This window comes from Bacillus sp. EB106-06-01-XG163, from assembly GCF_058791615.1.
Window position 1 is genome coordinate 55,167 of record NZ_JBYTDS010000015.1, and the last position, 46,339, is coordinate 101,505.

Consider the following 46,339-nt stretch of genomic DNA (forward strand, 5'->3'; position numbering starts at 1 on the left):
TAAAGGTAAATCCAACTGATCCAAACATATAAAACGGTAATGGTAAACACGACAGTGAGAGGGACAACGATAATGGTCGTTTTGATATATTCTGACCAAGAAACTTTTTCGCCGTGCTGTCTGATGATATGCATCCAGATCAGCGTGGCTAATGTCCCGATCGGCAGAAGCAATGATCCGATATCACTGCCGATAATATTAGCCAGATAAATGATTTTTACGGTTAATGGGTCGATGGACATTTCAGTTAAGGTCAAAGTGCTGATCATTAAGGCGGGATGGTTATTGAACAAATTAGAGAGGACGGATGTAGCAATGCCCATAATAGATGCAGCGTGGGCAATGCTTTGTGAGACATAAGGCTCAATAGACTGAACAAGCAGCGCCGTCAGTCCGATATTATGCAGTCCGTAGATGATAATGTACATCGTGAAGGCAAAAATAAAGATATGCCAAGGCGCTTTCCTTAATAAATCTGCCGGTCCGATTTTTAAATAAAACCATCTCCAGCCAAGCAGGATGACTGAACTGATGACAGCCACGAGCGAAACGGATATGCCGTTGTAAGAAGCTGCAAACAGACTGATCCGGACGAACAATACAAATGCCAAAACACAAAACATGATGTTCGTACGGCTGTTTTGGGTCGGGTCTGGCGGAGGCTGAAGCGGATGATATCGTTTGTGTTCCAGCGAGTCAAAATGAACCGGAATATCGGGGAGCTGTTTCGGCAAACGGCGGTAAAAAACGGCAAACAGCAGAAAGGCCATAAACACCAGTCCCAGCGTGCCGGGGATAAACATCATATTGGTGTACAAATAAAGGTCCATGCCTATCATTTTGAGAGAAATTAAATTGACGATATTACTGACGCCGATCGGGGTGCTTGCGGCTGTCGCAATTAATACGCCGCTTATTAAATACGGTGTTTTCTGATGTCTTTTAAGTCCGAGATATTGTAAGACCAATAGTAAAATAGGAGTGGTGATTAAGACGCTGCCGTCATTATTCAGAAAAAGCGTCATTGAAAAACAGAGCAGGTTGGTCAGCCAAAAAAGCCGAATGCCCGATCCCTTGGCGCGGTGAAGCAGTTTGGCCGCCGCCCAGTTAAAAAAACCGAAGCTTTCCAGCGCGATTGCCATAATCATTGTGGAGATAATGGTTATTGATGCTCCGGTGACTTTTGACCCTATATCCCCCAAATCATGAAAGGAAACGGTTCCGCATAACAAAACGAGAATGGCGCCCAGCGACGCCGGAACGGCTTCATTTAATCCCCCGGGTCTCCAAAATATAAAAATAATGGTCACAAAGAAAGAAATCAGGGTCAAAATGACGGTAATATGTGTAATGTGTTCTGCCTCCTTTTAGATGGGTCATTGCCGCCCCGTTATTTTTATCCCTCCTGATCAGTTGTACTGTATGTATACGGGTACAGGTCGTAAGGTGTACTGAGCGTTTCTACCAATTTAGTAAAAATCCATAAAAGCACAAAAAAAAGAGGCTGCTTTCGGCGGCCCTCTTTTTTATGCATTTTCCTTATCCGCCTGCAATAAAGCCTGGCGTTTATTCATAATATCCAGAAAATGTTTCAGAATCGGATTTTGATTATCCTTGCGGTAGGCAATGACCCATTCGGCCGTGAGCTGCACCTGATTAATGCCGCGGTAGGCGACTTCGAGATTAAACAGCTTTTTAGCAGAAGAAGGCACGAAGGTTACACCGATGCCGGCACTAACCAATCCGATCACCATTTGATACTCCGTCGCTTCCTGAACGATTTTCGGTTTGAAGCCCGCCTGCTCGCAGTAGTTTACAAACTCTAGGTATAAAGTCGGCCATGTTTCTTTCGACAGTGTGATAATCGGTTCATTTTTTAAATCCTGAATGTCGATTGTCTGTTTAGCGGTAAGCGGGTGCTGCTTCGGCAAGGCCAGAATGCACGGACTGCTCTGCACCTTTTCCATATGTAACGCGGAATGCTGTAAAGGCGGATGAAGGATGCCGATATCAATGTTCCCCTTCAGAAGTTCTTCCTGCTGTCTGAAAGAAGAAATTTCACGCAGATCAAGCTTGACGGAGGGGAATTTTTCGCGGAATTCCCGAATGATCGGCGGCAGAAATTCATATGTGGCCGAGCCGACAAAACCGACGACAAGGCGGCCGAGCTCTCCCCGCGCCGTTCTCTGCGCCATTTCAATCGCTTTGTCTATTTCTTCGATCGCGTTTCTGCTGTGTTTTAAAAAACTTTCTCCGGCAGCTGAAAGCTCTACAACCCGTTTCGTGCGCTTTAATAAGGTCACGCCGACTTCCTTCTCAAGCTGTTTGATCTGCTGGCTGAGAGGCGGCTGTGTCATATTTAACCGAAGCGCAGCTTTGCCGAAATGAAGTTCTTCGGCAACGGCAATAAAGTATTGAAGATGGCGAAGCTCCATCCTTATCCATTCCTTTCTCTTTGTTAATTATTCGTGAAACATATTAATCATACGGCGAATTGATATTGGAGGTCAATTTCCAAAGAGTGTATAGTGAATAATATCACAAATTACTTAAAATTTTATATTTAATATGCATAATAAGGAGTGAGGGTGTTGGCAAAAGCAACAAATGAACTAAAAACCTCTGGAAAAAATCGGGGGGCGGAGCTTGTTGTTGATTGCTTAGTGGAGCAAGGTGTCACACATGTTTTTGGCATTCCGGGTGCAAAAATTGATGCAGTATTTGATGCGTTAAAAGATAAAGGACCTGAACTGGTTTTATGCCGTCACGAACAGAACGCTGCATTTATGGCTGCGGCTGTCGGAAGACTGACTGGAAAACCAGGCGTTTGTCTCGTTACTTCAGGCCCGGGGGCATCCAACTTGGCGACCGGCTTGTTAACGGCTAATACAGAAGGTGATCCGGTAGTGGCGCTGGCGGGTAACGTAATTCGCGCAGACCGGTTAAAACGGACACACCAATCATTGGACAATGCGGCGCTATTTCAGCCGATTACAAAATACAGTGTAGAAGTACAGGAAACAGGGAATATACCAGAAGCGGTAACAAACGCCTTCAGGGCAGCGTCAGCAGGTCAGGCAGGCGCGGCTTTCGTGAGCTTTCCGCAGGATGTTGTGAATGAAATCACAAATGTGAAAAACGTACGCAGCGTGCCGGCGCCGAAACAAGGCCCTGCACCGGAAGAAGCGGTCAGCGCGGCTATCGCGAAAATCCAGACGGCGAAACTTCCCGTTCTGTTAGTCGGCATGAAAGGCGGAAGACCGGAGGCGGTAAAACAAATCCGCAAACTGCTTGCCAAAACAAAACTGCCTTTCGTAGAAACGTACCAAGGGGCCGGCACATTGTCCAGAGAGCTGGAAGACCAATATTTCGGCCGGATCGGACTGTTCCGCAACCAGCCGGGCGATCTTCTGCTTGAACAGGCGGATGTCGTATTAACGATCGGTTATGATCCGATTGAATACGATCCGAAGTTCTGGAACGTAAACGGTGACCGTGCTATTATCCATCTTGACGAAATCCAGGCCGATATTGATCATGCCTATCAGCCGGAATTAGAATTATTAGGCGATATCGCCGCTACGGTTAAACAAATTGAACACGACGCTGTGACATTTGATATGGGCAGCCGTGAACAAGAAGTGCTGAGCGAATTAAAACAGATGCTCACAGACAGCGAGAAGGCGCCAAGCGACCATAAATCCGACAGAGTGCATCCTCTGCAAATCGTCCAAGAACTGCGCAATGCAATTGATGACGACGTAACCGTCACTTGCGATATCGGTTCTCACGCGATCTGGATGTCCCGCTACTTCCGCGCTTATGAGCCGCTGAAACTGTTGATCAGCAACGGCATGCAGACATTGGGCGTAGCGCTTCCTTGGGCGATTGCCGCCACATTGGTGAATCCGGGTGAAAAAGTCGTATCCGTTTCAGGAGACGGAGGATTCCTGTTCTCTGCAATGGAATTGGAAACGGCAGTCCGCTTAAAAGCGCCGATCGTTCACCTTGTATGGAATGACAGCACATATGATATGGTCGCATTCCAGCAAATGAAAAAATATAACCGTACATCATGCGTAGATTTCGGAAACATTGACATCGTAAAATATGCAGAAAGCTTCGGCGCCACCGGCTTGCGCGTTGAGTCACCGGAACAGCTGGCAGACGTGCTGCAAAAAGGCTTGAACACAGAAGGCCCTGTCATCATTGACATTCCTGTCGATTACAGTGACAATGTCCATTTATCAAGCGACATGCTTCCGAAGCAATTCAAAGAAAAAATGAAAGCAAAAGCTCTCTAGCACTCTGCGCACCATGACCTGTTTTCTAAAACAGCCCAATTTAAAAGGAGTGAAGGGAATATGAAAAACGCAAGCGACATCCATATGATGAGCCGCGGAGAAAAAGGCTCACCTGAGGATCAGATCTATCAAGTCTCAACAATGACATCTCTGCTGGACGGAGTATATGACGGAGATTTTGATATGGCTGACATTCCGAAGTTCGGTGATTTCGGAATCGGCACGTTCAACAAACTGGACGGCGAATTAATCGGATTTGACGGAGAATTTTACCGTCTGCGCGGCGACGGAACGGCTACGCCTGTTAAAGGCGGAGACCTGTCACCATTCTGCTCATTCACATTTTTCACGCCTGATATGACGCATACGATCGACGGCGAAATGACCCGTGAAGAATTCGAGCAGGAAATCGCCAGCCTTCTGCCTAGTAAAAACTTATTTTATGCGATCCGTTTGGACGGCGTATTTAAAAAGGTGCAGACAAGAACGGTAGAACGCCAGGAGAAACCGTACGTTCCGATGATCGAAGCGGTAAAAACACAGCCTGTGTTCAACTTTGACGACATTCAGGGTACAATCGCCGGCTTCTGGACGCCGGGTTACGCAAACGGCATTGCTGTTTCCGGATATCACCTGCACTTCATTGATGAAGGACGCAATTCCGGCGGACACGTGTTTGACTATGTCATTAAAGATTGTAAAGTGACCATTTCTCAAAAAATGAATATGAACCTCAAGCTTCCGAATACGGCGGACTTTTTCAACGCAAATTTAGATAATCCGAATTTTGCGAAGGATATCGAAACAACCGAAGGAAGCCCGGAATAAATTAAAAAAGAAAGCCTTATTTTTCTCGGGGGCTTTCTTTTTATTTGGCTGAACCGGCAAAGATTAGGTAAAATACAGTCAAAAGGGAAAGGTGTGGTAGCTGTGAAAGTATTGGTATTAGCGGTTCATCCTGACATGGACAACTCAGCGGTCAATAAGGCGTGGACAGAAGAATTAAAAAATCATGATGAAATCACGGTCCGTGAGCTTTATAAAGAATATCCGGACGGGAAAATAGATGCGGAAAAGGAACGGCAGCTGTGTGAACAGTATGACCGGATCGTATTTCAATTCCCGCTGTACTGGTACAGTGCGCCTCCGCTTTTAAAAACATGGATGGATCATGTGCTGGCGTATGGCTGGGCTTACGGCTCCAAAGGAAAGGCGCTGCACGGCAAAGAATTGCTGCTGGCTGTTTCCGTAGGTGCCGGAGAGGATGCATATCAGGCAGGCGGGTCTAACCATTTTTCACTGAGCGAGCTCTTAAGGCCGTTTCAGGCAATGGCTAATTTTACGGGTATGACCTATTTGCCGGCTTTCGCGATGTACGGGGTTAGCAGCGCCGATGCTGCGGCTATCCGTGACAATGCCAAACGCCTGGCGGATTACATAAAGAAGCCATTTTAGAGTCGTATGCATTCATCTTCATCCGACAATATTTCCTGAGAAATATTTCGAACCTTAGACGTTTCTGACTGCTCAAGAAAGAAAAAACGGATTTCGCGCTGAATTTGCGAAATCCGTTTTGATATTATGTCAGTTTTTGCAGATCTTTTGTGCTGATATATCCCGTTGCGCCCCCGTAATCGACAAGCGCCCAGCCGAAGTCAATGCCGCCGCCGGCTGTCTTTTTCCATCCGAGGAAAGAAACGCTCGTGTTTTTAGCAAGGGAAGCTTTGACCGCTTGTTTGTCTGTATATACTTTTGTTTTTGCCGTTGTTTTTACGGTTGTTGCTTCTTTAACAATATAATGAGTAGATACAAATCCTGTTTTTCCGTTTTTATAATGTACTTTTGCCCAGTCAGCGTTCTGGAATGAAACGATCTTTAAGCTGTCGCCTAAATGAAGGGTATCAGCTCTCGGACTGGCTGCTGATGCTTTTGTTCTGACGTTCAATGCTTCCGCGGAAACGAGATAAGAGTCAAGCGGGTAGCTGTACAGATCGTCAATTTTGACCGCTTCTTGCGCGTGTGTCTCGGGAAGAGGCGTTATTCCGGCAGCTGAAGCCGCTGTTATTCCCGCTGCAAGGGTCAGAATGGATGCCGCTTTGGCTGTTTTCTTCATCTGTATCTCTCCTTTTACTTCATCCTTTCACGTTTTACCGGAAGTCTAAACATCGGCCGGTTATTTTTGTGTTTGAAGTTTCAATGGAGCGGAAATGGTTTTTTTGACTTTTTCTCCTTTGAGCACCTGCTCCGCCGCTTCGGCCGCCAGTTTTCCGATCAGCTCCGGCTGCTGGGCGACCGTGGCTGTCAGCTTTCCGTTTTTAATGGAAGAAATCGCATCTTTATTTCCGTCGAAACCGACGACCAGAATGTGTTTGCCTGAGCTGTTAATCGCTTCGAGCGCGCCGAGTGCCATTTCATCATTATGGGCGAACACGGCTTTAATATCCGGATGTCCCTGCAGCAGGTTTTCCATGACGGTCAATCCTTTTGTACGGTCAAAATCCGCCGCTTGCTTTGTTACGACATCCAGCTTTTTGTCGGCAATATGATGAAAGCCCGTTCCGCGTTCCCGTGTCGCGGATGCGCCCGGCACCCCTTGCAATTCCGCCACTTTGGCGCCTTTTCCGAGCTGATCGGCGAGGTAGTCAGCCGCCATTTCTCCTCCTTTGACATTGTCAGAGGCGACAAGCGTTTCGACTTTGCCGTGTTCGGCTGAACGATCAAGCGCAATGACGGGAATGCCGAGGGAATTTGCCGATTCGACGGCTGTTGAAATCGCTGATGAATCGGTCGGGTTGATCAGCAGCGCATCGACTCCCTGCTGGATCAAATCTTCTACGTCATTTGACTGTTTAGATGAATCATTTTGAGCATCGACAATAATGACCTGCATGCCCCGTTTTTTGGCTTCCTTTACAACGCCTTCTTTTAATGAAACGAAGAACGGATTGTTCAATGTGGAGACGGAGAGCCCGATAGTGAATTCTTTTTTATGTTTTGTGTTTGACGGTTTTGCCCATTGTGGCGGTTCAAGTGAACAGGCGGACAGCAAAAACAGTGATAATGCCGCGATCGTGATGATGGCTTTCTTCATAATGGTCCTCCTACTATGCCGATTTTTTGCGGTCCAGCAGCACCGCGATTAAAATGACGATTCCTTTGACGACGAGCTGATAAAAAGATGATACGCCGAGAAGGTTCAAGCCGTTGTTCAGCGTACCGATAATCAAAACCCCGATCAGCGTACCGATGATGCGCCCTCGACCGCCGGACAGGCTCGTTCCGCCGAGAACGACCGCTGCGATGGCGTCCAGCTCATATGATTCCCCGGCCGTCGGCTGTGCGGAATTTAAGCGTGATGTCAGAATCGCTCCCGCCAGCGCCGATAATAAACCTGTCAGAGAATAGATCATGATCTTGATGCGGGGCACTTTGATTCCCGATATCAGCGCCGCTTTCTCATTGCCGCCGATGGCGTATGTCCGGCGGCCGAACGGTGTTTTGTGCAGAAGAACCCACAGGGCCGCAAATGCAATCAGCATCGTAATGGCAGGTACGGGAATGCCGAGAAAATAACCGCGCCCGAATAATTGAAATGCGTAACTTGAACCGAGCCCCGTAATCGGATTTCCGTCCGTATAGACGAGGGTCAGTCCGCGAAAGACGGTCATTGTCGCCAAAGTGGCGATGAACGGCGCCATTTTTCCTTTTGTGATTAATAATCCGTTTATCATGCCGAGTACGGCGCCGATTACGCAGCCGATGATGACGGCTAAGATCGGATCGATGCCTGAGACCATCATACCTGCGACCAATGCGCTCGATAAGGCGAGGATGGCTCCGACAGAGAGATCAATGCCTCCCGTTAAAATGACAAACGTCATTCCGAATGCAATCAGAGCGTTAATCGCAACCTGCCGAAGAAGGTTGAGAATATTGAGGGGTTCAAGAAAACTCGGGTTTAAAACGGAAACGATCAGCACAAGAATCAGTAAGCCGAGAAACGGACCGAGTTTTTGTGTGAAGGTGTGAATGGAAAATCGCTTTTGTTCAGTTGATGTCATTGGTTCAGTTTTCATACTGCTGCCCTCCCGTGGCAAGTGTCATGATGTGTTCTTGTGTTGCGCCGGCCGCATTGATTTCTCCGCTGATGCGCCCTTCGTGGACGACGATGATTCTGTCACTCATGCCGAGAACTTCCGGCAGCTCGGAAGACACCATGATGATGGCGACTCCGCGATCGGTCAGTTCATTCATTAATGAATAGATTTCCCTTTTCGCGCCTACGTCGACGCCTCTTGTCGGTTCATCAAGGATGAGAACTTTCGGGCCGATTCCGATCCATTTGGCGATGACGACTTTTTGCTGATTTCCTCCTGATAAATGCCGGGCGGCGGTTTCCGGAGATGCGGTCTTAATGGTCAGACGCTTGATGAGCAGCTCAACGAACTCCGCCTCGCGTTTTCGGTCAATGATGCCTTTCGGAGAGAAGCTGGTCAGGTTCGGCAATGAGATATTTTCACGAATGGACGTATCCAGCAGCAGCCCTTCATCTTTGCGGTTCTCCGTAATCAGGCCGAGTCCCTTACGGATGGCATCGTACGGACCCCGAATGCCGGTTTTTCGGCCGGAAATCCAGATCTCTCCGGAATCGAGCCTGTCAATTCCGAACAGCGCCCTCATGATTTCTGTCCGTCCGGCACCCATTAAGCCGGAAACGCCGAGGATTTCTCCGGCGCTCACATGGAAACTGATCTGTGAAAAGCTTCCTTTTTTTGAGGCGTTTTTCACTTCGAGCACCTTATCGCCGAGTGACGGCGTGCGAGTCGGATACCGATCGGTCAGCTCCCGCCCGACCATTTTTTTGACCACTTCATCAAAATTAGTGTCTTTAATATGCGCCGTATCGACAGTGAGGCCGTCCCGCATAATGGTGATCCGGTCGCAAATCGAAAATATCTCTTCCATTCGGTGCGAAATATAGACGATGGATACGCCGTCCCGCTTTAACGCCGTCATCACGTCAAATAGTTTGCTGATTTCCCGTTCGGTCAGCGCCGCGGTCGGTTCGTCCATAATAATGACTTCGGCGTTTGTCATCAGCGCTTTGGCAATCTCAATCATCTGCTGCTGTCCGACGGAACATTGTCCGGCTTCCCGGTCAAGAGGAAGAGAGACTCCCAGTTTTTCAAGCTGTGATTTTGCTAGCGCTTTCATTTTCTTCGTTTCCAAAACGCCGAACGCCGTCGTCAGCTCTTTGCCGATAAAAAGGTTTTCAAGCACCGTCATGTCCGGCCATATATTCAGTTCCTGATGGATAAAGGCAATTCCGTGCTTTTCGGCTTCCTTTGGATTGGAGAAGCTCATATTTGTTCCGTTTATCGTAATGTTTCCCTTGTCGAGCCGGTAGAGCCCGGTGAGCAGATTCATTAACGTCGATTTGCCCGCTCCGTTTTCTCCCATTAAAGCGTGGATTTCTCCCGGCAGAAGCTCAAATGAGACGCCGGAGAGCACTTGGTTTTTGCCGAATGCTTTATGAATGTCTGTCATGCCGATGTGCATGTGGATCCCTTCTTTCTAGAAAATCACACCCGCCTGCAGGATGCAGTTGGCGTATGGTGTCATTTCACCCGTTCGGATGACGGCTTTTGCTTTCTGTGTGAGCCGTTTGAATTCCTCATGGGACATGTACTCGATCGTCTGCGCTGAGAAATGGCTTTCTATGAAACTTGCATTCTCAGGATTTGCGTCTTTGATCTCGGAAGCGGCGATCACCTTTTCGACTGCCATCTCCCCGGCTACCAGGCTGGTCACGTCCCGAAAGGCGGGAACGCCCGCCGTTAAGGACAAATCAATTTTAGGGACGCCGTCAGGGACGGGGAGACCCGCATCGGCGATTGCGATGAGGTCTGTATGCCCGAGATCAGCTAATACTTTGGCAATGTGGCTGTTTAACATTCCGTGTTTTTTCATGACAGCAGCTCCTCAACTTCTTTTCTGGCCGGCATGCCGCCTTGGGCGCCGAAGTGCTGCACGGACAGGGAGGCGGCGCGGTTGGCAAACAGGAGCGCTTGCTCAATGTCCCGTCCTTCCGCGAGTGCGACGGCAAGTGCCGCATTAAAGGTATCGCCGGCTCCCGTCGTGTCGACCGCTTCTGCAGGGAAGGCGGGAACAAGCCGTTCCGCGGTGCCGTCTGAGTAGCGCACGCCTTGTTTTCCTTCGGTAATGAACAGTTTGCCGGGATAGCCGGCGAGTGCTTCTTCTTTCGTCCGGTCAGGAAATAAAATGGATGCTTCATGTTCGTTCGGCGTAAGATATGCGGCATCCTCAATCGTCGATTGTTTCAGCGGCCGGGCCGGCGCGGGATTCAGGATAACCGGAATTTGCTGCGCGCGGCAGTAGCTGCACACTTCTTCAACGGTTTCTTCAGGAATCTCCTGCTGGATCAGCACGATATCAATGCCGGGAAGTTTTGCCAGCGCACTTTTGGCATAATCGGGGGAGATGTCATCGTTTGCGCCTTTTACGACGACGATGCTGTTGTCTCCTTCTGCGAGCACAATATGAGCCGTTCCGCTTTTTTTATGTGTAACCGTTTCCATATAGTCCGTATTGACACCGTTTGCCTTCAGGTTTTCAATAATCGCTTTTCCGTAGCTGTCATTGCCTGCTTTTCCTACCATATATACGTTTGCGCCCAGGCGGGAAGCGGCTACGGCCTGATTTGCGCCTTTTCCTCCGGGCACGGTTTGAAAGTCTGTGCCCAGTACGGTTTCTCCGGCTTTCGGACGCCGTTCGGATGTGACGACCAGATCCATAGAACAGCTTCCGATAACACAAATTTCACTCATGGTGATCATCCTTTCTCGTCGTTTGTCTTCGTATGTAAGTCACGGGCAGTTGAATGGCCGTCTCTTTCGGCGGCTCTTTCTTTATCAATTGCAGCAGCAGGTTTGCCGCTTGTTTTCCCATCTCATATGCAGGCTGGCGGATGGTTGAAAGAGGCGGAAACAAAAGCCTGCTTTGCGGAATATCGTCGTATCCGATGATCTGAATCTCCTCCGGAACTTTTTTGCCGAGCCGCAGCGCCTCATGGAGGACGGCAGCCGCCGCAATATCGTTGCTGGCAATGACTCCGTCGGTTTCCGGGTATACTGCAAACAATTCTTCTGCTAAAACGGCAGCATCCTTGATGGAAAATGAAGCGGCGGAGATGACATTGAACTGAACGCCCGCTTTTTGCAGCACGTTAAGTGCGCCGTTAAAACGTTCCTGAGCGGTCGGAAGGTGGGCTGGGCCTTTGACAAGCGTGATGCTTGTGCTTTTGCCGCGAAGCATTTCCTCAGCCGCCCGTTTTCCGCCTGCCCGCCCGTCACTGAATACGGATGGGGCGCCTTCTTTTGTCCGGTCCAGAAATACGACCGGGTAAAGGCTGCCGCTGTATTCGGGAAGGTCGGGGTAATGGGTGGCCGCCAAAATACCGGCAACTTGATTTTGTTTAAATGTTTGCAGGTAGTCGAGTTCTTTTTCCAATTCTTCATCGCTGTTGCCGATGATCAGCCGGTATCCTTCCCGCTGCAACTCGTCTTCAGCGCCGCGGGCAAGCTGAGGGAAAAAGGGATTCGTAATATCCGGAAGCAAGAGCCCGACCAGTCTGGATTCTCTTTTATAAAGAGAGCGGGCAACTTCATTCGGATAATAATTCAGCTTCTCCATGGCAAGCATGACCTTCGTTCGTGTATCTTCATGCACGTAGCCGTTGTCATTGAGGACACGTGAAACCGTGGCAACAGAGACGCCGGCAGCGCCTGCGACATCTTTAATCGTTGCCAACAAACACTCCTCCTTCAACTATGTAACCGTTTACATAAAAAGAGTAACACGAATCATTTCGGTTGGCAACAAAAAAAGAGACCGGGGTCTCTTTTAGTTCACGATGCCGATTTGTGAGATATTCACTTTGATATCAGGGACGATCTCGATGGAAGGATAGACCTCACGCCAATTGAGCCGCTTGCCCCGCTCATAATAATGGGTTTGATATTTCCGGCCGATGCCGAGGATATCCGAGTTGTGCTCCTGAATATGGCTGATCACCGATCTGGCCTGGCTGTTCAAATTTGCTGAGGCTTGTTTGTTCATTTGGTCGATTGCCGTATAAGAATTCAGCTTGTCCTTTGGATATTCCAAGACGCGTGCATTCAGTTTTAAACGGATTTTCACTTTTATATGCTGCGGATCTGTATCTATAAATACAATCTTTCGCGTGGCATCCGTGATGCCGAGAGAAAGATAATTTTCAATATCCATTTTGTATTTGTCCCACAGCTTCAGATTAATATTAGCCGATTTATTAAATTGCCCGCTTAAAAGGGTCAGGAGGGTCGAATCCTGACCGAGCACCTCAGTCACTTTCCGCTGGCCGCTGAACAGGGCAGAACCCTCTACCTTTATCGTCTGTCCGTTAATCGATAAATAAGGAAGGGCGAAATCCTTATCAGCCGTCAGCATGCTTGAACGGATGGATTGCAAATTTTCCATGCTGATATTTGATTCCGCATTAGCGCTTGTTAATAAATTCGTTAAATACTTGCTGACGATCAATTTCTGCCGGACGATCAGCTTCAGCACTTCAATCGCCTCGCCGTCTTTTACAACCGCCGGATGAGCGAGAAGCGGGCTTTTCGGATCTCTGTAAAAGACATCGAGATAAGGAAAAAGCGGTTTTTCCGCCATTTTCTCACCGATTAATAAGACTCTTTGCTTGGACGTGTCAATGCGCTGATCGACAAGCTTATCCAATTGAAACCGCGCTTCACGGATGGTGTGCCCGGAAGCGCTGAGCACCGTCGTAATGAATGAGCCGCCCGTTTCCTGTTCCGCCTGGGAGGACTGAACCTTCCGATAGGTGATGCCGATTTTATTTTTACCGTCATGATCAACATCAAGGCTTGCGGTCAGCACGAGAGAAATATCTTTCAGCAAATTTTGATCCCAGCAGCCCGCAAGTGTCAGGCTTGCGCACATGAGACTGATAAGAACCGCTTTTTTAATGCGCATGGCGGACACCCTTTTTACGTACAAGGACAATCAATACCATAAACAACGGAAACAAATACACAAACACAATATCGGAAATGCGGAAAAACTGATCCAGCTGCTGTATCGTTTTATCTGTGCTTGTGGCCCAAATAGACAGAAGGAAGACGAGCAGGGCCAGCGGATAAACAAACCGGCTGTGATCTTTTTGATTGAACAGCTTGGCAATGCCGGTGCTTGCCAAGTAAAACACGTTGGCCAGCGTTGAAAAGACGGTCACGAACCAAAACGTCAAAAAGAGCAGATCCGTCCGTTCGATAATTCTGAATGAAACGGTTTTTAACAGGTACAGCACAGGCTCCGGGATCATTTTTATTTCTTCGGGGCTGATTGTGACAAAGCAAGTAAGGGTGATATACAGATAATAAAGGATAATCAAGATGTTTGAAATCGTCAGTATTTTGTAGCGCTGGCTGACGGTGCAGTTGATTAGGGGCCCGATCACGAGCGCCGCCTGAAAGCCGGTAATGCTGACAAGTGTTTGCTGCACCCCGGTAAGCATGTCTTTTGCGGTTCCGTGAAAAATCGGCATAATGTATGTGATATCGGCTTTTCCCAGCGTGTATAAAAGCGGCAGAGAGATCAGCAGCAAAAACGGCGTTAAAATAAAGCTGAACCTGGCGATCGCATTCAGCGGAGCCTGGGCGATATAGACAGAACCGAGGATCAGCATTAAGCTGATCACCCAATTCGGAGTCTGAGGGAGCACCCAGATATCCAATATCCGTGTAAATACAGAAAGAATGAGCGTGCAGAGAAACGCGAAATATAAAATATACAGCACCTGCACCCCTTTGCCGGCAAGTGTTCCGAACACCTCCTCCAGCATTTCGTACAGGTTCAGCTTCGGAAACCGGTGAAATAATATCATATACAGGCTGAATGTAAGCTGGACGAGCAATCCGGTAAGCAGAATGGAAATCCATCCGCTGCTTCCCGATTTCATCATCAGTAAATGGGGCAGCGCCAAAATGCCGATGCTGATCTGCGTCTGATTAATGAAAAACACGCCTTGAAGCCGGCTTATTTTTTTAGGCTTCATCTTTTCTCCACCCCCGAACATGTTTCATCTGCTTTGAGTCTTGCGGTCTCAAATAAAAAGGCCTTCTTTTAATAAACCAAGCCGGCAGCCGGATAAATGCATCCTTCAAGTCGCTGAAATGAAACGGCGTCAGAGATGATAAATAAGGGACGCCGAGTGATTCAAGCTTGCACAGGTTCATCAGAATAAGCCCGAAGCCGAGTGCAATGCCGATAAAACCGAACGAGGATGCCAGAAACATAAGCGGAAATCTGAGCGTTCGGATGGACGTGCTCATTTCATATGAAGGAAGCACAAAAGAAGAAACAGCCGTAACGGCTACGACGATAATCATCATATTAGAAATGAGTCCCGCCTGAACGACTGCGTCACCGATCACGAGACCGCCGACAATGCCGATCGTCTGACTGATCGGTCTCGGCAGCCTGATACCGGCTTCGCGGATCAGTTCAATCGTAATTTCCATAAGCATGGCTTCTATCAGCGGGGGAAAGGGAATATCAACAATCGAATTTTTCATGGTGATAATCAGATCGTTGGGAATGACTTCAAAATGAAACGCAATCAGCGCGATATAAAAAGCGGGCAGCGTAATCGCGATCATAAAGGCGAAAAATCTCAGCACTCTTAAAAAACTGGCGGAAATCCATCTCGTGCTGTAGTCATCCGGAGATTGAAAAAAGGAAAAGAATGTGATCGGCGCAATCAAAGCCGACGGACTCCCGTCCATCATGATCAGTACACAGCCTTCCATCACGCATGCTTTTGCTTTATCCGGCCGTTCCGTATGAATGATCTGCGGAAAAATGGAAAACGAATTATCTTCTATTGATTCCTCGATAATCCCGGGCGCAAGCACGCTGTCTATACGCAAGTATGACAGGCGCCGCTTCACTTCCTCCACAATCTCCGGATTGGCGATATTCTCAACAAAGATAACCGCAACTTTTGATTTGGCTCTTTCCCCGATATCCATATAATGAACGGAGAGATGGCGGTCCTGTATGTGAAACCGCAGCTGATGAATGTTCGTTTCCAAACTTTCCACAAACCCGTCATGGGCGCCGCGGACGATACTTTCAGATTCGGGTTCCATAATGGAACGCAGCGGATTCTGGCCGACGGAAAACAGCTTCGCTTTCCTCGATGCATCGCTGAGAAAAACAACCTGTCCTGCCAAAATCCCGTCAATGAGTTTTCTGATTTCATCCGTTTCCGCACTGCTGACGGCATTCATCGTTTCCTCAAGCGGGCCGTTCTGCAGGGTGTCGCTTAACAGAAACTCATTCAGCTTCTGTTCTTCTATCATCTGTTCAATATAAAAGAAAGCGGTATGACGGTCCTGCAGTTTGATCCTTCGTATTTTAAAATCACCGCAAACACACATCAGCTCCTGCATTTCCCGTACAGCCGATTCAAAATCGCCGGGAATCCGTTTGTTTTGTTTATCCGCAGACATCAGACCGCCTCCTTTCCTGGTTATCTGTAGTTTTCAGCGGGTATTCCTTTTTTATGCATTTTATAAAATAGAGGAGTTCCTCGATGTTTTACCAAGAACTTCACAATTATGGATGAATATTTCTTGAACGAATATAAAGATTTATTAAAATTATTTCAAAAGAGTGATAAACGTCCTGTAAATGGTTTAAAAGGAGAAAGGCTTTCCGCATATAAAATGTGTATTTCTTGTAAACACTCCGGACCCGTCTTTTTCTGTCATGTATCAGTCATTCCGCTAGTTATTTTGGAATGGGACTGAAAGCAGGATACGGGGGAAAAATGAATGACTTTAAGACCTTATCCTTAACAAAACAGGCAGTCTGCACACAGCGGACAGAGAGTCCCAAAACGTATGCGCAGTGCGAAAACCGCTGATACAAACGGGCTGGAAAAGATGGATTATCATTACATCTTTTTCTTCCGGAACGCGAATAGTTCCATTGGTCCAAATGAATTTCTGCGCGAAAATGTAAACGCATTCATTTTTCTTTTGAAAAATTGAAGTAAGGTTGAAGTCCTGCCTATTCCCAAAAAAAGCAATTCGATAATAGGAAGAATAGCGTCACTAATAGAGAAGTTTGGCTCAGTGAAAGCGGGAAGATTATGTTACATAATGCCGATTGAGAATTCATAGTGAAGCTATATACTGATGAATGAATTTATCAATACAGAAGGAGATGTCAAAAATCAATGTGGTTACTCATTATAGCCTGTGCTGCCGTACTAATCATCGGAATCATTGAAAAAAGGCGGCATCAGAAGAATATCGATGCTCTGCCAGTACGCGTCAATATTAATGGTATCCGCGGAAAGTCAACCGTAACGAGGCTGACGACCGGAATACTGATGGAGGCGGGCTACAAAACAGTCGGAAAAACGACGGGAACAGATGCAAGGATGATCTATTGGGATACACCTGAGGAGAAACCGATCAAACGGAAACCGCAGGGCCCGAATATCGGCGAGCAAAAAGAAGTAATGAAGGAAACCGTAGAACGGGGCGCCAATGCCATTGTCAGTGAATGTATGGCGGTAAACCCGGATTATCAGATTATCTTTCAGGAAGAACTCCTTCAAGCCAACATCGGCGTCATCGTGAATGTGCTTGAAGACCATATGGACGTCATGGGGCCGACGCTTGATGAAATCGCTGAAGCATTTACCGCGACGATACCGTATAACGGTCACCTTGTCATTACAGACAGTGAATACACAGACTTCTTTAAAGAAAAAGCCGCAGAGCGGAATACCGAGGTCATTATTGCGGATAACTCTAAAATTACAGATGAATACCTTCGAAAATTTGAATATATGGTCTTTCCTGATAACGCTTCCCTTGCGCTCGGCGTTGCCCAGGCTCTTGGGATAGATGAAGAAACGGCGTTTAAAGGAATGCTGAATGCGCCGCCTGATCCTGGCGCCATGAGAATCCTGCCGCTGCTCAGCACGAAGGAGCCCGGTCATTTCGTAAACGGCTTTGCCGCAAATGATGCATCTTCTACTTTAAATATATGGAAACGTGTAAAGGAAATCGGCTACCCGACAGATGAACCGATCGTTATCATGAACTGCCGCGCCGACCGTGTGGACAGAACGATTCAGTTCGCAAACGACGTGCTTCCGTACATTAAAACGAAGGAACTCATACTCATCGGCGAGACGACAGAACCGATCGTCAGAGCTTATGAAGAAGGCAAGATTCCTGCCGATACATTGCACGACCTGGAATATAAATCAACAGACGAAATCATGGACGTGCTGAAAACAAGAATGCAAAACCGTGTCATATATGGCGTCGGCAATATCCACGGTTCAGCGGAACCATTAATTGAAAAAATTCAAGAGTATAAGGTGAAACAGCTCGTTAGCTAGGAGGAAAAGGATAAATGTTCGGATCAGATTTATATATCTCACTTATTTTAGGCGTGTTAATCAGTTTAATTTTCGCGGAAAAAACAGGTATCGTACCTGCCGGTTTAGTCGTGCCGGGTTATTTAGGGCTCGTTTTTAACCAGCCGGTCTTTATTTTACTCGTATTGTTAGTGAGTCTTCTTACATACGTGATCGTCAAATACGGTTTATCCAGATTTATGATTTTGTACGGACGCAGAAAATTCGCAGCTATGCTGATAACGGGAATCTGCTTAAAAATCGCCCTTGATTTCCTTTACCCGATCGTACCGTTTGAGATATCAGAATTCCGAGGAATCGGTATCATCGTACCGGGTCTGATCGCCAATACCATTCAGAAACAGGGATTAACGATTACATTTGCCAGCACGCTGTTCTTAAGCGGCGCAACTTTTGCCATTATGTTTGCTTACTACTTAATCTAATGTAAGGTGTGTCAAACGATGAAAAAACAATTAAGCTTTCAAGAAAAACTGCTGAAGCTGACCAAACAGCAGAAAAAGAAGACCAATCTTCACGTTTTTATCGCGCTGCCGATCGTCTTTTGCCTGATGTTCGTCTGCATCCTGACAGGGAAGGCGGAAACGCCGAGTGTGAAAAGAAATGCCGATGACCTTGTATCAGCCTCATTCGTCGGAGATATTATGATGGGCCGGAATGTCGAGAAAGTGACAAAGCATAAAGGCACGGAGAGTGTCTTCCGTTACGCAAAGCCATTCTTCGAAGCATCCGACTATGTGTCGGGGAACTTTGAAAACCCGGTTACATATAAAAAGAACTACAAAGAAGCAGAAAAAAATATCCACCTTCAGTCAAACAAAGATGCCGTAAAAGTATTGAAGGACATGAATTTCACCGTTCTCACGGCAGCCAACAACCATGCGATGGATTACGGCCCGCAGGGAATGCGGGATACGGTTGAAGAGTTTTCAAAGCAAAATCTTGAACTTGTCGGCGCCGGCCTCACGCTGAAGGAAGCCGAGCAGAACATTTCTTATCAAGATGTAAACGGAATCAAAATCGCAACACTGGGTTTCACTGATGTTTCCGGAAAAGGCTTTGCAGCTAAACGAAATGCGCCGGGTGTGCTTCCGGCCGATCCAGAGCTGTTTATTCCGATGATTTCTAAAGCCAAAAAGAAAGCCGATCTTGTCATTGTTCAAACACACTGGGGACAGGAATACGATAATGATCCGAATGACAGACAGCGCCAATTGGCAAGAGCAATGTCAGATGCCGGAGCGGATATTATCGTCGGACACCATCCGCACGTGCTAGAACCGATCGAAATGTACCACGGCACTGTTATTTTCTACAGCCTGGGCAACTTCGTATTCGACCAGGGGTGGACAAGAACGAGAGACACGGCGCTTGTTCAATATCATCTGCAGAAAAACGGCACGGGACGCTTTGAAGTCACGCCGATGAATATTCATGAAGCAACGCCTGCACCGGTTAAAAAAGGCAGCATCAATCATAAAACAATCGTACGTGAACTGACGAAAGAATCGAATTTCAAGTGGAGCGTCAAGGATGGAAAATTAACGTTTGATGTGGATCACAGCGATATCTTAAAAAAGAAAGCGGAGTGAAAAACAAATGAAAATCATTAAAGCGGGATGGCCGTTTGCCGCGATCATTATGGTATTTATGTTTATGTCAGCGTTTAAATACAATGATCAGCTCACAGATCAGGAAAAACAAAAAATTGACACGGAAATGCAAAAAATTCAGCAAGAGGACACAGCGGGCGCAAAATAAGCGCTTGATTCCGCTTGCCAGTATATTGTTTGTTCCGAATCCAGTAAAGAATGCCCATAACGGGCATTCTTTTTTTGTGTGCTCTCCTAAACATTTGTTAAAAGTTACCGATGTAAAAACTACTAAAAATGAGGAGAGTGAATAGAAAACATGCTCACAAGCTGGAGGAAGTACATCCTTGCCGGCCTTATGATTTGTCTTGTGGCACCCGCAGTAACGAGAACGGAAATTGCTGAAGCGGATTCTCAAGTTTCTGTCCTGATGGTTTCAGACGCGCAAAAACTTGTCGGAAATAAATATGTTTACGGAGGCGAAGAGCCTGAGGACGGTTTTGACCCGTCCGGATTGATGCATTATCTTTTCACCAGGCAGAACATCCATCTGCCGAGAACGGTCAGTGATCAATGGAAGATTGGAACCGCCGTCAAAGAAAATGACCTTTTACCGGGAGATCTTGTGTTTTTCAAAAAGTCGGATTCAACACAAAACGCGCCCGTCCATGACGGTCTTTATATCGGAAACGGAGAGATGATACACAGTTCTCCGTCAGAAGGCGTAACCGTCACACGGTTTCAAAAAAGCAGTTATTGGATGAATTTATATCTTGGCGCAAAGCGGATGACAAAAGATCCGGAACTGGCTGATGACCCGATCGTTCAGGAGGCAGCCCGTTACCTCGACATTCCGTATGTATTCGGCGGAAGCACGCCCGAGGCGGGATTCGACTGTTCGGGGCTGGTCCAATATGTTTTTGAAAACAAGCTTCACATTTACCTGCCGAGATCTGCGGAACAGCAGTGGCTGGTCGGTGAGAAAATCAAACTGAGCGGCATAAAGCCCGGGGACGTGATTTATTTCAGCGACACGTATAAAAAAGGAATTTCCCATGCGGGCATTTATGCGGGAGAGGGAAGGTTCATCCAAGCGAGCCGCTCCGCAAAAGTCACCATTTCTTACTTGTCGGAAGATTACTGGAAAAAACATTTTACAGGGGTGCGCCGATTCAGCAATTTAGCCATTTCTAAAGAAAATCCCGTTGTGTCCACAGCGGCCGATCATATCGGAATTTCTTATCTGAAAGGCGGCGTTTCACCGGAAACCGGCTTTGATACGGCGGGATTTGTTCAATACATCTATCAAAAAGCGAAAGGAATCAGCCTGCCGCGTTATGCGGACAAGCAGATGCAGGCGGGCGTTCCGGTCGATAAACAAGATCTGAAGCCCGGCGATCTGGTCTTCTTTAAAGCGGAAAGCCTGAATCCGGCCATTTATATCGGGAACGGACAAGTGATTCATGTCACCGTGTCCGCAGGCGTTACCATAACAAATATGAACACAAGCGCTTATTGGAAGGACAAATATGCGGGCGGCATCCGGCTTCCGTAAAAAAAGACGTCAGAGAGTGTCTCTGACGTCTTTTTCTTTTACCGTTTCGGCGCTCTGTATCCGGCCGCTACCGCATCCTCTACGGAACAGAACATTTCCGCGGGATCTGTCGTCCGGTCGTAGTATGTACTTCCCGGCGTGTGATAAATGCCGTTCCGGCTGCCTTTAATGTCGCATCCCTGTGAGGTGCCGGCTGCTTTCGTTTCGGCATGTCCGCCGGAGGAAGGGGCGTTGTTTTGCGCCGTTTCCGCGTTTTCGGATGTTTTTGTTTCTGCTTTCTGCCGCTTTAAAGTTTTATTTTCTGACTGAAGCGTTTCAGCGGTCTTTTCAAGCTTCTTTTGTGAATTTTTTAATTTCTCATTGTCTTGTTTGAGTGATTTGTTTGTTTTTTTCAGCTCGCTTATCTCTTGGCTGAGTTTGCTGAGTTTTTCTTCATTGCCGGCTTCGGCTTCGGATTTCTCCTTTTCGGCCGCGGCACTGATGCTTTCATATTTTTTCTCAAGCGCCTGGTGTTCCTTCGTCAATTTTTGATAAGCGGTATCAAGGGTGCTGTATTTCTCCTCTGCCTTCACGGCCGAGGCGTCCGGCTCTGCGAGGGAGGCGCCGGTCAGAAGCAGGATAAATCCGCCGGTGAGAAGGGGCCAAAACAGCTTTTTTGAAAAATGTTTTTCTTTTTTTGCCGCTTTGCATATGAGATGGAAAATTCCGTATCCGACTGCGCAGAGAAAAGCTAAACATCCTATAATAGCGATTGCATTCGACATCATGAAACTCCTTTTTTCTTTATCTTACAATTTATTTTCATTTTTGGGAATTTGTTTTTTGGGAAACGTGAAAAGCCAGGCCGTGAAAGACCTGGCTTTTTCCTTTTATTGATCGTTGTCGAGAAGCCGGTTGATGAAATATGCGACGCCGTTTTCATCGTTGCTTTTTGTAATATACGTGCTTTTTTCCTTCAGTTCATCAATCGCATTGCCCATGGCGATGCGGTTTCCCGCCGCTTCAAACATGGAGAAATCATTCGGGCTGTCGCCGATGGCGTAAATATCCTGTTTTTCAATTCCGTACAGTGAGGCAAGCTCCGTCAGAGCACGTCCCTTTCCGGAACCGGCAGGGAGGATTTCGATAATGTGTTTTCCGGAAGATGTCTGGGATAATTTCGTATGATGTGTAATTTCTTCTTTGGCGTTTCTCAGTTTTTCCATATCAAAAGAGAAACAAAGAAGCTTGTAAACATGTTCGTCTCCGTTAAAAATCGCCTGTATATCCTGTACGGGTTTAATGCCGAATTGTTTGAACTGCGTCTTTGCGCCCTCCCATAATGTCTGAATATCTTCCTTGGGATTGGCGCTTTTCAGAATATCCAGTTCTGCCTGCAGTTTGGACTCGCCGTCAAATGGGGACAGCAGATGATCATCTGTATAGACCTCAAAGTAAATGTCTTTGTCCGTTAAATAAGCGGCTATATCCTTCCCGGCCTGCTGATCCATTAAGAGCCGGCTGACGAGGCGGTATCCTTTGTCATGGACTGTCCCGCCGTTTGCCGCAATGATCGGAATATCCAAATCCTTCAAGAGCGCTTTTACATCAAACGTGGCTCTGCCTGTGCAGATGGCCACGAGAATGCCCGCTTCATCCGCTCTTTGTAAAGCCGCTCTGTTTTCCGGAGAAATCACACTGTCCGAGTTCAGTAATGTGCCGTCTAAGTCAATGGCTATCAATTTCATATGTATGGATGCCCTCCTTAAAAATAAAGCTGCTTCATGTAGTATGTTCAGCTTTGTGCGAAATCAGCAGAAAGCCGTCAGTTAAAGGCTATACCTTCATGTCCTTTTTTTCAACAGAAAAACGGCGGGATTTGCTAATCCCGCCGTGACGTCTTACGCGTTTAGATCATTTTTTAATTTTGTTTTTACTTCTTGAAGGTTTTCCTCATTCAGCTTGAAGTAATAAATATTTTTGCCGTACTGAGGAGTGTAAATATAGCTGTCTGAACCTGTCAGCTGCAAAGAATCCACCGATTTCAGCGATGTGATAAACGGGAACAGACCGATGGCGTCATTAAGAGATAAGTTCATTTTTAAGTTTTTCCCTAAGCTGTCGACGATATCGTCATAAGATGGGATCGAGCTTAACGATTTAGATTTTTTAATAATGGCGCTCAGCACTTCCATCTGTCTTTGTCCGCGCATCAGATCGGTGTCCGCTTTGCGTGTTCTTACATAAGCCAGTGCCTGCTCACCGTCAAGCGTCTGGACGCCCGGCTTCAGCACGACTTTTCCTTTTGTATCGACTTTAATACGATCGGCAATTTTCTGGCTTTTCACATTTACCGTAACGCCGTTCAACTCATTGACGACATCGCGGAACGCGTCGAAGTTGCTCTCAACCACATAATCTACCGGAATATCAAGCATGTTTTCTACTGTTTTATAAGTTAAATTATAACCGCCGTAAGCATGTGCGTGCGCGAATTTGTCATAGCCGTGTCCCGGGATGTTGACATAGGAATCCCGCGGAATGCTGAGCATCGTCGCTGTTTTCTTTTTCCGGTTGAAGGTGACGAGCACGTTGGCGTCACTTCTTGCGTCATCTACTGATTCGCCCTTATTGTCACGGGCGTCTATTCCTAAAAGCAATACGGTGAAAGAATCCTTCTTCGGGTCAAATTCTTTGATCCGTTTTACGGACTGGTCGCCGCGGTCAAGGCTGACGTGCGCTTCTTTGGTCGCATTATTCAATTTCACAAATGCGTAGGTGCCGACGGAACCGGCGATCACCAATAAGAAAGCGGCGAATACCAGTACAAATTTCACCCATTTTCTGAGGCGTCTTTTCTTTTTTCTGCGTTGAGATCGTTCTTCCATATCATTACCTCTCGTTTCTATTCTTTGTGAAGCGTACCATAATTGTTGACTTGGAGCAACTCTGCAAATGAGAAAATTCCAAATCTTTCTCTCTATTTCGACAACATCTACTGTTATTTTTGCATCAGGTTCACATTATATTGGACGGCAGGAAGCGGGAAATGTTTCGTCGCTTTGTAAAAAATAATTAGTAAAATAATGGATATTAACGGTGCGGAAGGTTTGAAACGGACGGAAACAGGCAAAAGAAGCAGTAGAACAATTCCGCGCGGATACAGCGTTGGATGAAGGGAGTCTATAACATGAAAAGCATACACTCGAATAAATGGCTCTATTTTTTCGGCGCACTCGGCGGCGCGTTATACGGATATGATACCGGAGTCATTTCCGGAGCTATTTTATTTATGAAAAAAGAACTGGGACTGAACGCCTTTACAGAAGGCCTCGTCGTCAGTTCGTTATTGGCGGGGGCGATTCTCGGATCGGGATTCGCCGGCAAACTGACCGACCGGTTCGGCAGGCGGAAGGCCATCATGGGAGCGGCGCTGCTGTTTTGTATAGGCGGTTTAGGAGTCGCTTTTGCCCCGAATACAGAGGTGATGGTTCTTTTCCGGATCATTCTCGGACTGGCTGTCGGAACATCTACAACGATCGTTCCGCTCTATTTATCGGAGCTGGCTCCGAAGCATAAACGAGGGGCGCTTTCTTCGCTGAATCAGCTGATGATTACGGTCGGAATCCTCGTTTCTTATATCGTGAACTATATATTTGCCGATGCAGGCGCTTGGCGCTGGATGCTTGGACTTGCGGTTGTGCCGTCAGTCATTCTGCTGATCGGAATCTTATTTATGCCGGAAAGCCCGCGCTGGCTGTTTACGATCGGCAAAGAAAAGAAAGCAAGAGAAATCCTTTCATCATTGCGGGGAACGAAGAATATTGATGATGAGATTGATCAGATGAAAGAAGCGGAAAAGGAAAACGAAGGCGGCTTGAAAGAATTGTTTGAGCCGTGGGTGAGACCCGCGCTGATTGCCGGCCTCGGACTTGCCTTTTTGCAGCAATTCATCGGGACAAATACAATTATTTATTACGCCCCTAAAACATTTACCAGTGTGGGGTTCGGCAATTCCGCGTCTATATTGGGAACGGTCGGAATCGGCGCCGTCAATGTCATCATGACGCTTGCGGCTATTAAAGTCATTGATAAAATTGGCCGGAAGCCGCTGCTGCTGGCCGGAAATGCGGGCATGGTCATCAGTCTGCTCGTATTGGCCGCGGTCAATCTTTTCTTTGAACATTCAGCAGCCGCATCATGGACAACGGTGATTTGTTTAGGCCTGTTTATCATTGTATTTGCGGTCAGCTGGGGGCCTGCTGTGTGGGTCATGCTTCCTGAATTATTCCCGCTGCATGTCCGGGGTATCGGGACGGGTGTCTCCACTTTAATGCTGCATGCCGGAACATTGATTGTCTCATTAACCTATCCGATGTTAATGGAAGCAGTCGGCATCAGCTATTTATTTCTCATTTATGCCGCGATCGGGATACTGGCATTCCTGTTCGTCCGGTTTAAAGTGACCGAGACGAAGGGGAAAAGCCTTGAAGAAATTGAGCAGGATCTGAAAAGCCGTAACGGAGGCTCGGGATCAGAATCAAATCGGCGGACAGTTCATCCGTAATATTCAGTTTTAGGGGGCGGTTATTCACCGGCCCCTAAAAACGGATGCCGTGCGGGCGCCCGGTCACATAAATGACGGGGATATGTCATACGTTGTATAAAGTCACGATAAAGGCGGGGATGCCGGTGAAAACGAGTATTATTATCCTTACATATAATGAACTTGAGCTGACGAAAAAATGTCTGGCCAGCATTGAACGATACACCGACAAAGATAAGATTGAACTGATTATAGTTGACAACGGTTCCTCAGACGGAACGAGAGAATACATATCAAATCTGCCTGACGTCAAAGTCATCCTAAATGAAAAAAACCTCGGGTTCGCCAAGGGGTGCAACCAGGGAATCGAAGCGGCAGGGGGAGAAAATCTGCTGTTTCTGAACAACGATACGATGGTCACGAAAAATTGGCTCACCTCCATGCTGAGGGTGCTGTATCAATCTGAAAAAACCGGTATGGTCGGGCCCGTCAGCAACTATGTCAGCGGCGCGCAAATGATCCACGACGCGTATCAATCGCTTGATGAGCTGGAGCCATTCGCGGAGGCATATTGCGCACGGGAAAAGCATCATACAAAGCGGGTGCTGCGCCTTGTCGGTTTCTGTCTTCTGGTGAAAAGAAGCGTCATTGAAGACATCGGCCCGTTCGATGAACAATTCGGATACGGTTCTTTTGAAGATGATGACCTATGTCTGCGCGCCCTGCAAAAAGGCTACAGCCTGCACATCGCCCTCGATGCCTTTGTGCATCACCACGGGCACGCGACGTTTACGGCTAATCAGGATATCAATATCAATCAGTTATATTCGGAGAACCGCCAGCGTTTTACGGAAAAATGGGGCACTGATTTTACGTACTTTACTCATCCGAGACCGGAAATTGCGGAGCTCGTTCCCCGGGAGGCGAAACGGATACTTGATGTCGGCTGCGGCGCGGGGGCTACGGGGCTGGAACTTCAAAACAGACAGCCTTGCGAACTGTACGGAATAGAACTGCACCCGCTGGCGGCGCAAGCGGCAAAAGGACACTATGAAGCGGTTCTGCAGGAAGATGTCGAAGAAGTGAAGCTGCCTTATCCGGAGGGTTTTTTTGATTGCATCATTTTCGCCGACATCCTTGAGCACTTAAAAGACCCGTGGCGCGTCATTGAAACGTACTCATCCTATTTGTCGCCTGCCGGATCAATCGTTTGCAGCATTCCGAATATTTCCCACGCCGAAGCGCTGTTTCCGCTTCTGCTCGGTGACTGGACATACAGAGACGCCGGCATTCTCGACCGCACCCACTTACGGTTTTTTACGCCGCAGACGGTGCGCACGCTCTTTCCGGAAGAGACATTTGCTGTGAAAAAGCAGTCCTATACGTATGTTCACGTGGATGAGCGGGTGCAGCTGTTTTTACAGGAAATCACACGAATGGCGCAATCGATGCAATTTCCGGTGATACAGCTGCCCGAACAAAGCCGGATTTATCAGATTCTCCTCCGTGTCGAAAAAACAGGCTGAAGGCTACCGTCCCATCGTTCCGAAGTTGGTAATCTGAATGGAAACATCATAGTCAAAGGCCGCTTCGGAGAAGGTCTCATCCCAATGATGCTTTACTTTCTTCCAATAGTCGGGATATTGAATGCGGACTCTGTCAGAAAAGAATACAGGGTCCGTTTCATATTGATTCTGCAGCTTATCGATGACTTCTTTCACATCGCTTTTCAGTTTTTTTTCGAAAATCTTTTCCAGCCCGTTTAAATAGTGCTGATCGAATGAATCTTCTCCGGCATATTGGTCCTCTGACAAAAGTCCTTTTGTTTTTACCGCTACATGAAATGACAGCTTCCCGTTTTTCAGCCTGGGAGTGATGGCGGATGTTGATTTTTTGATCTCGAAGGTAATCGGGTGCCCCCCTTTATCCAAAGCGGGCAGCACGCCGCCCCGTATCGTCCCCATCAGCCAATTCAGGCTCTGTATTTCGTATGATGACAGAAAGCCCGCCAATCTGTTTTGTTTTGCGTTTTTGATAATGGCCGCTCCGTCATACACCGTTTTTCCTTTTTGATTGCTGACGGCCTGAATGAGAAAACTGAGTTTATTATGGCAGTAAATCGAAGCTCTCCCGATTCGGAGCGGTTTTAAAATCTTCCCGTTGTAGCCGCCGTTGTTCGTAAGGTCGATCAGCTTTTCCGCGGCCATGGGCTGCTGCTGATTCGGCGTCGGCTCCGTCAGAATATCGGACGCTTTTCCTCTTGCCGCGAAGAGATAGCTGCTCCGCCTTAATTCATCATCGCGGATAAAATGATTCATCATCTGCAGTATATTTTGGTCGGCCAGCAATTTGTCGCTGAATATCAGCACTTTTAAATGATCGCTGTAAACAGGCGGATCTTTTAAAGAGACTTCACTGACGGCTTCAAGAATGGTATCCCCCCGCGTCGTCACATTGACAAACACGGGCCGGCCGGAAGCCTGGCTGTTTTCACTTTGGGGCAGCAGGTTTTGATAGGTTAATTTATATCGGCGGTCACTCGTCTCGTCTATCGCCAGTCCCCGGGCGAAAGATAGCTTTTCGACTTCCTTCGCGTCCCAGCATCCTGAAAGCGTCATCAGTATGAAAAGCGCCGCCGTCCATTTTATGAAAAGTGTCATGACGTCTGTTTCCTCCCGGCTATTTTTTTCATCCAGCTGACAAACCAGATGAGAAAAGGAATCATAATGACGGCAAAAAACGTATACCCGAGAATATTCGCGAATGCAAACACACTGTTGATATCATCGGGGTACATTGAAAGGCCGAATGTCACTGCCAATAAGCCTCCCAGCAGCCAGGCATTGTTTTTATTTTTCAGTTTGAAAATGGTGTTTAATCCGAGATGCGCCCCTTTAAAAGAACCGAGCATACAGGTGAACTGCTGGCATGTCCACGTAATTAAAAGAAAGATATCAAACCGCTCTATGAAAATGCCCCGGATTTCCAAGGCATGAATCAGGGAAATGGTCGGATACGTCACCGTTTTGGCTTCAGCGACCGACATACAGCCGATGACGACAAGCAGCGTAAAGCTGTAAAAAATGCTCGCGCCTGCGATGCCGAAGACAGCCGCCTTTTTCGCCTGCTTCGGGTTTTTCATAAACGGCACCAGATAAAGAATCACCTCAAGTCCCGAAAAATACAGAAGGGTCCGCGGAAACAGCTCAAAAAAGCTTTTGTAGCCTCCTTCCATGACCGGGCGGACGAAATCCAGCTTAAAAAGTCTCAAACTGAATATGAGCAGCGTAATCAGAATGACGATCGCAATCGGAAACAGATAGGCATAAAGCTTTGAAATGGGATAGACCCCGCCGGTCACATGGTAAATGCCGACCGCCAGAAAGATGAATATGACGACACCCATCGGCGTATTTTTCAGTAAAAAGTAATTGATGACTTCACCGAGAAAACGGGCTTGAAAACAGACGGTGACGACAAAATAACAGCTGATGAATAAATTCAAAAGAGAACCGATAGCGCGGCCCATGATGCTTTGATTCAGCTCATAAATGGTTTCCCCGCTGTTTTTCTGCAAAAACGGCATAAAGAGCAGGACGATGCCGATAAACACGACACTCTGCACAAGAATAATGATCCATCCGCTCGGACTGTCCGCTGTTGCGGCGGAGCGCGGCAGTGTTAACACGCCCGCTCCGATCATTGTTCCGCTTACCATGAGAAGTGTCTGCATAAACGACAGCTTGTCTTCCGGTTTTTTCATGGGGATCACCTTTGCTTGATTTTATCTTTCGTCTCTTTTCTGGTCGGCCGTTTTTTCAAAAGAGGCGTCGGCAGTCTGACGATCGTATCTTTTAAGTCTTGGCCAGGCTGCGCCATGATCGGAATAAGATAGTCCTGACCGAAGCTTTTCAGGCGCATCAGATGGCCGATGACAAGCAGATAGCACATGATCAGTCCGTATAAACCTAAAATCGCCGACAGAATCATTGAAAAAATACGGATGAGCCTCAGCGGAAAATTGAACGCATAGGAGGGCGCCGTAAAAGAAGCCAATGCCGTAACGGATACGACAATGACCATCATCGCGCTGACGATGTTCGCCTGAACGGCGGCCTGCCCGATCACCACGCCTCCGATCAGGCCGATCGTCTGTCCGATCGGCTTCGGCAGCCTGAGTCCGGCTTCTCTGATCATCTCGATCGTAAAAATCATGATGAACGCTTCAACAAAAGGAGGGAACGGGACATTCAATCTGCTTCCGGCAATCGTAACCGCCATTCTCGTCGGTAAGAGCCCCGTGTGAAACGTAACGAGCGATATGTAAAGGCCGGGTAAATAAATCGTGATTAAAATGCATGTATACCGAAGCAGCCTGAGAAAGGTAACCGGAACCCACCGCTGATTATAATCGTCAGGGGAGTGGATAAATTCATCAACGGTAGCCGGCACCAAAAGGGTAAAAGGCGTTCCGTCTACAAGAATGGAAACCCTTCCTTCCAAAAGAGCGCCCATAACCCGGTCGGGCCGTTCGGTCGTCAAGACGGTCGGGAAAATGGAGTACGTGTTATCTTCAATAAGCTGCTCGATCGCTCCTGATTCCGGAATGTCGTCAATGGTGATGGACTCCAGTCTTTTCATCACTTCTTTTACGACATCATCAGGCGCGATATCCCGAATGTAGGCAACGGCGATCCGCTTTTTTGTCCGTTCGCCGAGTGTGATCTCTTTGATCTGGAGGTTGGGATCACCGGATTGCTCGCGCAAAAGCGCCGTGTTCGTCCGAAGCTTTTCGACAAAACCTATCCTCGGCCCCCGTTCAAGCACTTCAGAAGACGGTTCTTCAATATCACGCATTTTAAATGTTTCCGTCTCAAACGAAAGAGCTTCCTCCCACCCCTCCGCCAGCAAAACCGATTTGCCGGAGAAAATGTCTGCCTCCGCGTCCTTAAGTGAAGAAAGCCGGGTATGACGATAGCCGAAAGAGATGGATGACGGCGGTGTTTCAGCCGGTTCCTCTTGATGCCGGGCGGCCGCCTGCACGGGCGAAATAATATATTCCGCAAGCAATTGATTGTCGGTCAGTCCGTCTATATAGATAAGACAGGCGTCACATTTGCCGTTTCCGTACGTAAACGAATAAAACATCATGTCATCGCTTTGGCCGAACCGTTTTTTCAGCACTTCAAGGTTTTTGCCGAGCTCCGCATGTATCGTCACAATGTTCCCCCCTTTCCATCAGTTATTTTAATTTGCGACAAACAAGGCATTTTATTCTGGAATAGGAAATGACTGAGCATTCCGCCCCATCCGAATGGTATAATGAGCAGGTCAGCCATTTTATACATATTGTTTTTAACCGCGGCTCCCTCCGTGTTTTAAAAAAGACACAGGGGGAATGGGATATGAGCCGCTTTTTAAGGGGAGGGGAACGAACATGACGCAAGAGCCGATTTTTTTACAGCCTGTATGTAAAGAAAAACTATGGGGCGGCACGCTATTACGCGAACGATTCGGATATGACATACCTTCAGAAACAACCGGCGAATGCTGGGCGATATCAGCCCATCCGCACGGAATGAGCACGGTCAAAAGCGGTCCGTATCAAGGGAAAACCTTGATGGAACTGTGGGATCAGCATAGAGAATTATTCGGCGGAACGGAAGGGGACCGGTTTCCGCTGCTGACGAAAATACTGGACGTCAAACATCATCAGTCTGTTAAAGTCCATCCTGACGATTATGACGCCGAGGAGCATGGACAGGGTGAAACGGGGAAGTCTGAGTGCTGGTACATTATCGACTGTAAAGAAAATGCGGAAATCATATACGGTCACACGGCCCGTTCGAAAGCGGAACTTGTCACCATGATTAACAGCGGTGACTGGGAAGGCCTGCTGCGCCGTGTGAAAATCAAACCCGGCGATTTTTATTATGTGCCGAGCGGAACCATCCATGCCATTTGCGCGGGGGCGCTCGTGCTTGAAACACAGCAGAATTCAGAGGCCGCCTACCGGATATATGATTACGGGCGTACAGATCAAAACGGCCAGGCGCGTGAGCTGCATATCCGCGATGCCGTCAACGCCGCCACCGTTCCTCATGTGGACGGATTTTTAGATGAATCAACTGAAACGAGAAAAGGCGTCACCATCAAAACCTTTGTGCAGGGAGAATATTTTTCTGTATACAAATGGGATATCAGCGGGACGGCGGAAATGACCCAGGACGCTCCGTTTATGCTGTGCAGCGTCACAGAAGGAAGCGGCTCCATCCTCTGTGAAGGCAAGTCCGCCAAGCTTGAAAAAGGCGCGCATTTCATACTGCCGGATCAGATGCCTGACTTTACGATAAACGGAGATTGCACGATCATCGTTTCTCATATATAAAACCAAACTTAATCCCAGCTCTGGGATTAAGTTTTTTTTATTTGGAAAATTGGGTGATTTCTCTCTGTAAAAATGAAGAAGGCCGGCCGATAAATAAACTAGTTTGATAGAAACCAATTGAATCAGAAAGAGGAGAAGGAATGAAAAAGAGATTCGTTGCACCTATGTTATTGTCCGCCGTTTTCCTTGTCTTTTGCACCCTTACACAGCCCGCAGAGGCCGCATACAGCGACTACTCCGTTTACGAGCTGGAAACGAAGCAGCAATTTGCTTCTGAGAACGAGGCGCTTCAAGCGGCAGCGAAATTGAAAAAGGATACGGGGTGGCAGGCTGACGCAAAGAAAGCCGGAAATACGCCGCTCACTTATCAAATCTCAGCTTCAGGATTACACGATGAAACGGATGCGAAAACCGTGCTGAAAGATTTTACGAAGCAGACGGGCGTGGCCGGCACTTACAGCGCAAGCGGAAGCAAACTGCCGTACGTGACCGTCACATCAGGCGTTCTATCAGACGAGCGGCAGACGAAAAATCTTCTTGCCGAACTGACGAAAAAAACGGGCGTGACCGGCGCCGTCAAGCCGGCGGGGACAAAACAGCCGTACATGCAGGTCGTGACTGCTGAGATGGCGGCCGAAGCGGACGCAAAAGCGCTCTCGCAAGCGTTGACGAAGCAGACGGGCGTGAAAGCGTCATACCGTCAGATCAAACGGGAAACAGCCCGGTTTCAGATCCAATCAGGAACAATCTCCGGCGATCAAAAAGCCGCTCAAATCCAAACTGATTTTCAAAAGGAAACAGGATTGCAGGCGTCGCTGAAAGTCACGGCAAAGGCCAGTCCGAATATCACCGTGACAGCCTCTGACATTTCAAATGCAAATGATGCGGCAGGTTTAGCGAAACAGCTGCAGCAGAAAACGGGCGTCAAAGGGAATGTTCAAAAGTATGCCCATAGCAAAACAGCAACCGTGTACAACGTGCAGTCAGGATATTTTAACGGAGTAAGCGCCGTACAAAATGCTATCACCCAAATCAAGAAGAATACGGGTGTCAGCGGAAACTATCAAAAAGCCGGCAAGAAAAATAATTACACGGTCGCGATGAGCGGACTGACGGCTAAGCAGCTGCAAAGTGTTCAAGCTTTCTTTAAAAAGAAAAAATGGCATTGCGACGCATCGCCTGTCAAAAAGACAGCATCAGTGTCCGTTTATCGGATCACGGCAGGGCAGCTTACCGCTGCACAGGCAGATCAAGCGGAGGCGTTTTTCCGCCAGCAGCATGTAAAGACGGCAAGAACAGCGGCGGGAAAAACAGCAGAAAACGAATATCAGCTGCTTTCTCAGCAGACGGCAGACCAGTCGAGGATAAAAAAAGGATTGAATCTGCTGGCGGGATATAAACTGACCGCCATTTCAAAAACAATATCCAAGCAGACGGACACAACGTACGAAGTCACAACCGAATCACTGCTTGATACGGCAAAGATCAATCGTTCGCTGGACTTTTTCAAAGGGAAAAAAGTATCCGCCTCCGCACAGAAAACAGGTGAAGCAGCGTATACACAATTCAGAATTGAAACGGCACCGCTGCTTAAAAAGGAAGACATTGACCGCGTGACTGCTTTTTTCAAGCAAAACAAAGCGGCCGGCACTGTGAAGGAGACGGGGAAAACCGGCTCTGCACAGTACGTCATCAAAACCGAAACATTCAGCAGTAAAACCGTTTTAAATAAAAGTATGAGCTTTTTCAGCGCCAAACAATTACAGGCCGGCTATACGAGTGAAAGCCATCCGGTTTATGAACTCCGCATTCGCGATCAATTCACGGGAGCGCAGTCAGCGGACGCCGCCTCCCAAAAGCTGAAAAAGCTGTACGGATGGACGATGGCTATTTTGAAAATAAAAAACGGACCGCAAATCATGAATACCAATTACAACATCTCGCTGGCAGATATGGTCAAAAAACAAATGACAGTCAGCCCGCAGACTGATGCCGCGGCTTATGCATCGCTTACGTACATCAATACGGCCTCCGGAACGGTCACAGCCGACGTCCTGAACGTCCGGTCAACCCCGGAAGTCAGCTCCGGCAATATTATCGGGCAGTTGAAAAAAGGCGATAAAGTCAGCATCACAGGCCAGACAAACGGCTGGGCCAAACTCAGCATGGGCTGGAGAAACGCCAGCAGTGACGAAGTCGGGCAGTATGTCAATCCGGCTCACTTCGCACAAGACAGCAAGTATTACTTTCAATTTCTGAAGCTCTCTCAGACAGCCGGACTGAACGCATCGGAACTGAATCAAAAAGTACTGGTCAATAAAGGAATACTGACAGGGAAAGGCCAGGCCTTTATTACAGCCGCCGGCAAATACAGCATCAATGAAGTGTATTTGATTTCGCATGCTTTGCTTGAAACGGGCAATGGCACGTCAGAGCTTGCGAACGGCATTATGTATAATGGTAAAAAGGTTTACAACATGTACGGCATCGGGGCTTATGACAGCAACCCGAATTACTACGGCGCACAATACGCGTATAATCAAGGCTGGTTTACACCGGAAGCCGCGATTATCGGCGGAGCCCAATTTATCGGTGCGTCTTATATTCACAATCCTTCATACGAGCAGGATACGCTGTATAAAATGAGATGGTCTCCAGCCGCGGCCCATCAATATGCGACAGACATCGGCTGGGCGTATAAGCAGGTAAACCGCATGTACAGCTTATACTCACTGCTGGATGACTATACGCTTTACTATGATGTTCCCGTGTATATGAAAGTATAAAAAAAGGGCTGAAGTGTATGCTTCAGCCCTTTCTTCATGCAAAAAACACCCGCCGTCGGATTCAGGCAGGTGCTTCAGCACAATTCTTCATTTTTGTTTCCGCAAATTTCAATAACGCTTCACTCGAATTCCCATCTGAATACATATTCCATTTGTCTGAGAACCGCTTCATTTCTTCTGCACGAAATGGCTTTTTCGTCATTTCCTCCAGAAGGGCTTCGCTGTCATGACAAGCCTTTCCTGGAATGACGGAAGTATAATTGTCGATTAAACCGCGTTTTCGATCATATTCCTCCAGATCATATGTGAAAAAGAAAATCGGTTTATTTAAGAGCGCGAATTCAAAAGGCACGGAAGAGTAATCCGTAATTAAAATATCAGCCGCTTTCAAGAGATCATGAAGACGCATGTCAGACACGTTCTTGATCAGTTCGCTTTCAAACGAAGCCGAAATCTGATGCAAAACGGCAGGGTGAAGCTTTACAAGCAGCATATACTCTCCGTTTAACGCGTTTGTGAGCTGTTCTTCGGTGAATGGCAGCCGAAAGGATTGCATATCATAATCCCTGAATGTCGGTGCGTACAGGATGATTTTTTTCGGCCATTTGTGCTTCAGTTCGGGCTTGTGTTCTTCATAATAGACGTCAGTCAGGGGGACACCCGTTTTTAACAGCTGGCCGTCCCGTATGCCGAACGACTTTTTAAAAACGTCAGCCATCGCGTCTGAACCGACGGTGACAAAGTCAAACGAGCGGTACACTTTTTTAAACCGGCTGATATCTGATGCCGGACGGTTTTGATTCGTCACATCCTCAAGGCCGAACTTTTTCAAAGAGCCGTTCGCATGCCACACCTGAATGCATGTCGTTTGCGGCCGGCGGTTTAAGACGCTTGTCATGAGGAAATAGTTATCCGTTATCACCGCTTTGCTCTTAAAAAGGATCAAAACAGCCTTTAAAAGATGCAGCGGATGTTTTTCGTTCAGATAAAAAGAGCCGATACCTTCCAGCTCTTTTTTCAGACTGACGGCATGTCTCGTATACAAAACCGTCATTTCATAAGAAAGCGATTCAGCGTGCGCTTTGTAAGAACGGATGAGAGCCTGCGCATTCTCTTCAAAAGATACCAGCAGGGTCAGATGGTTCTTGGGCTTTACAGGCTTGAACAAAACGCCGAGAACAGACAGATATATAGAATAAAAAGCGGCGAATAAAGATCGCAAGTTCATAGATTACCATTCTCTTTTGCTGTTTTATTTGTTTAAAGCTGTTTCGTTTGATCTTCTGCCTGCTTGGAATACAGGCTTTTATTTGATTTATTATTTCTCAAAACGGTAAAAGCATACTTCGGAATGTTCAGCATCCTTTTCCATCTCCACGGATTCGTCACCAGTCTGTACAGCCATTCCAGATTCGTTTTGATCATCCATTCAGGGGCGCGTTTCACCGTTCCGCTGAACACATCAAAGCTTCCGCCCAAACCGATCGATACAGCCTGAGGGAAAAGATGTTTGTATTCATAAATAAATTGTTCCTGATGGGGATATCCTAAGGCGACAAACACGAGATCGGGTTTCGCCCGGGAAATCTGTTTGGCGACGAAGCGTTTATCCGCTTCATAACCGTTGCTGGCTCCGACAACCTCAATATTCGGATACTCTTTGCTGATCCGGTTCAAAACGGCGTCAAGCACGTCTTGCTTAGCTCCGTATAAAAATATTTTTTTAGACTGCCGGTTTGCGAGGCCGAGCAGCGCAAGAAACACATCGAATCCCGCAATTCTTGATTTCAGCGGGTGCTGCGTCAAACGTGACATTAACACGACGCCGATACCATCCGGCAGGACGAAATCCGCGGAAGAAATGACTTGATGATAACCTTTGTCTTTCGCCGCAGCGTATCCGATCTCAGGATTGACCGTCGCAATGACGGCTCCTTGCTTTTGTGCGATATAATAAGTGTCTAAATATGAAATAAACTCCTGTAAATTTCCATTAACGTAAGAAAGGTTGTGCACCATTTCAGTCTGCATCTGCCGTCCTCCTTTTTGTACGGGATTTTCTTTCACTTTTTCGTGACTTAGGCTAAGCTTTATTTTAACATAATACCTTCAGATAAACTTAACAATAGTTTTACAAAAATATAAATAAGATAACAATTTCTTTAATCATACGCGCAAAAACCCTGCTAAACTCCTATTGTAATAACATTTGTTAATAAGTGGAATGTAACTTCGTTTTACATTGGCTTAACCTTTTCAGGGCTATGTGATATAATGAGGTTCCATGAGTACGAAATTGGCACTTTAGTGATTAAGGATACAGCTGCGCAGCATTTCAGAGCAGTTGCTTGTTATACGTATGATGATAGAAAGGAGCTTTTGTTTCATGAAGAAGGTCATTACTTACGGAACGTTTGATTTACTGCATTGGGGTCATATTAAACTGCTTGAGCGCGCAAAGCAGCTTGGAGATTACCTTGTTGTTGCCATCTCAACAGACGAGTTCAACCTGCAAAAACAAAAAAAGGCCTACCACAGCTATGAACACAGAAAGCTGATTCTGGAAACGATCCGTTATGTCGACGAAGTCATTCCGGAAAACAGCTGGGATCAAAAAGTACGTGACGTAGCGGATCACAACATCGACGTGTTCGTAATGGGAGACGATTGGGAAGGCAAATTCGATTTCCTTAAAGATCAATGCGAAGTCATCTACCTCCCTAGAACCGAAGGCATTTCCACCACACAGATTAAAAAAGAAATTGCCGGGGTGTAATTGAAACATTCGGATATACAGATGATAAAGAAGTACTCCCTCCGGATAGGGAGTACTTCTTGTAATATAAGGTTATTTTCGCTATATTTGTTATGCGCTTTTGAAAAAAAGCTAGACAATAAGAGGAGAATTTAAAGATGAATCTTAGTAACTTTTTTAAGTTGAATAAAAAAGAGTCCAAGCCGTCCGTAGAAGAACGCGAATATACCATTTTAAACAAAGAAGCATTGGCGGAAGAGAAGAAGGTAGCGGTAGTCGTTCCTGTTTATAATGCAGAAGAATATGTAAGGAAAACAGTTGATTCAGTGATCCTTCAAAACATCGGCTTTCAGCATATTTCTTTAATTCTTGTCGATGATTGCTCTACTGATGATTCCAGAAACATCCTGACTGAGTACGCCGAGTTGTATGAAAATATTACAGTCGTCTTTTTGAAAGACAACACGGGAACCCCGGCTTATCCGAGAAACTTGGGGATTGAGCTGGCAAATGCAAAGTACATTACATTTTTGGATGCGGATGATTGGTTTGCGCCGAACGGAGTTAAAATCTTATTCGACATGCTTGAAAGAGATCAGGTAAATTATGCGGTCGGAAAAACGATCGAAATGCAGGTGAACGGTCAAAAAACGATCGGGAAACATGAGTCTTCTCTGAACAGAGCGAAGGTATCGCCTTTTTCAATCCGGCATATTTTCTATCATCTCGGCCCGCGGGCAAGAATGATGAACTTACAATTTCTAAAAGATAATGATATCAGATATCCGGAAATGAAATTTGCTGAAGATAAGCAATTTTTTATGGATGTTCTTTTGGCGTGCGGAGATATTTCAACGTCAACCGAGCCGGTCTATTATCTGAACAGAATGGACAATAATGAGTCGCTGACAAAGCAGACTAATATAATGGAAAAAACCGACACGAACATAGCCGTAATGAAGTATATTCTGAACAAAAAATTAGATACTGAAAAAGAGAAGATGGCAATGAACCGCCTGATCGAATTCGATTCCATTACGCGTCTTTTCGATCGGATGCACTTCCTGAAAAGCGAAAACAAAGAAGCCTATTACAATAAATTCAATGAAATTCTGAATGTGTTAAAGAAGACGAAATACGATATTTCCGAGACATTTTTTCATCCGATTCATAAAACAGCCTACCGTCTGCTGACTCAAAAACGGTATGATGAGGTCGAAAAGCTGTTCCGCTGGTCCAAAAAAGAGCCCGATAAAAACATCGTGACGCAAGGCGGACTGGCTTATTTAGAAAGCCCGCTGACGGATGAAGAAAATAAACTGGTCGAACTTCGCATGCACGGAGAAACGGAAAGCGCGGTGTTCGCCGATCATAAATTCACCGTTACGTTCCGCTTGTTCGGACAGGACAGAAATAATGCCCAATATATTCAGTTTCAGCACAGAGATAATATGAAAGTATTCCACCAGTTTCCGGTTCAGTCACTGGGAGACGGGCGGTACGTCCTTGAAATCCCGTTACGTGACATTGAAAAAGTCGGACTTGGCGGTTATATTATGTATGTCATTTATAACGATTATGAACGTGTCATGTTAAACAGAGACGACGGTGAAAAGGTGACGGCAGAAGCGAACGGACTGCAATATCAATTCTACCGGACGGTGAAGGAGAACCTTTCGCTGAAAGTAACAAAATGATGATTGTGATTGGATATGTTTAATTGAAACAGAGGAGTAGACTTATTTTATGGGTATAGAAAATCCTGTCAGATACAAGTTAAAACATCTTAACATAAAGGAAGAGACATTCAGCATTACGATATCCTGTGAAAATGTCACTGCAGGGGAAGAGCCTTCTCTTCAGATTATAAATCGTAAGACAAAAGCGGAACTTTCCGTCCCTCTGAAACGGTTGGCCGGAGAAGGCGGGGAGTACCATGCTGTCATGAGCGCGGATCTGCTTTCTGACCATACGGACGGCAAAGGATGTCTGGATTTCTATGTCTCCTTTATCAATGATGACAGTGATATCAGTAAAAAACGGTTAAAATCCAGCCTTGAACCTATTGAACTGTCTTCTTATAAAGATGAGGCTCATCATATGTTCTTTTTCCCTTACACGACGAAGAAAGGGAATTTCTCCTTAAAGCTGCTGCAGAAAAAGTTTGTCACGCGGATTGATGAAATGGAGCTCGAATCTGACGGCAGCTTACATCTGAAAGGTTTTGCATTCCGGCTGAATGCGGCAGAAACCTTAAAGATAAAAGAAAAAAACCTGATTCTTAAAATGAAAAAAGGAAAAGAAGAGGAGCCTCTCATTCTGAAGTATCCGCTTCACGACGTGCCGAGACACGACCTTGATGAATATGTTCAGGACACAACGATGCTTGACACGATAGGCTTTGATACAAAAATTGATTTGAATGCTGTTTATAAAGAATTGAATCAGCAGCTAACCTTTCAATTCCATATTCAATTCATTTTTGAAGATGCCGGGACGGGTGAAGAGATTATCACCAACAGCAAACCGTTAAAGGTTCTGAAATCTGAACAAGTAAACCCTAACCAATTCACGATCCTGAAAACGGAGAAAGGGCCTGCCAGATTTCACGTTTTCACGAAAAAGAAAACGAAAAATCTCCACCTGAGAATGAACGATTACAGCTTCAGCACCCGCGTGGAGTATTTTGTGAAAGGAAAGCTGAAACGGGGCGCTTCCTTTGTACGCAAGAGAAAGAATAAACTGAAAAAGTTCATTGAGAAAAGAATACAAAACACTTATAAAGCGGGATTCAGGGTTGCGGGGAAACTGCCTGTCAAACAGAAATTTGTCATGTTTGAAAGCTTTGCCGGAAAACAGTACAGCTGCAATCCGCGGGCGATTTATGAATACATGAGCAAAGAGATGCCGGAATACCGTCTCTGCTGGAGTGTAAACCCCGCTTACTCACAGACATTTGAAGATAAAGGAATTCCTTATATCGAACGCTTTACGTTCAAATGGCTGTTTGCCATGGCAAGAGCCGAGTACTGGGTTGTCAACAGCCGTATGCCGCTGTGGATTCCGAAACCTGAGCATACGACATATGTCCAGACATGGCATGGCACGCCTTTAAAGCGCCTTGCCGTAGATATGGATGAAGTGCATATGCCGGGAACAAACACTGAAAAATACAAGCGCAACTTTACGACAGAGGCTTCAAAGTGGGATTATCTGATTTCACCGAACGCATATTCAACCGAAATATTCGCCCGGGCGTTTCAGTTTAATAAAACCATGATTGAATCGGGATATCCGCGGAATGACTTCCTTCAAACGGATAACAGCCCTTCTGTCATTAAAGCGCTGAAAGAAAAAATGAATCTTCCGCAAGATAAAAAAGTGATTATCTACGCACCGACATGGCGGGATGACCAATTTTATAAGAAGGGAAAATACAAGTTTGACCTTGATTTAGACCTTCATCAATTGAGAGAAGCGATCGGCGATCGTTATGTCATTATTTTACGAATGCATTATCTCGTGGCGGAAAACTTTGATCTCGGACCGTATGAAGGATTTGCGTATGATTTCTCCAGCTACGAAGATATCCGTGAGCTGTATATGGTCTCTGATTTACTCATAACGGACTATTCCTCTGTCTTTTTTGACTATGCAAATCTGAAAAGACCGATGCTGTTTTATGTGCCTGATATCGAAACGTACCGGGATAAACTCAGAGGGTTTTACTTTGACTTTGAAAAAGAAGCGCCCGGTCCGCTTGTCAAAGAAACAGGTGACGTTATCAAATGGGTCAATGAAACGGAATCAGATGATTATAGGCTTCCGGATTCATTCGGGCCTTTTTACGAGAAGTTCTGTTATTTAGAAACCGGGGAATCGTCTGAAAAAGCAGTAAAAGTGATTTTCGGGGACAAGTAAATAAGTGCAAAAAAGCATAATTTAACCACGTTAATTATGCTTTTTTGCTTAAGTGACGGCATGTTGCGCTCATGGGACTCAGGCTTGTTATGAAGTGAAAAATACATCGTAATCTGTTACAATTATGAGCGGTGCTTTTGTAAGTCAAAGCTATTACCTAAAACTTACGACTAAGGAAGATTAGAATGAATGCATTGGTAAAAATTCTGAAAGAGCAATTCAACTCATTTCCGCTGATTATGCGGCTTGCAGTGTACGAAACGAAATCAAAGTATCAAGTGAACTATTTGGGTATATTGTGGCAGTTTCTCAACCCTATGATTCAAATGCTGGCTTACTGGTTCGTATTTGGTCTCGGGATTCGCGGCGGACATGATATGGTGCTTGGAAATGGAGACAGCGTACCGTTCATCGTCTGGATGCTGGCCGGCTTAATTCCTTGGTTCTTTATCAGTCCGACGATACTGGATGCATCTAACAGCGTTTTTAAACGGATAAATTTAGTGTCGAAAATGAACTTTCCGATCAGTTCACTGCCTTCTGTAGTGATAGCATCGAATTTATTCAGTTACTTTGTGATGATGGCGATTTATATTATTGTGCTGCTGAGCAACGGACTGTTTCCGACGCTTCACTGGCTGCAATATATTTATTACTTGTTTTGCATGATCAGTTTTATGTTTGCTTTCGGCCTGTTTAATTCAACCATCAGCGTTTTAATCAGGGACTATCAGTTTTTGCTTCAGGCCGTCACAAGGCTGCTCTTTTTTCTTCTGCCGATTTTCTGGGACATTGCGGAGAAATTCGGAAACAGACCTGAAGTTTTGACCATCTTGAAGTTAAACCCTCTTTTCTATATTATCGAGGGCTTTAGAGACAGCTTTATGGAAGGGCAGTGGTTTTTCCACGATGTGAAATACACGCTGTATTTCTGGTTCGTCACACTGCTGTTATTAACAGTCGGTTCACTTCTTCATATGAAATTCAGAGATAAGTTTGTTGACTTTCTTTAATATAGTAAGGAGATTATACGATGAAACTAAAAGTTTCGTTCAGAAATGTTTCAAAACAGTATTTTCTATATAAAAAACAGTCTGACAAAATTAAAGGACTGTTTTTCCCAAACAGAAATCAAAAAGGTTTTTTCGCTGTCCGAAATGTTTCTTTTGACGTCTATGAAGGGGAAACGATCGGATTCGTAGGAATCAACGGTTCGGGAAAATCAACGATGTCCAATCTGCTTGCAAAGATCATTCCGCCGACAAGCGGGGAGATTGACATGAACGGGCAGCCGTCTTTAATCGCGATTTCTGCCGGATTAAACAATCAATTAAGCGGTAAAGACAACATTCGTTTAAAATGCTTGATGATGGGTCTCAACAATCGGCAGATAGACGAGCTTTATGAAAAAATCGTTGAATTCGCGGATATCGGCGACTTTATAGATCAGCCTGTTAAAAGCTATTCAAGCGGTATGAAATCCCGTCTCGGTTTTGCCATATCGGCGCATATGGACCCTGACATCCTTATTATTGATGAGGCGCTCTCAGTAGGGGACCAGACTTTCTATCAGAAATGTGTGGACCGCATTACGGAATTTAAAGAACGCGGCAAAACGATCTTTTTCGTCAGTCATTCCATCGGACAGATTGAGAAAATGTGTGATCGGGTGGCTTGGATGCATTACGGCGAAATGCGCATGTTCGACGAAACGAAAGCCGTTGTGAAAGAATATAAAGCTTTTGTGGATTGGTTCAACAAGCTTTCAAAGAAAGAAAAGAAGAAATATCAAAACGAGCAGATTGAAGGCAGAACGCGGGCAGCCGAGGAACAGAAAATCAGTCAGGCGCAGCAAAAGAAAGCGAAGCCTAAATTCATTGCCAATACGATACAGATTACGCTGCTTGCATTGCTGGCTGTCGGCGCGGGTGCTTCGATGTTTTCAGACAAGCCACTGCGTGCGATTACATCTTTCGGTCACGTCAAACAGAGCGATGCCGGCCTTTATGAGTCTGTGAATAAACCTGCTTTGGTAAAAGCTGAAAAGGCGGACCTTTATACTGAAAAAGATATAAAAGGAAAAGCCTCCGCAAGTGTAAATTTCGGCACGAAGGTGCAGGTAGAAGCCGAAAATAACCAGGCGGCCAAAGTGAAATTAAACGATAAAGAGTACTTTATGAAAAAGACTGATCTGTATAAAGTGAACGCTTTAAAAAAGACGGATGTTCAGCTTAATGATTTCAGCGGCAGTTTATCAAGCCAAACAGCAGAAGAGTTTCTCTCATATCTCAATAAAAGCCGGGACGATGTACAGAGTAAATTGAAAAATCCAGCTGCCGGACAAACGGCTGACGGACGGAACGTATTAAAAACATCCGATGCAAAAACGGATGTAGTGATTGACAAGGATACAGTCTCCGAAGTGGTTTTTCATTTATCGCGTCCCGCAGACATCTCAGCTTTAAGTGAAAAAGGCGGCAGCAAAATCAATCAGAATTTGCTCATGCTTAAAAACCAGGAATATACTTTTTCTGTGAACAATGCTGATAAAACACTGACCGTAACGTCTAAAAAGTAAAGATCACATAAAAAAAGCTGCCGGATTCGGCAGCTTTTTCTATTCGTCAGCTTCTTCTTTTTCAAGAAGATCCTTCATGAACGGAATTAATTTATGGCGGATATCCTGATCCTGTAAGGCAAATTCAAGCGTCGTCTCGATAAATCCGAGTTTTTCACCGACATCGTAACGTTTTCCTTCGAAATCATAAGCGAAGACACGCTGAATGTCATTGAGCTTTTGGATGGCGTCCGTTAATTGAATTTCTCCTCCTGCACCGACTTCCTGCTGTTCCAGGTACATGAAAATTTCAGGAGTGAAAACGTATCTTCCTAAAATAGCCAAGTTGGAAGGAGCTGTGCCCGGTTCAGGCTTCTCTACAAAATTTTTGACCTGGTAACGGCGGCCTTCATTTGTTAACGGATCGATAATTCCGTAGCGGTGTGTGTCGTTTTCAGGAACTTGCTGAACACCGATGATTGAAGACAATGTTTTTTCGTATTCATCCATCAGCTGACGAAGTCCCGGTTTTTCAGCCTGGACAATATCATCGCCGAGAAGAACGGCGAAAGGTTCATCGCCGATGAAGTTGCGTGCGCACCAAACGGCATGACCGAGTCCTTTTGGCTCTTTTTGGCGAATATAGTGGATATCCGCAATATTTGACGATTTTTTCACTTTTTGAAGCAGTTCGATTTTCCCTTTTTCTTCTAAATTGCGTTCCAGTTCAGGGGCATTGTCGAAATGGTCTTCTATTGCTCTTTTTCCTTTTCCGGTTACGATAATAATATCTTCGATGCCGGATTCGACAGCTTCTTCGATAATATACTGAATTGTCGGCTTATCAACGATTGGAAGCATTTCTTTAGGCATTGCTTTTGTGGCCGGCAAAAAACGAGTGCCTAAACCTGCTGCCGGAATAATGGCTTTGCGTACTTTCTTCACTGAATAACACCATCCTTGTTTCTGCAAAATCTTTTTTTCAGAACTATAACCTAGTCTTTTTCCACTTTACCACAATTGATTAAAATTCACACCTTTTAATCCGCTTTCAAAGAGTCTTGTAACGGTTTTTGCTTTGTTTGCCATTAAGCTTTACAATATCTAAGAAACGGCATAAATATGTTAACATGAAGGGATATCCGACATATAAAACGAGGTGCAGACAAACCGTTGAAAAAACTAAAAGTAATGACCGTATTCGGTACAAGACCTGAAGCAATTAAAATGGCTCCGCTCGTATTAGAGCTTGAAAAATATCAGGAAATTGATTCGCTGGTGACTGTAACCGCACAGCACAGACAGATGCTGGATCAAGTGCTTGAAGCATTCAGCATTACGCCTGATTTTGATTTGAATATTATGAAAGAGCGTCAAACGCTTTCAGAAATTACATCTCATGCTTTGCTGAAACTGGACAAGCTGTTCCAAGAAGTAAAACCAGATATCGTTTTGGTCCACGGAGATACGACGACAACGTTCGCCGGAAGCCTTGCCGCCTTTTATCATCAAATCGCCGTAGGCCATGTGGAAGCCGGTCTGCGTACGCATAATAAATACTCTCCTTTCCCCGAGGAAATCAATCGGCAGATGACGGGCGTGATGGCTGATGTGAATTTTGCGCCGACAAGCCAGGCCGAGCAGAATCTGCTTTCTGAAAATAAAAAGCCGGATTCTATATTTGTCACGGGAAATACAGCGATAGACGCGCTTCAAACGACAGTGCGGGAAGATTATTTTCATCCGATTTTTGACAAGCTGGAAGGAAGCAGGATGATTCTTTTAACAGCGCACAGACGTGAAAATTTAGGCAGGCCGATGGAACAGATGTTTAAGGCCGTCAGAAGAGTCGTTGAAGAGTTTGAGGACGTACAAGTCGTTTATCCCGTTCATTTGAATCCCGCAGTTCGTGAGGCCGCAGAAGCCCATTTTGCTGATTCGGACAGGGTGCACTTAATAGAACCTCTGGAGGTCGTGGATTTCCATAACTTCGCTGCGAAAGCAAACTTCATTTTGACCGACTCAGGCGGGGTTCAGGAGGAAGCGCCTTCTCTCGGAAAGCCGGTCTTGGTGCTTCGGGACACAACCGAGCGCCCCGAAGGAGTGAAAGCCGGGACATTAAAGCTGGCGGGTACAGATGAAGAAACGGTGTATCAGCTGACAAAACAGCTCTTAACCGATCAGGCTGAATATGAACGGATGTCAAAGGCGTCAAACCCTTATGGTGACGGATCGGCTTCAAAACGGATTGTGGAAGAACTGCTTTATCGGTACGGCTATAGAAAAACCCGTCCGCAGCCTTTTACAGAATAAAAAAACTCTGCATCATAGGGACTGACCCCATAAGATGAGACAAATAAAAACACCTTCAAGTTTGAATACGGATGATTGTTATCCGAAATTAGAC

General features: G+C 46.2%; 39 protein-coding genes (1 of these 39 running past the window's edge). 18 read left to right on the top strand and 21 right to left on the bottom strand.

Going from position 1 to position 46,339, the window contains the following annotated elements:
• Together AC3WTF_RS16330 and alsR are read right to left on the bottom strand one after the other, a co-directional pair.
• Positions 1–1,331: the 5' portion of an arsenic transporter gene (locus tag AC3WTF_RS16330; protein ID WP_012118610.1), read on the bottom strand. Its footprint begins 1 nt before the window's first position; only the first 1,331 of its 1,332 coding nucleotides appear in the window; it begins with the start codon at positions 1,329–1,331; the stop codon is cut by the window's left edge — 2 of its three bases fall inside, at positions 1–2.
• A gap of 195 nt (positions 1,332–1,526) precedes the next feature.
• Positions 1,527–2,435, bottom strand: a complete 909-nt coding sequence (gene alsR / locus AC3WTF_RS16335; RefSeq protein WP_007407528.1) for an acetoin biosynthesis transcriptional regulator AlsR — start codon at positions 2,433–2,435, stop codon at positions 1,527–1,529.
• A 156-nt stretch (positions 2,436–2,591) separates the two neighbouring features.
• Between alsR and alsS the strand changes: the two genes are divergently transcribed.
• From alsS to AC3WTF_RS16350, 3 genes are all read left to right on the top strand, one after another.
• Positions 2,592–4,304: an acetolactate synthase AlsS gene (gene alsS, locus AC3WTF_RS16340; protein ID WP_007407527.1), complete on the top strand. Its 1,713-nt coding sequence runs from the start codon at positions 2,592–2,594 to the stop codon at positions 4,302–4,304.
• Positions 4,305–4,364: 60 nt separating this feature from the next.
• Entirely contained in the window at positions 4,365–5,132 is a 768-nt protein-coding gene (gene budA / locus AC3WTF_RS16345; protein WP_003151318.1) for an acetolactate decarboxylase, read from the top strand.
• A gap of 102 nt (positions 5,133–5,234) precedes the next feature.
• Positions 5,235–5,759: an NAD(P)H-dependent oxidoreductase gene (locus tag AC3WTF_RS16350; protein ID WP_007407526.1), complete on the top strand. Its 525-nt coding sequence runs from the start codon at positions 5,235–5,237 to the stop codon at positions 5,757–5,759.
• A 124-nt stretch (positions 5,760–5,883) separates the two neighbouring features.
• Here AC3WTF_RS16350 and AC3WTF_RS16355 read toward each other — a convergent pair whose 3' ends face one another.
• The 10 genes from AC3WTF_RS16355 to AC3WTF_RS16400 form a co-directional block, all read right to left on the bottom strand.
• A complete protein-coding gene (locus AC3WTF_RS16355) occupies positions 5,884–6,417 on the bottom strand; it encodes an SH3 domain-containing protein (RefSeq protein ID WP_007407525.1) in 534 nt (177 codons plus the stop codon).
• Positions 6,418–6,477: 60 nt separating this feature from the next.
• Positions 6,478–7,395 carry a ribose ABC transporter substrate-binding protein RbsB gene (rbsB, locus tag AC3WTF_RS16360; RefSeq protein ID WP_032869513.1) on the bottom strand — a complete coding sequence of 306 codons (918 nt, stop codon included), beginning with the start codon at positions 7,393–7,395 and terminating at the stop codon, positions 6,478–6,480.
• 13 nt (positions 7,396–7,408) lie between these two features.
• Complete coding sequence (gene rbsC, locus AC3WTF_RS16365; RefSeq protein WP_015240722.1) at positions 7,409–8,380, bottom strand: ribose ABC transporter permease RbsC; 972 nt, start codon at positions 8,378–8,380, stop codon at positions 7,409–7,411.
• Positions 8,370–9,863 carry a sugar ABC transporter ATP-binding protein gene (locus AC3WTF_RS16370; RefSeq protein ID WP_032867461.1) on the bottom strand — a complete coding sequence of 498 codons (1,494 nt, stop codon included), beginning with the start codon at positions 9,861–9,863 and terminating at the stop codon, positions 8,370–8,372. Before AC3WTF_RS16370 ends, rbsC begins: the two co-directional genes overlap by 11 nt.
• Before the next feature lie 15 nt (positions 9,864–9,878).
• Complete coding sequence (gene rbsD, locus AC3WTF_RS16375) at positions 9,879–10,274, bottom strand: D-ribose pyranase (protein WP_007407521.1); 396 nt, start codon at positions 10,272–10,274, stop codon at positions 9,879–9,881.
• Positions 10,271–11,152, bottom strand: coding sequence for a ribokinase (gene rbsK, locus AC3WTF_RS16380; protein ID WP_007407520.1), 882 nt, complete (start codon positions 11,150–11,152; stop codon positions 10,271–10,273). Before rbsK ends, rbsD begins: the two co-directional genes overlap by 4 nt.
• Entirely contained in the window at positions 11,145–12,134 is a 990-nt protein-coding gene (locus tag AC3WTF_RS16385) for a LacI family DNA-binding transcriptional regulator (protein ID WP_032867463.1), read from the bottom strand. The genes rbsK and AC3WTF_RS16385 overlap by 8 nt, the downstream gene beginning before the upstream one ends.
• 93 nt (positions 12,135–12,227) lie before the next feature.
• Complete coding sequence (locus AC3WTF_RS16390; RefSeq protein ID WP_038464326.1) at positions 12,228–13,361, bottom strand: Ger(x)C family spore germination protein; 1,134 nt, start codon at positions 13,359–13,361, stop codon at positions 12,228–12,230.
• Positions 13,351–14,442: a GerAB/ArcD/ProY family transporter gene (locus AC3WTF_RS16395; protein WP_031379309.1), complete on the bottom strand. Its 1,092-nt coding sequence runs from the start codon at positions 14,440–14,442 to the stop codon at positions 13,351–13,353. Before AC3WTF_RS16395 ends, AC3WTF_RS16390 begins: the two co-directional genes overlap by 11 nt.
• The gene (locus tag AC3WTF_RS16400; RefSeq protein WP_039063756.1) at positions 14,432–15,901 is read right to left on the bottom strand and encodes a spore germination protein; all 1,470 of its coding nucleotides are present in this window, start codon (positions 15,899–15,901) and stop codon (positions 14,432–14,434) included. The genes AC3WTF_RS16395 and AC3WTF_RS16400 overlap by 11 nt, the downstream gene beginning before the upstream one ends.
• 731 nt (positions 15,902–16,632) lie before the next feature.
• Here AC3WTF_RS16400 and pgsB point away from each other — a divergent pair.
• From pgsB to AC3WTF_RS16425, 5 genes are all read left to right on the top strand, one after another.
• Complete coding sequence (gene pgsB / locus AC3WTF_RS16405; RefSeq protein ID WP_003151337.1) at positions 16,633–17,814, top strand: poly-gamma-glutamate synthase PgsB; 1,182 nt, start codon at positions 16,633–16,635, stop codon at positions 17,812–17,814.
• Positions 17,815–17,828: 14 nt separating this feature from the next.
• Positions 17,829–18,278, top strand: a complete 450-nt coding sequence (gene pgsC, locus AC3WTF_RS16410; protein ID WP_003151340.1) for a poly-gamma-glutamate biosynthesis protein PgsC — start codon at positions 17,829–17,831, stop codon at positions 18,276–18,278.
• 18 nt (positions 18,279–18,296) lie between these two features.
• Entirely contained in the window at positions 18,297–19,445 is a 1,149-nt protein-coding gene (locus AC3WTF_RS16415; protein ID WP_017418784.1) for a CapA family protein, read from the top strand.
• 7 nt (positions 19,446–19,452) lie between these two features.
• Entirely contained in the window at positions 19,453–19,614 is a 162-nt protein-coding gene (gene edmS, locus AC3WTF_RS16420) for an extrachromosomal elements maintenance protein EdmS (protein WP_003151344.1), read from the top strand.
• 150 nt (positions 19,615–19,764) lie between these two features.
• Entirely contained in the window at positions 19,765–21,000 is a 1,236-nt protein-coding gene (locus AC3WTF_RS16425; RefSeq protein WP_047936260.1) for a C40 family peptidase, read from the top strand.
• 38 nt (positions 21,001–21,038) lie between these two features.
• Here the strand turns inward: AC3WTF_RS16425 and AC3WTF_RS16430 are convergent, their stop codons facing one another.
• The 3 genes from AC3WTF_RS16430 to AC3WTF_RS16440 form a co-directional block, all read right to left on the bottom strand.
• Complete coding sequence (locus tag AC3WTF_RS16430) at positions 21,039–21,764, bottom strand: sunset domain-containing protein (RefSeq protein WP_047936259.1); 726 nt, start codon at positions 21,762–21,764, stop codon at positions 21,039–21,041.
• Positions 21,765–21,869: 105 nt separating this feature from the next.
• Positions 21,870–22,727 carry a Cof-type HAD-IIB family hydrolase gene (locus tag AC3WTF_RS16435; protein ID WP_032867479.1) on the bottom strand — a complete coding sequence of 286 codons (858 nt, stop codon included), beginning with the start codon at positions 22,725–22,727 and terminating at the stop codon, positions 21,870–21,872.
• A 153-nt stretch (positions 22,728–22,880) separates the two neighbouring features.
• A complete protein-coding gene (locus AC3WTF_RS16440; RefSeq protein WP_007407510.1) occupies positions 22,881–23,867 on the bottom strand; it encodes an LCP family protein in 987 nt (328 codons plus the stop codon).
• Positions 23,868–24,169: 302 nt separating this feature from the next.
• On the opposite strand from AC3WTF_RS16440, the gene AC3WTF_RS16445 reads away from it, so the two are divergent.
• The gene (locus AC3WTF_RS16445) at positions 24,170–25,546 is read left to right on the top strand and encodes a sugar porter family MFS transporter (protein ID WP_032867483.1); all 1,377 of its coding nucleotides are present in this window, start codon (positions 24,170–24,172) and stop codon (positions 25,544–25,546) included.
• Between the two features lie 92 nt (positions 25,547–25,638).
• Positions 25,639–27,051, top strand: coding sequence for a bifunctional glycosyltransferase family 2 protein/class I SAM-dependent methyltransferase (locus AC3WTF_RS16450; RefSeq protein ID WP_007407508.1), 1,413 nt, complete (start codon positions 25,639–25,641; stop codon positions 27,049–27,051).
• Positions 27,052–27,054: 3 nt separating this feature from the next.
• On the opposite strand, the gene AC3WTF_RS16455 is transcribed toward AC3WTF_RS16450, so the two are convergent.
• Genes AC3WTF_RS16455 through gerBA form a run of 3 tightly spaced genes read right to left on the bottom strand, consistent with a single transcriptional unit; the run spans position 27,055 to position 30,745 of the window.
• Positions 27,055–28,185 carry a Ger(x)C family spore germination protein gene (locus tag AC3WTF_RS16455; RefSeq protein WP_007407507.1) on the bottom strand — a complete coding sequence of 377 codons (1,131 nt, stop codon included), beginning with the start codon at positions 28,183–28,185 and terminating at the stop codon, positions 27,055–27,057.
• Entirely contained in the window at positions 28,182–29,288 is a 1,107-nt protein-coding gene (locus tag AC3WTF_RS16460; RefSeq protein WP_020954341.1) for a GerAB/ArcD/ProY family transporter, read from the bottom strand. The genes AC3WTF_RS16455 and AC3WTF_RS16460 overlap by 4 nt, the downstream gene beginning before the upstream one ends.
• 5 nt (positions 29,289–29,293) lie before the next feature.
• Positions 29,294–30,745: a spore germination protein GerBA gene (gene gerBA / locus AC3WTF_RS16465; protein ID WP_007407505.1), complete on the bottom strand. Its 1,452-nt coding sequence runs from the start codon at positions 30,743–30,745 to the stop codon at positions 29,294–29,296.
• 217 nt (positions 30,746–30,962) lie between these two features.
• On the opposite strand from gerBA, the gene manA reads away from it, so the two are divergent.
• Entirely contained in the window at positions 30,963–31,913 is a 951-nt protein-coding gene (manA, locus tag AC3WTF_RS16470) for a mannose-6-phosphate isomerase, class I (RefSeq protein WP_007407504.1), read from the top strand.
• A 140-nt stretch (positions 31,914–32,053) separates the two neighbouring features.
• On the top strand, positions 32,054–34,699 hold the full coding sequence (locus AC3WTF_RS16475) for an N-acetylglucosaminidase (RefSeq protein WP_007407503.1): 2,646 nt from the start codon (positions 32,054–32,056) through the stop codon (positions 34,697–34,699).
• A 61-nt stretch (positions 34,700–34,760) separates the two neighbouring features.
• Here the strand turns inward: AC3WTF_RS16475 and AC3WTF_RS16480 are convergent, their stop codons facing one another.
• On the bottom strand, positions 34,761–35,927 hold the full coding sequence (locus tag AC3WTF_RS16480) for a CDP-glycerol--glycerophosphate glycerophosphotransferase (protein ID WP_007407502.1): 1,167 nt from the start codon (positions 35,925–35,927) through the stop codon (positions 34,761–34,763).
• Between the two features lie 32 nt (positions 35,928–35,959).
• Positions 35,960–36,730 carry a WecB/TagA/CpsF family glycosyltransferase gene (locus tag AC3WTF_RS16485; protein WP_007407501.1) on the bottom strand — a complete coding sequence of 257 codons (771 nt, stop codon included), beginning with the start codon at positions 36,728–36,730 and terminating at the stop codon, positions 35,960–35,962.
• Positions 36,731–37,085: 355 nt separating this feature from the next.
• On the opposite strand from AC3WTF_RS16485, the gene tagD reads away from it, so the two are divergent.
• From tagD to tagH, 5 genes are all read left to right on the top strand, one after another.
• Positions 37,086–37,475 carry a glycerol-3-phosphate cytidylyltransferase gene (gene tagD, locus AC3WTF_RS16490; RefSeq protein WP_003151361.1) on the top strand — a complete coding sequence of 130 codons (390 nt, stop codon included), beginning with the start codon at positions 37,086–37,088 and terminating at the stop codon, positions 37,473–37,475.
• A gap of 137 nt (positions 37,476–37,612) precedes the next feature.
• Complete coding sequence (locus AC3WTF_RS16495; RefSeq protein ID WP_007407500.1) at positions 37,613–39,151, top strand: glycosyltransferase family 2 protein; 1,539 nt, start codon at positions 37,613–37,615, stop codon at positions 39,149–39,151.
• A gap of 49 nt (positions 39,152–39,200) precedes the next feature.
• On the top strand, positions 39,201–41,375 hold the full coding sequence (locus tag AC3WTF_RS16500) for a CDP-glycerol glycerophosphotransferase family protein (RefSeq protein WP_327948327.1): 2,175 nt from the start codon (positions 39,201–39,203) through the stop codon (positions 41,373–41,375).
• 185 nt (positions 41,376–41,560) lie between these two features.
• Positions 41,561–42,388, top strand: coding sequence for an ABC transporter permease (locus AC3WTF_RS16505; protein WP_003151365.1), 828 nt, complete (start codon positions 41,561–41,563; stop codon positions 42,386–42,388).
• Between the two features lie 20 nt (positions 42,389–42,408).
• Complete coding sequence (gene tagH / locus AC3WTF_RS16510; RefSeq protein WP_032867492.1) at positions 42,409–43,953, top strand: teichoic acids export ABC transporter ATP-binding subunit TagH; 1,545 nt, start codon at positions 42,409–42,411, stop codon at positions 43,951–43,953.
• Positions 43,954–43,992: 39 nt separating this feature from the next.
• Here the strand turns inward: tagH and galU are convergent, their stop codons facing one another.
• On the bottom strand, positions 43,993–44,877 hold the full coding sequence (gene galU / locus AC3WTF_RS16515) for a UTP--glucose-1-phosphate uridylyltransferase GalU (protein ID WP_020956427.1): 885 nt from the start codon (positions 44,875–44,877) through the stop codon (positions 43,993–43,995).
• Positions 44,878–45,105: 228 nt separating this feature from the next.
• Here galU and wecB point away from each other — a divergent pair, with 228 nt between their 5' ends.
• Positions 45,106–46,245, top strand: coding sequence for a non-hydrolyzing UDP-N-acetylglucosamine 2-epimerase (gene wecB, locus AC3WTF_RS16520; protein WP_032867494.1), 1,140 nt, complete (start codon positions 45,106–45,108; stop codon positions 46,243–46,245).
• Positions 46,246–46,339 lie beyond the last annotated feature (94 nt).

Bases quoted from the DNA above. Each gene is read 5' to 3' on its own strand.
- edmS (WP_003151344.1), top strand. From the start codon at position 19,453: ATGAAAATCATTAAAGCGGGATGGCCGTTTGCCGCGATCATTATGGTA.
- tagH (WP_032867492.1), top strand. From the start codon at position 42,409: ATGAAACTAAAAGTTTCGTTCAGAAATGTTTCAAAACAGTATTTTCTA.
- alsR (WP_007407528.1), bottom strand. From the start codon at position 2,435: ATGGAGCTTCGCCATCTTCAATACTTTATTGCCGTTGCCGAAGAACTT.
- AC3WTF_RS16485 (WP_007407501.1), bottom strand. From the start codon at position 36,730: ATGCAGACTGAAATGGTGCACAACCTTTCTTACGTTAATGGAAATTTA.
- AC3WTF_RS16480 (WP_007407502.1), bottom strand. From the start codon at position 35,927: ATGAACTTGCGATCTTTATTCGCCGCTTTTTATTCTATATATCTGTCT.
- AC3WTF_RS16445 (WP_032867483.1), top strand. From the start codon at position 24,170: ATGAAAAGCATACACTCGAATAAATGGCTCTATTTTTTCGGCGCACTC.
- AC3WTF_RS16395 (WP_031379309.1), bottom strand. From the start codon at position 14,442: ATGAAGCCTAAAAAAATAAGCCGGCTTCAAGGCGTGTTTTTCATTAAT.
- AC3WTF_RS16495 (WP_007407500.1), top strand. From the start codon at position 37,613: ATGAATCTTAGTAACTTTTTTAAGTTGAATAAAAAAGAGTCCAAGCCG.
- rbsB (WP_032869513.1), bottom strand. From the start codon at position 7,395: ATGAAGAAAGCCATCATCACGATCGCGGCATTATCACTGTTTTTGCTG.
- AC3WTF_RS16430 (WP_047936259.1), bottom strand. From the start codon at position 21,764: ATGTCGAATGCAATCGCTATTATAGGATGTTTAGCTTTTCTCTGCGCA.
- pgsC (WP_003151340.1), top strand. From the start codon at position 17,829: ATGTTCGGATCAGATTTATATATCTCACTTATTTTAGGCGTGTTAATC.
- AC3WTF_RS16355 (WP_007407525.1), bottom strand. From the start codon at position 6,417: ATGAAGAAAACAGCCAAAGCGGCATCCATTCTGACCCTTGCAGCGGGA.
- AC3WTF_RS16425 (WP_047936260.1), top strand. From the start codon at position 19,765: ATGCTCACAAGCTGGAGGAAGTACATCCTTGCCGGCCTTATGATTTGT.
- tagD (WP_003151361.1), top strand. From the start codon at position 37,086: ATGAAGAAGGTCATTACTTACGGAACGTTTGATTTACTGCATTGGGGT.
- rbsK (WP_007407520.1), bottom strand. From the start codon at position 11,152: ATGAGTGAAATTTGTGTTATCGGAAGCTGTTCTATGGATCTGGTCGTC.
- rbsC (WP_015240722.1), bottom strand. From the start codon at position 8,380: ATGAAAACTGAACCAATGACATCAACTGAACAAAAGCGATTTTCCATT.
- manA (WP_007407504.1), top strand. From the start codon at position 30,963: ATGACGCAAGAGCCGATTTTTTTACAGCCTGTATGTAAAGAAAAACTA.
- AC3WTF_RS16460 (WP_020954341.1), bottom strand. From the start codon at position 29,288: ATGAAAAAACCGGAAGACAAGCTGTCGTTTATGCAGACACTTCTCATG.
- rbsD (WP_007407521.1), bottom strand. From the start codon at position 10,274: ATGAAAAAACACGGAATGTTAAACAGCCACATTGCCAAAGTATTAGCT.
- AC3WTF_RS16370 (WP_032867461.1), bottom strand. From the start codon at position 9,863: ATGCACATCGGCATGACAGACATTCATAAAGCATTCGGCAAAAACCAA.
- AC3WTF_RS16390 (WP_038464326.1), bottom strand. From the start codon at position 13,361: ATGCGCATTAAAAAAGCGGTTCTTATCAGTCTCATGTGCGCAAGCCTG.
- AC3WTF_RS16435 (WP_032867479.1), bottom strand. From the start codon at position 22,727: ATGAAATTGATAGCCATTGACTTAGACGGCACATTACTGAACTCGGAC.
- AC3WTF_RS16475 (WP_007407503.1), top strand. From the start codon at position 32,054: ATGAAAAAGAGATTCGTTGCACCTATGTTATTGTCCGCCGTTTTCCTT.
- AC3WTF_RS16505 (WP_003151365.1), top strand. From the start codon at position 41,561: ATGAATGCATTGGTAAAAATTCTGAAAGAGCAATTCAACTCATTTCCG.
- AC3WTF_RS16415 (WP_017418784.1), top strand. From the start codon at position 18,297: ATGAAAAAACAATTAAGCTTTCAAGAAAAACTGCTGAAGCTGACCAAA.
- pgsB (WP_003151337.1), top strand. From the start codon at position 16,633: ATGTGGTTACTCATTATAGCCTGTGCTGCCGTACTAATCATCGGAATC.
- budA (WP_003151318.1), top strand. From the start codon at position 4,365: ATGAAAAACGCAAGCGACATCCATATGATGAGCCGCGGAGAAAAAGGC.
- AC3WTF_RS16440 (WP_007407510.1), bottom strand. From the start codon at position 23,867: ATGGAAGAACGATCTCAACGCAGAAAAAAGAAAAGACGCCTCAGAAAA.
- AC3WTF_RS16500 (WP_327948327.1), top strand. From the start codon at position 39,201: ATGGGTATAGAAAATCCTGTCAGATACAAGTTAAAACATCTTAACATA.
- AC3WTF_RS16400 (WP_039063756.1), bottom strand. From the start codon at position 15,901: ATGTCTGCGGATAAACAAAACAAACGGATTCCCGGCGATTTTGAATCG.
- AC3WTF_RS16455 (WP_007407507.1), bottom strand. From the start codon at position 28,185: ATGACACTTTTCATAAAATGGACGGCGGCGCTTTTCATACTGATGACG.